Genomic DNA, 57671 nt, shown 5'->3' on the forward strand with positions numbered 1-57671 from the left:
GCCCCTGCCCGGGCCTCCATGCTGACAGGACAGGATATCTGGCGGCTGGAAGAAGCCGCCAACCTGTGGGGTGATTTTCCGGCAAAGTTTAAAGTGTTCACCCAGCTGCTGGAAGAATCAGGCTACCTGGTAGGCCACGAAGGCAAAGGATGGGGACCTGGCGACTGGGAAGCCAGCGGTAGAACTGAAAACCCCGCCGGGAATAAGTTTTATTCATTCGAAGAGTTTTATAATGAAAAGGAACGGGGACAGCCCTTTTTCTACTGGTTTAGCTCCCGCGACCCGCACCGCCCCTTTAAAACCGGCGGATGGGAAAAAGGGAACATTGATATAGATAAAATGGAAGTACCGCCTTACCTGCCCGACACCGAAGATGTGCGTAAAGACATGGGCGACTATTATGCCGAGATTGAAAGCTTCGACAGGGATGTGGCCTCTTACCTTCAGTTACTGAAAGAGATGGGGCAGCTGGACAATACCCTGGTTTTAATCTGTAGCGATAACGGATGGCAGATGCCCCGCGGCCTGGCCAACCTCTATGATTTTGGAACGCGCCTTCCGTTTGTGGTTTACATGCCCGAACGGTACAAAGGGGGAAGGGTTATCGAAGACTTTGTAAGCCTGAATGATGTGGCCCCCACCTTTTTGGAACTGGCAGGTGTTGAAGTGCCGGAAGAGATGAACGCGAGGAGTTTTGTAAACATCCTGGAATCGGAAAAACAGGGACAGGTGGACGATACCCGTAATTTTATGGTAACCGCCCGCGAACGGCATGCCTGGGCACGCAAAAACGGGGTAGGTTATGGCGCCCGTTCATACCGTACCAAAGATTACCTGTACATCCGGAATTATAACCCGGATTACTGGCCTGCCGGCGATCCGCCTTTGTTTGGCGATGTAGATGCGCACATGCTCCAGTATCCAAGTCCTACAAAAATGTACCTTCTGAAAAACCGGGAACAGGAAGGGGTGAAAGAGCTGTTTGAATTAGGATTTGGGAAACGTCCGGCAGAGGAGCTGTACGACCTGAACAAAGATCCTTATCAAATGAACAATGTGGCCTACTCGGAAGAATATAAGGCTGTAAAAGAGGAGTTGGCAACAACACTGACCAATTACCTTATTGAACAGGAAGACCCGCGTGAAACAGGGGCTCCCATGAAATGGATCAATGCACCCTATTATGCTGAAAAAGATAAATACCCGGAGCCCAGCCAGGAATCAATTCAGGAATTGGGCCTCGAAGAGGAATATTCGCTGGTAGATGAATAAACAGCAGAAGAGGGCGAATGTGATATTCCAGGAAACAACAATTATATCAGATTAAAATACTGCACCATGAAGGATAACAACTCAAAAATAAACAGGAGAGATTTTGTCCGGGCGGGAACCATTGCCGCAGCCGGGATAACCATTGTCCCCAGCAATGTAGTGGCAGGGCTTGGGCATAAAGCGCCGAGCGATAAGCTGAACATTGCCGGGATTGGCGTTGGCGGAAGAGGGTTTGGAAACCTCCGCGAACTGGAGAGCGAAAACATCGTGGCTTTGTGCGATGTAGATTGGAAATACAGCCAGCGGGTATTCGATTATTTTCCGAAAGCAAAAAAATACAGGGACTGGCGTGTGATGTACGATGAGCTGGGTGACTCTTTTGATGCGGTGATGATTGCCACTGCCGACCACACCCATGCCGTTATTGCCGCGCATGCCATTACCCTGGGAAAACATATTTACCTGCAAAAACCGCTCACCCATTCGGTGTATGAGTCGCGGTTGCTGACCAAACTGGCCAGAGAATATAAAGTGGCTACCAGCATGGGAAACCAGGGCGCTTCGGATGACGATGCCAGTAAAACCATTGAGTGGTTGCAAAGTGGCGTTATCGGGCCGGTAAAAAAGTTAGAAGCCTTTACCGACCGCCATATCTGGCACCAGGGATTAAACCGTCCTGAACAGGGAATGTGGGTCCCCGATTACCTCGATTGGGACCTGTTTGTAGGACCGGCTAAAATGAGGCCTTACCACAACCTGTACCATCCGTGGAACTGGCGGGGCTGGTGGGATTTTGGCGTTGGTGCGCTGGGGGACATGGGGTGCCACGTGCTGCACCCGGTATATTTTGGACTCGATTTGAAATACCCGTCCAGCCTGCAGGCAATTTCTACTTTGCTGCTTAACGACTGTGCCCCATCGGCACAAACGGTAAAAATGGTTTTCCCGGAGCGGAAAAGTGATGTAATGAAAAAAGGGAAACAGCCCGAAGTGGAAGTGATATGGTACGACGGTGGGCTCAGGCCCATGGTACCGAAAGGCTGGCCTGCCGGGAAAGAGATGAATATTAAAGGCGGCGGCGCTATATATTACGGCGAAAAAGATATTCTTGTAACCGGTAGCAAAGGCAGCAACCCCTGGTTACTTTCGGGCAGTGTTCCTGAAGTATCCCCCACCCGCAGAAGGGTAAAAACAACCCACGAAATGGATTGGGTGAGGGCGTGTAAAGAGAGCCCCGAAAACCGCGTGCCCACGCTTTCTGATTTTGAAGAAGCAGGGCCATTTAACGAAATGGTGGTTATTGGCACGGCGGCAGTCAAATTGCAATCCCTTTTTAAAGAACTGGAATGGGATGGGGAGAATATGGAGTTTACCAACATCTCCGGCAATGAAACCATCAAAACAGTCATTAAAGATGACTTTGAAATCACCGACGGACATCCAACGTTTAACAAAACCTGGACGGAACCGGTGAATGCCAAAGCTTATTCGCAGGAGATTATAAAACACACCTACCGGAAGCCATGGAGCTTGCCAGATATGCCTGCATAGATGTAACAAATTAAATAAACTGCCCGCGGTTGTGGTAACCAACGTTGCCACAACCACCACCGGGCTGTAAAATTACCGGACAAATGAAAAAAATTATTCCAATAGCACTGCTGGCTGCTTTTATCCTTTTTTTGAACCCATTGTCAGGAATGGGGGCATCAGGGGAAAAGGCAACTGACCTGCAAAAAGAAGAGCTAAACAAGCTGACAAAAGAAGAGAAAAAGGAAGGCTGGAAATTGCTGTTTAACGGGGTTTCGTTAAAAGGTTGGAAAACGTTTAACGGAGGAAAAGTAGACGGCTGGAAAGTGATTGACGGTGTCCTGAATAACTCGGGCAAAGGCAGCGACCATGGCGGGGATATCATTACCAAAAAGAAGTACGATAATTTTGAATTGTACCTTGAGTGGAATATCTCGCCATTAAGTAACTCCGGAATATTTATCCGGGTACAGGAAGATATTGTAAACACCATTTATAAAACGGCCCCTGAGTACCAGTTGAGCGATGACATCGGGATAACGCGGAAACGGGAAAAATACCAGTTTACTGCTGCCTGTTACGCCATGTATGAAACCACTGGCGCTGAAATCAACCCTCCGGGGGACTGGAACAGCTCACAGATTGTGGTGAACGGCCCCCATGTGGAGCACTGGCTGAATGGCGAAAAAGTGGTGGAGTATGAGTTGTGGAGCCGGGACTGGAAAGAGCGCAAAGCAAAAAGCAAATGGAAAGACGAACCGCATTACGGGATGGCTGAAAAAGGCCATGTCGGACTGCAGGACCACGGCGGACTGACACGTTTCCGGAATATCAAAATAAGAGAATTGTAAGAAAATTTTGAAAAACTATTCCAATGGTTAAAACAAATCTTCAGCTTTTAAAATTATCTTTTCTTTTTTTCTTCCTTTTAACCTTACGCGCCGGGGCGGAAGGAGGAGGTGAAAAGCCCAACATCATTTTTATTATTTGTGACCAGATGCGGGGCGATGCGTTTGGGGCTGCCGGAAATGAGGTGGTGCATACCCCTCACCTCGATCGGTTGGCAAAAAGCGGGGTGATGTTTACCAACAATTTTTCCAATAATCCGGTATGTCTGGCCTCCCGGATAAGTATGTTCAGTGGTAAGTATGCGACTGAAACCGGTGTGTTGAGTAACAGTTACCCGGAAGAAAAACATCTGGAATTTGAAAAATCATTGCCCTGGCATTTTAAAGAAGCAGGATACCGTACCGGTTACATTGGGAAAAATCATACGTACCGGAAGAAAGAACTAAAAAACTTTGATACGCTTACTTTAAGGGGAAGGGAAGAATTCAGGGCTTATTCAAAATACGTCCCGCCGTTTTGGCACTCCGATACTTTCTGGCCGGAGGAAGATTGTAACCCCGGAAAAAATACCCGGGATGCCATTGATTTTATTCAGGATGAAGGAAATGGACAGCCCTTCTTTTTGGTTGTCAGTTACTTTGATCCGCACCCGCCCTACATGGCGCCTTCGGAATATAGCAGTAAGTACTGTGCCTCAGAAATGGAGTTACCCGGGTATATTGACCCCGGTCAGTTGGGAAGCCGGTTGTCTAATCAGCAAAAAGCGTTGCACTACGATAAAATTTCTGAAACCGACCTGAAAGAGACCATGCGTTATTATTATGCATCCATCGAATGGGGAGTGGACCATCAGGTTGGGCAATTGGTTGAAGCACTTCAAAAAGAAGGGATGGACGAAAATACGATTATCGTTTTTACTTCCGACCATGGCGATTTTATGGGACAACACAAGATGGTTCGCAAAGGAATGTTTTTGTACGATGCTTTGCTGCATGTTCCCATGATTTGGTATGCCCCGGGAATAATCCGTGAAGGTTTGGCCATTGATGAAGTGAGCCAGAATGTCGATATCTTTCCAACCCTGCTCGATTTTGCCGGCCTCCAAATTCCTGAATACCTGGCCGGACAATCGCTCAAAAATCAACTGCTGGGCAACAAGCCTGCTCGTGCAACCCAACATAAAGTTTTTGCCCACGCAACCTACAGCGATTTGCCCGAAGGATACTGGAATGATCCGGAGCCTTATTTCGATCCGCAAAGTGATGTGCCCTTTCATACAAGGGTGCAACAACTGACATGGGAAAATGAGTCCACAACAAGAATGGTGCGTACGACCGATTGGAAATTAATTTTGAGCGACACGCACAAACCGGAACTGTATTTTATGGATGGCGGAAACGTCGAAAAAGAAAATGTGTACGGAAAACCGGGGTACAACGAAAAGTTTCTGGAGCTAAAAAAAATGTTGGAAGAAAAATAATTTTTTAATATGGACAAAGGAATAACAGGGTTAAAGGTGCTGCTGTGTGCCATGGCTCTTGCTTTTTATACGCCTGCTTTACATGCAGATGAAAAGCAGGAGAACATTCCTTCATGGGTAGAAAACTCACTTGATTTTGCACAGGTTCAGGCAAAAAAGATGTTGCCTGAAGTTTTGCAATCGGGTAAATTACCTCGTTCAGATGAAAGAGGGTTACGTGAGATTGATGACTGGACCAGTGGTTTCTATCCCGGAGTTTTATGGTATTTATACGAATATACCGGAAATGATTTCTGGAAAGGGAATGCAGAAAAAGTCACCGAATTGCTGGAGGAGCAACAGTACAATACCCACGATCACGATGTGGGGTTCCGGATTTTTTGCAGTTACGGGAATGGCTGGTTGCTAACGGATAATAAGAAATATGAAAAAGTAATTGTACAGGCTGCGAAATCGTTGGCAACAAGGTATAATGACAACACCGAAACCATTATGTCGTGGAATGCGCGTCCTGAACGTGATTGGAAATTTCCGGTAATTATCGACAATATGATGAACCTCGAATTAATTTATGAAGCGTATAAGTTAACGGGCGACAAAAGGTTGAAAGACATTGCCATCGCACATGCGGATAAAACCATAAAATATCAGTACCGTGAGAATTATTCTTGCCCGCATGTAGTGGATTATGATCCCGAAACGGGAGCATTCAGGAAGATGGACTGGAACAATGGGTTTTCCGATCCACAGATTGCAGAATGGAGTCGCGGACAGAGCTGGGGGTTATATGGCTTTACCATGATGTACCGCGAAACAAATAAAAGCAGGTATCTGGAACAGGCGGAAAAAATTGCGGAATTTCTGCTGAATCATCCCAATATGCCTGAAGACATGGTACCATACTGGGATTATGCCTCGCCCAAAATACCAACTATGCGCGATGCTTCCGCAGGGGCCATTATGGCTTCTGCATTACTGGAATTAAGCATGTACTCAAACGAGGGAGAAAAATATTTTAATGCCGCTGAGAAAATTTTGAAAAGCCTTTCCTCCGATGAATACCGGGCAGATCCGGTATGCAACGGGCATTATATTCTGCGTCATGCCACCGGAAACTTTCTGCGGGGCAGCGAGGTGGACGGCACGTTGATTTATGCCGATTATTATTTTGTTGAAGGACTTTTGCGCTATATGAAATTATTGAATGGTGAACCGCTTTTTAAGCAGCTGTAATTGTTGAGAAACCGACCCTGTTCAATTCCATTTAAACAGAATAAATAGCTGATAGAAAATGAGACTTTTTTTGATTATTGTTTTATCGTTTATTTCTGCTCTTTTTGCTGAAGGGCATCCGGACGTTATTCAGGAAAAACCGAATATTCTTTGGCTTACGTTGGAAGATACCAGCCCACATCAGTTTAGTTGTTATGGCAGCAAGGATGTGAAAACGCCGGAGGTTGACCGGCTGGCCCGGAAAGGAATAAGGTACGTTAATGCCTCGTCGAATGCACCACATTGTTCAGCGGCCCGTTCAACCCTAATTACCGGATGCTATGCCACTACTTACGGGATGGATATTCACCGTGAAGATTACGAAACACCTGAAGATATTTTTTACCCGGCGTATTTAAGGGAGGCCGGTTATTTTTGCACCAACAATGCCAAAACGGATTACAACATTACTTTAGATGATAAAAGTTTGTGGGATGAGTGTGGCAATGAGGCAACATACAACAGCCTTGTCCGCAAACCGGAACAACCGTTTTTTGCCATTTTTAATACTACGGCAACGCACATGGGGCTTGTACGTACCATTACAACTGAGGATCGCCCCGATTTTAAAGATATAGACATTGATCCCGAAAAGATTTTTTTGCCTCCGCATGTGCCCGATTTACCTGAGATGAGGTCGGATGAAGCGTATGAGTTGAAAGCCAGCCGGGAATCAAGCCGGTGGGCGCAGGCTTTTTTAGACGATTTGGAAGAAAAGGGATTAGCTGAGAATACCATTGTTTTCTTTTATAGTGATCATGGCGGATGCCTGCCCCGGGGAAAAGGGTTTCCCTACGAAAGCGGGCTCAGGGTTCCCCTGATTATTTATGTGCCTCCGGCCTGGCAGGAAAAATTGGGGGTTGAGTCCGGCATCGTGGACACCCGGTTGGTAAGCTTTGTTGATTTTGCCCCGACGATTCTGAGCCTGGCAGGAGTAAAACCTCCGGAATTTATGCAGGGCAAGGCATTTTTAGGGAAATATGCCGAAGCGCCGCGAAAACTCCAGTTTGGGTTCAGGGCCAATCAGGAAAATTACCATTACGATCCCTGTCGTACGGTTACCGACGGACGCTATAAATACATCCGGAGTTATATTCCGCATAAACCGTTTGGCCTCAGAAACCTTTATCAGTGGGGTATGCCGGCCAACCTGGCCTGGGACGAATATGTCATGTCCGGTGAATGTACCAACCCGGATTGGCTGCAGCCCTTTCAGCCCAAATCGGCGGAAATGCTTTTCGATCTTGAAAATGATCCGTGGGAACTGAACAACCTGGCCAATGATCCCCAATACAGCGGGAAGGTTGAATATTTCAGAAATGAAATGAAAAAGCACATCCGCGAAACCAAAGACCTTGGTCTGTTTGTCAGGGGGCTGCGGAAAAAACCAGGCGGCTTATATCGTTGGGTACGGCAGGAAAACTTCCCGCTCGAAAAATTGTACGAAGCGGCAGAACTGGCTGGCAGCCCAACAGCCCGGGATACCAAAGATTTAATAAAATTGCTTCGAAGTCCTTACCCGGAACTTCGCTACTGGGGCGCCATTGGTTTCTGCACCCTGGGGGCACAGAACAAAACGGGAGAATGCCCCGAAGAACTCATTCGGGCTGCCGAAGATGAGGTAAATGAAGTGGCTACGGCAGCCGCCGAAGCGCTTTGTTACCTGGGCGAGTTTGATACCGGAATGAATAAACTTATCCGGTTGTTTCAAAACAATTTTAACCTGGCTTACTCTTCGCTGGAAACGTTGACCTGGTACCCGGAACAAAAGAAAAAGATGATGCAGTACCTGCCCGAATTGGTGGCGATGCATCAAGAGCAGGAAAGAATTACCCAGGATCGTATGGGGTTGGGAGTTAAGGTCCGCTCTATCCTTGTCAACCTGGGAGAGCTGCCCTTATCTGAACTGTACACCGAAGCTGATAAAGAAGAAGGGAAACAGAAGAACCGGAATGGCCGGAAGTTTGTGTATCCGCAGGATATTGAACGGGCCGCTCTCGGGAACAATAAATAGCACAAAATGAAACGAAAACTCTATCATAGATTTTACCTGACATTTGTTTTTTTACTTTTAAGTGTTGGGGGATTTTGCCAGAATAAATGGCTGGATGCTATTGGTGAAATCCATTCTGCTCAGCCCAAAACCGAACTGTTGGGTGCTGCCGGGAGCTATTTTGAAGTGGCAGAAACTGCACAGGCAGGCGACGAAGTGATTGGCCGGGTGAACCTGGCCCACAATTCGTTTGAAAAAGCGGACTTCGAAATTACAGGAGGAACCGGGGCAGGATTTTTTCAGATTGAAAAGTTTGTGAATTCCCGTGGGAAGCATTTTGGTATTTTAAAAGTGACCCAATTGCCACTAAACAGCAGTGAGTACACAGTAAAGGTAAAAGCGGTATTTGAGAATGGTAAAACAGATAGCGAAGAATATACGATAAAGAGGGTGGAGGTTCCTCTGGCCGAAAAGTTTTTCAACTTTATTTACTCCCGGCTTTCAACGGCAGACAGGTTATTTTTTCCTGTAGCCGACTCAAAAATTACGGAATACCTTTCGAAATTTAAATCCGGCGGTACCTTTTCCGATTTGTCTTACGGTTTGTCGAAAGGGGGCTGGGAAGGACTAAATGAGGGCGCTGAGCGCATAAACAGCATGGCTATGGCCTACCTGGACGAAAGTTCATCTTTTTTTGGAGACGAAGAGTTGAAGCAAAAAGTGTATGCAGCATTAATTTTTAATGCCGGTGAATTTGCCAAATACCGCACCGAATGGTACGAGACCCATTTGTGGCGAAATACCGACTATATTGCCGGAATTGGGATTAACTTTTTCAGGCTGCTACGCGATGAAATGAGTAGTCCGGATGCCGGAACAGCTCAAAAGGCCGTGGAAGTTTACGACGCCATTCTGGACAACTGCGATAATTTGTTTGCCGAGCGTATGGATGAGCGGCCTGCCATCGGAAATGCAAACCGAAACCACCGGATGCGAAGCCTGGCTGTGAGAGCTGCCATTTCGTACGACTACAACCGGGCCATAACCGACTGGGAACTTTGGTACGATAAGGAAGATCCGCGTATCCCGGGGTTTTATCCTACTGGCGCGTTGGGTGACTTGATGGAGTTGGTGGAAACCGGTTTTGTAGAAGCAGATACTTATAATAATAAAAACGGCTTCTTCCCTGATGGGACCATTTGCCACCATCCGGCTGTAGGAATTCAGTTTACAGCCGATGGATATGGCTGGCCCTGGCTTACCGAGTGGAGCATTCCGCTGGCCAACCAGTTTAAAGATACGCCTTTCCGGGCTCAGAATAAAACTTACAATACCGTGGCCGAAAGGATTCTGGATGCTTACCGTCCCCTTACTTTTTATGGTTACCTTGATATGGCCGCAGGCGGTTTGGTACCCGACAGAAAAAAATGGGGAAACAGTTTGTTAAAAGCAGTGAGCGGTTTGCTGGAGGCCAAAAGCGCCGGAACTATCATAGAACGTGAGGATGAATTGCGGGCTTATAAAACCAGCCTGGAACGGGAAGGCTACGCAGATCCTTTGGCAATGAGCAAAGCATTCTGGAACATCGATTATTTTATTCAGCGTCGTCCCGGATATTTTGCGTCCCTTAAAATGATTTCGGAGCGTTCAAGGGGATTGGAACGCGGAATTGAAAAACGATCGTATTATTACCTGGGAGATGGCGCCTTGTTTGTGCGGGTAAATCCGGATGATTACAACAATATTCAATATTATTATAACTGGCATGTAATTCCCGGAACTACTGCCGAACAGCGGCTCGACGACCTGCCACCTTCGGCAGTATCGGCCTATCCGGGTGCAAATGGCACCAATGCGTTTGCCGGAGTTGTATCTAATGGCTCTGTTGGATTTGGCGCATTCAGGTACGAGCGTAACCATACGAGAGAAGATGCTTTATATTCGACCGTAAATGCCAATAAAGGGTATTTCTTTTTTGAGAATGAAATAGTTGCCCTTGGAAATAATGTGAAACGGGTACGACCGGGCGACGGAGCTGACATCCTGACCACGCTGAACCAGTTGGAGTGGAAAGGCGATATTGCATTTGGCCGGGCCGGAGACGACCAGCACGAAACGATTTCCTTCTCTGGCGCAGATGCTGCACACCATCTGAGTGCTGAGCAGGAACCGGTTTGGGTTTACCACGATAGGGTGGGCTATGTAGTTATTCCGGCAGAAGGCCATGCAGTAAAGATCGACCTGGCAGCGGAAACAAGAACTCCCCGGTGGACCAAAGAAACAGCCTCAAAGAAAATGTTTCAACTGGCTGTAAACCATGGCGCAAATGCAGATGCCGACTCTTACCAGTATATTGTATTGCCGGAAACAACCATCGATAAAGTAAAAACATTTGCACGATCGGTTGGAAACAACAACATAAATGTATTGAAAAATGAACCGGAACTAATGGCTGTTTACAACACGGAAATTAAAGTTGTTGAGGCAGCGTTTTACGAACCCGGGGCGCTTCGTTTCGAGAATGAGAAAGGAGAAGAGGTTCACCTGTCGGTTGACCGACCGGCCCTTGTAATGATGAAGGACAATGGCAAAAACCTTGAGTTTTCGGTGTCCGATCCGCATCATTCAACTACAGAAACAACCATTAATGTAGCGATCAATATAAAGCTTAAAGGCAAAAACTTTGATGAGACCGACAAACGAACCCGTGTGGCATTTACTCATTCTGCGGAAGAAGTGTATGCCGGGAAACCAGTGGTGCAGCTTTTTGAAACAGAAGGAAGGTTTATAACAAATGCGGAATCTCTTAATGTCAAAAAAAAAAGATAATGGTGTTTTTTAGTTCTGCCAGCCAAAAAATTCAGATGCGTGCTAATGATCAGGACGGAACAATGGCCGTCTCGCTTTTTAGTCCCGGCGGGCAATTGGTAAGGCAGAATACCCTTCGCAGCACGGGCAGAAATGGTCTGGTAGATATATTTTGTACCCGCGGGCTTTCTCCCGGCTTGTATCTGGTAGCCATTGAAATGGAAAAGGAAATACAATGTAGTAAAATAGTTATATTTAAATAAAAAGAATAAAATGAGACGATTAGTTTGTGGAATAATTTTTCTTTTGACCCTGAACATATCTCTTTTTTCGCAGCCAACGGATTGCGATTGGAAAAATATAAACGGAGTAGAAATACCTGTCCCTCCCAAAGAGCATCCCCGCCTGTATTTGCGGGCTCATGACGTACCGGAATTGAAAAACCGGCTGGAGAATTCTGAATTGCAGGATGTGTGGAATACGTTACTGGAAATGCAGGAAGACTGGAAGCCCGAAGAGATTCCGGAGGAAAAAGGCTGGCGTTTTTACGTTCAGCAAAAAGGACTGACAGTGCGTGCCGAGCTCAATGCCCTCAGGTATTTGGTTACCAAAGATAAAGCGTTGGGAAGAAAGGCGGTGACTTCGGTTATTGATACGCTTGAGACGGCTTCCTGGCCACATACCGGAGATATATCACGGGCTGTGGGGCGAATGATGGTAACCGGTGCTATTGTGTACGACTGGTGTTATGATGTAATGAAGGAGGAGGAGAAACAACGTTATGTAAAAGCGCTGGTCAGGTTGGCAGGAATGATGGAATGTGGCTATCCGCCCGTGAAACAAAACTCGGTAACCGGGCACTCTTCCGAGTGGATGATCATGCGCGACATGCTTTCGGCCGGGATTGCTATCTACGATGAATTCCCGGAAATGTATAACCTGGCTGCTGCGCGTTTTTTTAAAGAACATTTGCCGGTACGAAACTGGTTTTATCCGGCTCATACATACCATCAGGGAACGTCATATTTTAACGTACGGTTTGCCAGCGACCTGTTCCCCCTTTGGATTTTTGACCGCATGGGAGCAGGGAATATTTACCATCCCTCTCAGCAGTTTGTGTTATACGATATCATTTACAGACGGCGTCCTGACGGACAGATACTTCCGAGCGGAGATGTAAATTATTCCCGGGATTCGGAAAAATACTACAGCCTGCCGATGATGCTTGCTGCCAGCTATTATAAAGATGAATACCTGAATTATGAGTTTCATAAAGATACAGAAATAGATAGCCGCAGCATATTGTACGACCTGCTTTGGCGCGATACGGAGCTGGGAACCAAAAAACCGGATGACCTTCCGCTGACAAAATATTCGGGCTCACCATTCGGCTGGATGATAGCACGAACCGGCTGGGACGAAAACAGTGTGATTGCAGAAATGCGGGTGAATGAATACAACTTTCTTAACCACATGCACCACGACGCCGGGGCTTTTCAGATTTACTACAAGGGGCCGCTGGCTATTGATGCCGGATCCTACAAAGGTTCTTCGGGTGGCTATAACAGTCCGCACAACAAAAATTTCTTTAAACGTACTATTGCTCACAACAGCCTGTTGGTTTATGATCCGGATGAAAAATTCCATGCGATAGGTTATGGCGGGGCGGATAAATCAAAATATGTGCAGAACGACGGGGGGCAACGTTTGCCCGGGAACGGCTGGAATGCGCCACAAAATCTTGACTCGATGTTAAGCCAGGATTACGAAACCGGGAAAATACTGGCCCATGGTTTTGGGCCTGATTTTCATGCACCCGACTATTCCTATTTAAAAGGAGACATCACCAAGGCATATACTCAAAAGGTGAAGGAGGCAAAACGTTCTTTTGTTTTTCTGAACCTGAAAGAGGAGAAAATACCGGCCGCCCTGATTGTTTTCGATAAAGTGGTTTCATCCAATCCCGAATTTCAAAAATATTGGTTGCTGCACAGCATTGAGGAACCGGAAATTAAGGGGAACCAGATAACCATAAAAAGAACGAAAAATGGCGATACCGGAATGCTGGTCAACACCACACTGTTGCCTGCCTCTGAAAACAGGGATGTTGTGCCGGTTGGAGGAGAAGGCAAGGAATTTTGGGTGTTTGGTACGAACTATAAAAACGATCCGGTTCCCGGTACCGATCAGGCCAACGAACGCGGCGCCTGGCGGGTGGAAATACTGCCCAAAACTCCGGCAAAAGAAGATTATTTCCTTAACGTGATGCAGGTAACCGAAACCGGTCAGAAGAAACTGCATGAGGTAAAAGCCATATCCGGAGAAAAAATTGTGGGAGCCCAGCTTTCCGACCGGGTGGTGACATTTAGTAAAAATGCTGAAACCATCGACCGGCCATTCGACCTGAATGTGACGGGGAAAGGAACCTTCAAATTTATGGTAACCGATTTGGATGCAGGAACATGGCAGGTACATAAAAACGGAGAGGTTTACCTGCCGGCCATACCTGTGAACCCCGGTGACGGGATTCTCTACTTTGAAGGAGAACAGGGAGAGTATCAGTTTTTCAGATAATAAATATTGACGGAACAAGTAGTGGCGCCAATAAGTTATGGCGCTCACAGAAAAAGGGAGTAACAGCCATTTATGCTGAGTTACTCCCTTTTCTTGAATCATCTCCTCGTTGAGCCCAGTTTCCTTTTATCCGGGGAATCAGGATTTATACATTATGCGAATCAAGAGTTGATGTTAGTTAATTATCAGGAATTCAGCCCACTCCGGGGTTGCGTTTTTACCCCGCATTGCCTTCCCCTAACTTCGCACGGGGCTATTTTTATTTATGTCCTTCGGATACTTCTTTATCCCGAAAGGGATTAAACAATAATAGCCACGGGTAAAACCCATGGTAATGAAGTGGATATGAGAAGAACCCCGAAGAGGGTTCAACCTTTGATTCGTATACATTGTAAATTCGTATTGCCGAAGTAAATTCAAACAATACAAAAGAAATACTACTTATTGAAGTCTTTTACAATTTCATTAACGCCTTGCAAAACGTAATGCGGACTATACGCAAATTCTCTGATGGTTTCTTTTGTTGAGATTCCAGATAAAACCAGGCATGTGTCAATTTCAGCTTCAATGCCTGCAACAATATCTGTATCCATCCGGTCGCCTATTATAATGGTTTCTTCTCTTTGTATACCCAGTCTTTTCAATGCAATTCGCATCATAAGAGGATTGGGTTTACCTACAAAGTAAGCTTGTTTCCCGGTGGCCAGCTCAATGGGTGAGATAAGCGCCTTGGTGGCCGGGGCTATTCCGTTTTCAATCGGACCGGTCAGATCAGGATTTGACCCAACCAGTCGGGCGCCATTATTGACCAGATTTACTGCTTTCTCAATCACTTCGTAGCTGTAGGAACGGGCTTCTCCCATTACCACATAATCCGGATCAATATTGTTACTGGTATACCCAATGTTGTAAAGTGCATTGATGAGCCCGGCTTCCCCGATAATGTATGCCGTTCCGTTGGGTTTCTGACTTTGAAGGAAAGACGCCGTTGCCAGTGCACTGGTATAAAAATGTTCGGGACCAACATCAATGCCCATACGCGATAACTTCCCCTGAAGTTCTTTGATGGTTCTTTCACTGGAGTTGGTCAGAAAAACAAATTTTTTATTTTCCTTTTTTAACCAGGATACAAATTCCTTTACACCGTCAAGAATTTTATCTCCGTGATAAATGACGCCATCCATATCACAGATAAATCCGGATTTGTTTCGTATGTTTTCAATGATTGATTTTTTATTCATTTGATTCACTTTTAATTTTCTGTACAGCTAATTTTTTGCGTTAAAATACAACCTTTCCGAACATTTTACACTCAAATATTTTTTTTGTTTCGAATTAATACTGTTCGGTTACATTATTCCCACATATTATCAGTTGCATTAATGGAACTCATTGCACTTTCTGTTATTCGACTTGTGCCATATTATATATTACCAAGATTTTAAAACATTTCTTTTGGATCGGCATGATGATAAAAAAGAGTTTTCTGTTGTTGGTAATCCGGTTTTATTTAAAAGAATGAGAACTCAATAAATGAGGGATATAAAATCATAACATCCAGCTTTGCTGCATCTGGTTCCAGCATAATAACCTTTCAGTAAAAATGAAATATTTACTTTTATTTGTTCCGGTTTTTTACCGATGATTCTCTTATAACCAACTCGGTGGGCATCACCAATGTTTTGTAACGAACAGGTTTGTCTTTTTGCTTTATTTGCTTGATGAGCAGTTCGGCAGCTTTTTTCCCCATTTCGAATCCCGGCTGTTTAATTGTACTGATAGAAGGAGTAACCACTTCTGAAAAGGGTTCGTTGCTGAATCCCACTACCATAATATCGTCGGGGACTTTAATGCCTTTTTTACGCAGGTAAAGAATGACACTGAGAGCAGTAGTGTCGTTGGCACAAAATATCGCATCAGGTTTCTCCGGGTTTTGAAGTAACCTTTTTATGGCATTGGTTCCGTCTTCACGGGTCAGGCTGTTATGGACCAACATGGACTCGTTAACAGGGATTCCGGCTTTTTCGAGGGCATCTTTATAACCTGACAGCCGGTCCTGGTAAATTTTCAAATTCAGTGGACCGCCAATGTGGGCAATTCTTTTTCCACCCTGTTCTATCAGGTGGCTTGCTGCTTTAAACCCTCCACGGTAATCGTCCACAATAATTTTGTGGGCTTTAATTTTGTCCACTACCCGGTCGAAAAACACCAGGGGAACTTTTTTCTCCGCAAACAGTTTCAGGTGATCGTAATTGGTCGTTTGCATTCCGATGGAAACAATCAACCCGTCTACCCGGTTGGAAAAAAGGGTTTGGGCAATTTTAGTCTCTTTTTCAAAATTATCGTTTGATTGGGATATGGTTACTGTGAATCCCTGGTCATATGCAACCTCTTCAATTCCACTGATAACAGAGGAGAAAAAGTGCCGGTTGATAAGCGGCAACATTACGCCAATCGTGTTGGTTCTTTTGGTTCGAAAATTGGCTGCCAGAATATTGGGGCGGTAGCCCATCGCTTTTGCCGTTTTTTCAATCAGTTTACGCGTTGGTTCGCTGATTATGGGATTGTTGTTGAGCGCTCTCGATACCGTTGAGGCCGAGATGTTTAACTCCCTGGCGATATCATGTATCGTCGTTTCACTCCTTTTTTCCATCTTCCTTTAATTTGAATGTAAAGTTAAATAAAAATATTTTAAAGTGCAATCGATTGCACTTTGGTGATTTCATATTATATTTGTGAAAAAACAGAAAAAAAATAAGAATACAGCATGAGAACTTTTTTAATTTTATTGACCATTGCAATTATTTCTTCCTGCTCCGGAGAGAAAGGTAAAGAAATAGAATTTCCCCAATTAACGGAAGAGCTGAGCGATCAGTTGAAAGTGTTGGTAGAGGCCACTCCTGAAGACAAAGTACCGCGTTCATATCCTGACAAGGACGGGGGACACAGGATGACTGGTATCAGAGACTGGACCTGCGGGTTTCCGGCTGGTTCGTATTGGTTCATGTATGAATTGACAGGCGACGAGTATTGGAAAAATACAGCCATGGAAACGACAGAAAAACTTGAAGGGGTACAGTACTTTACCCATACCCACGACCTTGGTTTTATGGTTTTTTGCAGCTACGGAAATGCTTACCGGTTAACCGGTAAGGAAGAGTATAAAGATGCGATTATTCAGGCTTCTGAATCGTTGCTCACACGCTTCAATCCAAAGGTAGGATGTCTCCGTTCATGGGATCACGGCGAATGGGATTTCCCGGTGATTATTGATAACATGATGAACCTGGAAATGCTTTTCTGGACATCGGAGGTTACCGGTGATCCGAAATACAGGGACGCGGCCGTTTCACATGCCGACGTAACACTTAAAAATCATTTTCGGGATGATTGGAGTACATACCATGTGGTGGGTTACGATACCCTCACTGGAGAACCGGTTGTGAAGCAAACGCACCAAGGGCTGAACGATGACTCTGCCTGGGGCAGGGGACAGGCTTGGGGATTTTACGGATACACCATGATTTACCGCGAAACCGGTGATGAAAAATACCTTGATGTAGCCGAAAAAATCGGTGACTTTATTTTGAAAAACCTGCCGGAAGATATGGTTTCCTACTGGGATTTTGACGATCCGAATATTCCGGATACATACAGGGATGCCTCGGCAGCTGCTATTACTGCTTCTGCTTTGTTTGAATTGAGTACTGTTTCTGAAAATAAAGAAGCTTACCTGAAAGCGGCCAACGAAATTGTAGCAAGCCTTAACTCTGAAAAATACAGGGCAAAGGACGGAGCCAACGGGGGATTCCTTTTGAAACACAGCGTGGGGCATAAGCCAAACGAAAGTGAAGTAGATGTGGGTATAAACTATGCTGACTACTATTACCTGGAAGCTTTAATACGGCAACAGAATTTAAAACATTAAGAAATTATGGCAACAATTTATGAAGAAAGGTATGCATACCATCCAGAGGATGTTAAAGCGTATGATACCGAGAGGATTAGAAAAGAGTTTTTAGTAGAGAAGGTAATGGATCCCGGTAATATCCGGTTGGTTTACACCGCTATCGAAAGGTTTATTGTTGGGGGCGCCGTTCCGGTCGACAAACCCTTGAAACTGGAGTCTATCGATCCGTTGAAAGCAGAATATTTTTGCTTTCGCCGCGAGATGGGTGTTATTAATGTGGCTGGTGCAGGTTCTATTGTAGTGGATGGCACCGAGTATAAAATGAATTTTAAGGATGCCCTTTACATCGGGAAAGGAAGTAAAGAGGTAGAGTTCCGTTCAGACGATCCGGAAAAACCTGCACACTTTTACATCAACTCAGCGCCGGCTCACAAAGAGTTTCCTGTAAAACATATTACTCTTGCCGATGCTACCGTACTCCATAAAGGAGCCCTCGAAACGGCCAATGAGAGAAATATAAATCAGTTGCTGATTAGCGATGTGGTAGATACCTGCCAGTTGCAAATGGGAATGACTGAACTGATGCCCGGCAGCGTATGGAATACCATGCCAGCACACCAGCATAACAGGCGTAATGAAGTGTACTTCTATTTCAACCTGGAAGAGGGGCAGGCAGTTTGTCACTTTATGGGGCAACCCCAGGAAACCCGTCATATCTGGATGCACAATGAGCAGGCGGTGATTTCTCCCAACTGGTCGATCCATGCAGGTGCCGGAACCGGAAACTATATTTTTATTTGGGGAATGGCCGGTGAAAACCTTGATTATACAGACATGGATCATATTACACCAACCGAATTAAGATAATTAAACGAAAAAGTTATGATACAGCAACTATTTGATTTATCAGGGAAAGTTACCCTTATTACCGGTGGGACCCATGGAATTGGGATGGCCATTGGAAAAACCCTGGGCAAAGCAGGAGCGAAAATTTGTGTCAACGATATTTCGGAAGAAAAGCTGGAAAGCTGCAAAAAAGAGTATGCAGCCGAGGGCATTGATGTGTATACACTGAAGTTTGATGTAACCGACGAGGCAGATGTAGATCGCGGAATTTCCCAGATTGAAAAGGAACTGGGGGCCATCGATATTTTGGTAAACAATGCCGGGATTATAAAGCGGATTCCCATTCTCGATATGGCGGTTGCCGACTACAAACAGGTAATCGACGTGGATTTGGTAGCGCCATTAATTGTTTCCAAACGGGTGGCACCTAAAATGATTGAAAAACGTTCGGGAAAAATCATTAACATGTGTTCCATGATGAGTGTTTACGGGCGCAATTCGGTATCAGCTTATGCATCGGCAAAAGGCGGTTTGAAGCTGCTTACTGCCAACATGACCTGCGAATGGGCGAAGTACAATATTCAGATTAACGGAATTGGACCCGGCTATATCGCTACGGCTCAAACAGCCCCTATCCGCGAAGGAGGTCACCCGTTTAATGATTTGGTGATGACCCGCACTCCGGCAGGCCGCTGGGGAGAACCGGAAGATGTGGGGAATGCTGCCCTGTTCCTGGCATCCAAAGCCAGTGATTTTGTAAACGGCCATGTTCTTTATGTTGATGGCGGAATTCTGGCCAACTTTGGTTATGTAAAAGGTGAAAACGATATACCAGAATAAGATGAATATAAAATTGGTTTATCTGATTTTAATGGCAGGCTTCCTTTTTTCATGTGGAAAGGAAGCCTCCCTTTCTTTCCGGAACCCGCAAAGTGTGGAACGTCCTGATGAGGTTGTTATTCTGACAAAAGAAGAGCTTCAGGCAAAAGTGGGGCTGGAAGAAGGCACTTTCCCTTTTTTTAAGAATGCCGATAATTCGTTGGTTCCTTTCCAGCTGGATGATATGAACAACGACGGGAAATGGGACGAGGTGACCCTGTTACTCCAGTTTGCTCCCAATGAAACCAAAGAGGTTTTTGTGGAAAAGGTAGCTGGTAACAGTTCTTTACCCGAATTTGAAAAGCGAACCAACCTGCGCCTCGGAATCAAGCAGGAAGACGGAAGCTATAAAGAAGTTGATTCGTACCGGGCGTTACCCTGTTCGGATGGGTTCGAGGTCATTGCTCAAGGAGAAAGTGTAAATTGGGAAAATGATAAAATCGGGTTTCGGAACTACTTCGACTGCCGCAATGTTAAAGATCTTTTCGGAAAGTTGAAGCCGGAAATGATAATCGATAAAATTCATACACCAGAGATGGGCAGTTACCATGATTTGGCCGATTGGGGAATGGACGTGTTACATTGCGGAAGTTCGTTGGGGTCTGGCGGAATTGCTCTCATGAAAGATGATTCGCTTTTCAGACTGGGTTCTACCGAAGTATATGAATACCAGAAACTGACGGAAGGGCCGGTGCGCTCGGTGTTTGAACTGCGGTACAAAGGTTGGGATGTTGACGGGGAAATGCTCGAAGCTGTAGAACATATTTCGATTTACCCGGGTAAATATTGGTTTGAATCGGATGTTACCGTTACCGGGTGCCCTGCAGGCTCACAAATTGTTACCGGAATTGTTACCAGTCACCTGAAAAGGGAACCTTTCAAATTTCAGACGGATAACTTCCAGTGCATTGGGACTCACGATGTACAGTCGCTGAATAATGATGAGCTGGGAATGGCGGTAATCGTTCCATTGGAGGAGGCAGGAAAAATAGGGAGAACTACCGATATTAACTTTTTTAAGTTGGGGTACGAAACCGTTCCGGAAAAAGGATTCAGCCAGATTATTTCTGAAACATATTACATCGGACAGAAGTGTGAAAGTACTCAACCGGCAAAACATTACTTCTTTTCGGTTTGGGGCCTCGACAAAGACCAGTGGAAAACCGAAGAAGGATTTAAAAAGTACATCAAAGAAGAGGCAGAGAAATTGAGTGAGAGTATTGTGTTACTTTGATGTTTATACAGAGAAGGGTAGACGTACACGTATGAAAGTTGGCAAAAAATTGCCAACTTTTTTTGTGTCAATAACGCACCGGTTCAACATATTCAGCACCAGGCATTATTTGCTTTTTCTCATTCGCCTGGTAACCGTTCTTACTGGAAATATTCCATGACTTACCTGCTTCACATCCTCAATGGAATAAAATGCTTTGGGGTTGGTCGATTTGACAATGTTCTGTACTTTGTTGATTTCGGTACGTTTTATAATACTGTAAATGATGCTGACCGTTTCACTGCTTCCCCTTGCTTCGTGGTGGGTGATTCCGTAACCCGCATTTTTTAGGTTAACAATCAGCTCTTCTGCACTTTTACGGGTGATGATTTGGATTTTTACAATCCCCATGGCCAATCTCTCTTCAATAATCAGCCCGATGTAGTTTCCAGTGGCAAACCCGGCTGCATACGCAATGTAATTCACCCAGTTATCTAAATTTTCGAAGATTTTTGAAATAGCAAGAAGCCAAATCAGTATTTCAAAAAAACCAAGGATTGGGGCCCACAGTTTTTGCCCTTTTGAAACCATAACAATACGAATGGTGCCAATGGTTACATCCATTATCCTGGAAACAAAGATCAGGAATGGGAGTAACAGGTAGGTAAAAAAGGTGCTATCGTAGAAAGTTTCTAAAATTACCATAGTTATTTTTTTTCAAAATTAAAAAACTGACAGGAAACAAAAGAATCCCTTTTTATTTAAATCAACCTGACTTATTGGTTGCCGAGTTTAATTCTGATGTAAAATAAAACCGGATATCTTTGAATTCATCCTGCGCCATTTGCAGAATAAACTGCGAATCGGCCATAAATACGTCACGTCCCAGTTTATCTTTAGCCATTTTCTGGTGTTTTCGTTTTTTAAATTCAGTGAGAACAGCAGGATTGTCTGAATCGATCCAGCAGGCCTTGTACATCTGCAGCGGCTCAAAATGACATTTGGCGTTATATTCATGTTCCAGCCTGAACTGAATAACCTCGAACTGGAGCTGGCCTACCGTCCCTATGATTTTGCGCCCGTTAAACTGACTGGTAAATATTTGGGCTACCCCTTCGTCCATCAGGTGGTCGATTCCTTTGTTCAGTTGTTTCGAACGCATGGGGTCGGCATTTTCAATGTAACGGAAAAGTTCGGGCGAGAAACTTGGCAGCCCTTTAAAATGAATATTTTCACCGCTGGTAATAGTATCCCCGATGATGAAGCTGCCATTGTCCGGTACCCCGATAATATCTCCGGAGTATGCTTCCTCAATAATTTCTTTTTGTTCAGCCATGAATGCGGTAGGGCTTGAAATCCGTACCGTTTTCCCGAGCCGTATGTGGGAATATACTTTGTTTCGTTCAAATTTTCCCGAACACACTTTTACAAAAGCAATACGGCTGCGGTGGTTGGGGTCAATGTTGGCATGAATTTTAAATACAAAACCGGTAAAGCCGTTTTCATTCGGTTTTATCTCGCGTTCTTCTGCCAATGATGGCTGCGGTGGCGGCGCAATTTCCAGAAAAGCATGAAGCAGTTCCTGCACGCCGAAGTTGTACAACGCACTGCCAAAAAAGACCGGCGCCAGGTTACCTTTGAGGTAGTCGTCGCGGTTGAATTCAGGGTAAACACCTTCCACCAGTTCCAGCTCGTCGCGAAGGGTTTGGGCATCATCGCCAATATGGGTTTCCAACTCCGGACTGGAAACATCCCGGAAGTCAATCCCTTCCTCAATCTCCTGGATGCTGGGGTCGAACAATTTCAGGCTGCGGTCATAAATATTGTAAACCCCTTTAAAATCGGGACCATTGTTTATAGGCCAGCTCAGCGGACGCACCTTTATTTTAAGCTGCTCTTCAATTTCATCGAGCAGGGTGAAGGAGTCCTGGGCCGGGCGGTCCATTTTGTTGATGAACACAATAACCGGCGTTTTGCGCATCCTGCACACATTCATCAGTTTTTCGGTTTGCGGCTCCACCCCTTTGGCGGCGTCAATAACAATAATCACACTGTCGACTGCGGTAAGCGTACGGAATGTGTCTTCCTGGAAATCCTGGTGACCGGGTGTGTCCAGAATGTTCACCTTAAACCCGTTGTATTCGAAGCCCATTACCGAAGTTGCCACCGAGATACCACGCTGCCGTTCAATCTCCATAAAATCGGAAGTGGCTGCTTTTTTTATTTTGTTGCTTTTTACCGCCCCGGCTACGCGAATAGCGCCCCCAAACAGCAGTAGCTTTTCAGTGAGCGTGGTTTTTCCCGCATCGGGGTGACTTACAATCCCAAATGTTCTCCTGCGACTTATCTCTTTTTCAATGGTCATCCTGTTCCTGTTAATTTTGGTCGCAAAAGTAACAAACTACTTGGAATAATCTTTTCGAAAGTTTTGAAGTTTGAGAAGGTTGTGCCAAACTTTTAAGGTATTTAAAGTCCTGAGAGTTTAAGAGATAAATATTGGGAATAAAAAACTCCCACCGAGGCGGGAGTACAGGATTTAATATCCTTCGGCATATAGCTTTATTGTTATAAGATGCAAAATTGAGACGACATTCAACTTTTGACGCGATTTTTAATCGCGTCACCCGGGACATGAGATTTTTAATCGCGTGATTTGTTTTGTTTCAACCCGGGAATAGAAGTTCAATATGTTTCCGGTTGGGACATAGCGTAACTCCATATGTATTGTAGTAAGTTGAAACGAAATTGAAATAAAAAAATACCGGGGAGTCAGATTTTTTACTCCCCGGTATTTTATCGTATCTGAATGTAGTCGATTCCTGTCAGTTTGTTTCCAGGATGGTAAATTCGGTTCTCCTGTTTTCCTGATGTTGCTCATCTGTACATGAAACGCCGTCGGCACATTCGTTTACCAGTTGGGATTCACCGTACCCCTTGGCAATAATTCGGTTAGCCGGAATTCCTTGTGAAACAATGTAACTTACAGCCGATTCAGAGCGTTTTTGACTGAGTTTTTCGTTGTAGGCATCAGTTCCCCTGCTGTCAGTGTGTGAACCCAATTCTACTTTCCAGGCCGGATTGTCATTCAGTACCTTCACGAGCTTGTCCAGTTCCACTTCTGATTCAGGTAAAATATTCCATTTGTCAAATTCGTAATAGATGTTTTCCATTACAAATTTTTGTCCTTTTTCCACTTTTTCAATACTGATAATAGCTTTGATGGTACCGTAAGGTTCACCTTTTGTGGAAAAGGTAACCGACTCGTTCATGAATCCCTCATGAACCGATGTTGCTGAATAGTCGGTTCCTTTTTGCAGTTCCCTTTTTACCAGTCCGTTGTTGTCTGTAAAAAGGGTAGTGTTGTCGCTAAATTCCACTTTAACATTGCTTATAGGCTCCAGGTTTTTCTTGTCGCGGACCAGCAACTCCAATTCATATTCGCCTTCGAAAAGTACTTTGTATATATCGTCGCCTCCTTCACCTCCTGCCTTTTGGGATACAAAATATCCTGTTTCTTCCAGGGGATGGATTACGAGCCCAAAGTCATCTTCAGGGGAATTCAACTCGTTTAAATTTTTAGCGGCGCCAAAGCCATTCCCTGTCAGGGAAGAATAGTAGATGTCGAGGCCACCGTTGCCGCCTGTTTTGCCGTTAGAAGCATAAAACAATTGTTTCCCCTTGTGGAGAAAAGGAAACATGTCGTCTCCCTTCGTATTAATATTTTCGCCCAGGTTAACCATCTCTCCCCATTTCCCATTTTGACGAATCGTCATGTAGAGGTCAGTTCCACCTAACCCCTTCCCGGGTATATCTGAAGCAAAAATCAGCGTGTCGCCGGTAATTGAAATAGCTGGATGCCCTACCGAGTAAGTTGAACTGTTGAACGGAAGCTCCCCTTCATCTGTCCAGGTTGTACCTGATTTTTTTAGGATGATAATTTTCAGCGGGATGTTCGCTTTTTGAAAAACCACATTTTTTATTTCCGGGTTTTCAATGTTGCTTAATGTAACAAAAAGCTCGTTGGTCGCATTACAATATGAAACCGGTCCTGCATGGTATCCGGCACTGAATTCCTGTAGTCTCAGATTTTTTCCTCCGCTAATGTTTCCTTTATTGTTAACCTGTACGGCAAAGAGATCATAAAACACCCCTTTGGTTTTCCCCTGGCTTAATTTTGTTATTTCGTTGGCCGTAAATGCAGAAAACCATAATTCATTTTCCACAAAAGAAGGTCCGAAATCGCTGGAAGAAGTATTCACCTCCGTTTTTTCCACTTTTAGTGTCACATTTTCCGGAAAGGTTACGTGAGGTTGAGCCATTAAAAAAAATGGCAAGATGCCCATTAAAAAAAATAGTGTCCTTTTCATTTTCCCGATTTTAAAGATTTTGGATGATCAATATACTTAATTTAACGTAATTTATTTCTATATTATGTGTTAATTTTTTGGAGGTTCCTTACAACCAGCATGCCAAATGAGTGATATTTTTTTCTGGTAGAATTTCCGGCCTCTTATTTTATTGCGTTTTTAACTGTTTCTTTCGAGCAATACAACATTTTCTACATGGTGGGTATGCGGAAACATATCAACAGGCTGTACTCGCGTGGTTTTGTAATGGTCTCCAAGTAATAGTATGTCGCGAGCCTGGGTTGCAGGGTTGCAGCTTACGTAAACAATTTTCCGGGGCGACATGTCGAGTAACGTTTTTACTACGTCCGCGTGCATTCCGGCCCGGGGTGGATCCGTAATAACTACATCAGGATGACCATGTTTCTGAATAAAATCATTGTTGAGTACAGCTTTCATATCGCCAGCAAAAAATTCTGTATTGGTAATATGATTAAGGGAAGCATTTTCTTTTGCATCCTCAATGGCCTCCGGTATATATTCAATTCCAATAACTTTTTTGGCGCTTCGTGCAATAAAATTGGCAATGGTCCCGGTACCTGTGTACAAATCATAAACGGTCTCATCTTCTTTTAAATCTGCAAATTCCCTTGCTACGTTGTAGAGTTGATAGGCCTGGGCTGAATTGGTCTGAAAAAAACTTTTGGGGCCGATTTTGAATCGTAGCCCTTCCATCTCTTCAAAAATATGATCCCTTCCGTAAAATAGTTCAATTGACTGATCTGTAATGGTATCATTCCCTTTTTTGTTTATAACATACATAAGAGATGTTATTTCAGGGAATTCATTTTTTATGGCATGGAGCAGGTCGGTTCTTTTCTCCTTTTTGTCTTCAAAGAATGAGAGGATTACCATCAGCTCTCCACATAAAGTTGTACGGATTATCAGGGTTCGCAAAAGTCCTTCCTGTTGGCGAAGATCAAAGAAACTGAGGCGGTTTTCTGTAGCGTACCGGAAAATAAAATTCCGGATTTCATTGGACGGGGAAGGCTGAAGCCAGCATTTTTCAATATTGATAACCTTGTCAAACATGCCGGGGACGTGAAACCCCAGCGCATCGGGACGGGCGATCTCATTGCCCGATTCAATCTCTTCGGGTGTTAGCCACCTTTTATTGGAAAAGGTGAATTCAAGTTTATTGCGGTAAAAGGTATCGCTTTCTGAACCCATGATGGGTGAAATGGGCGGCAGGTCAATCTTTCCAATCCGTTTAAGCTGATCTTCTACCTGTTTCTGCTTGTAGAAAAGTTGTTTTTCGTATGGTAAAAACTGCCATTTGCATCCCCCGCATATTCCAAAGTGATGGCAAAAAACTTCTGTCCGTTCCTTTGAAAATTCGTGAAAATGGGTAACTATCGCTTCCTGGTACTTTTTCCGCTTCCTGGTAACCTGCAAATCTACAATATCGCCCGGCGCAGCCAACCGGGTAAAAACAATCATATTGCCAATCCGTGCCAGTGCTTTTCCTTCTGCACCAATATCTTCTATCCGGATTTTTTCATAAAATGGTTTCTTTCTTTTTCTTGCCATCTTTTTTTCCGCAAATATAGTGTTTCCGGTCAATTGAAGTGTAATTACCTGTTTATCTGGATTCCCAATTATAAACGATCTTTCCCATAATGGGAAAAAGCATCAGTTTTTGATTGAAATATTGCTTTTTGTTTTTCATACATTTTTCTAGTAGGAACTTTTTTATCTATATTTGTTTTGATTTAATGGTTGGTTTTATTTTCAGAAATAGAACTTTAAAAGGGGAAAGCATCTTCTGTATTTATGATTGGTTTTGTGTTTAGGGGTTTGTAAATCATCAATCATCTTCAAAAAGCGTCCATAGCTTTCCCCTTTCTTCTTTTACCCGAAAGGGTATTTTTTTTTGCCCGATAAAAAGATCTGTTCCATTCTATTCACGGCTAATTCGTTATCTTTGGCCGCATTAAAAAGTAGAATGATTTCATTAGATAAGATACAGGTAAGTTTTGGTGGTTTTGATTTATTACGGGAAACAACTTTTCTTGTTCAGCATGATGACCGTATAGGCCTGATTGGGCGGAACGGAGCTGGAAAAACAACCTTACTCAAGTTAATTGCCGGAGTTCTTCAGCCAACTTCCGGGGACGTAAATATACCGAAAGAAACGACGGTGGGTTATCTTCCCCAGGAAATGAAATTGAAGGATAACAACACGTTGCTGGGGGAAACCATACTGGCATTTGAAGAATTGATAGGTATTGAAAAGAGAATCGCACATCTCAACCATGAAATTGCCAGTGAAACCGATTACCATTCGGATAAATATCTGAAAAAGCTGGATGAGGTGACTGATTTGAATGAGCGCTACTCCATTTTGGGGGGGGATTCCTATGAGGCTGAGATGGAACAGGTGCTGTTGGGGCTTGGTTTTCTGCGAACGGATTTCAATCGTCCTACTTCTGAATTCAGCGGAGGCTGGCGCATGAGAATTGAGTTGGCTAAGTTGCTGTTGAAGAAGCCTGATATTATTTTGCTTGACGAACCTACCAATCACCTGGATATCGAATCGATTCAGTGGCTTGAAAATTTTCTTCAAAATTATCAGGGTGCAATGATGTTGGTTTCGCATGATAAAGCTTTTCTCAATGCTGTTTGTACACGTACACTGGAAATTTCGCTTGGAAAGATTACGGATCAGAAGATGAATTATTCCGCCTTTGTAAAATGGAAAATGGAACAGCGTGAAATTCAATTGGCTGCTTATCGTAATCAGCAGAAAATGATTGAAGATACGGAAAAGTTTATCGAGCGGTTCAGGTATAAAGCAACCAAAGCGGTTCAGGTGCAGTCGCGCATTAAGCAACTTGAAAAACTTGAACGGATAGAAGTGGAAGAAGAGGACAATGCTGCTTTGAAGATTAAATTTCCGCCGCCTCCACGTTCAGGAAGAGTAGTGGTTGAGTCTAAGAATATCAGTAAAAAGTATGGCGATAACCTGGTGCTAAATGATATTGACCTTACTGTGGAAAGCGGTGAAAAGGTTGCTTTTGTAGGGCGGAATGGCGAAGGGAAAACAACCCTGGTGCGGATTATTTTGCAGCAGATTGATTTTGAAGGCTCCTTACAGATAGGGCATAATGTTAAAATCGGCTATTTTGCACAAAATCAGGCACAATTGCTTAATGGGGAGTTAACCGTATTTGAAACCATTGATGAAATTGCTGTGGGAGATGTACGTGCCAGGATCCGGAATATTCTCGGTGCATTCCTGTTTTCCGGAGAGGACGCGGATAAAAAAGTAAAGGTACTTAGCGGTGGTGAAAAATCAAGACTTGCAATGATTCGCCTTATGCTGGAACCTGTGAATTTGCTGGTGCTGGATGAGCCCACGAACCATCTTGATATGCAGTCGAAAGAAATACTAAAGGAGGCGTTGGCGCATTTCCCGGGAACCGTGATTGTGGTTTCACATGATCGTGAATTTCTCGACGGCATGGTGGATTGTGTGTATGAATTCCGAAATAAAAAAACAAAACAGCATCTGGGTGGAATCTACGATTTTCTGCAAAAAAAGAAAATGGAAACATTGAAGGAATTGGAAATACCGACACAAAGCAGAAAAGGCTCCAAAAATAACCGGGGAAAAAGCGAGGAGCAAATAAGGCAAATTCCGTTCGAGGAGCGGAAGGAGATAAACCGGAATATTTCGCGGAAGGAAAAGCTTGTAGCCGGAATTGAGGAGACTGTGGAAAAACTGGAAACTGAAATCTCGGAGATGGACAAACTGTTGTCTTCTCCTGAAAATATCAATGATTCAGAGATTTTTGCTAATTACGAAACATTAAAAAATGACCTGGCTCAAACAATGGAGAAATGGGAAAAAGAGCATGAAGAGTTGGAGTCATTGAAAAAGAAAAAAAATTGGTGATGCAACACGAAGATTATATTTTTGGCACAAGGGCAGTAATTGAAGCGGTGAAAAGTGGCCGTAGGATTGAAAAAGTATTGATTCGAAAGGGATTGGACAATCCGTTGTTTAGCGAACTTTTTCAGTTGATAAAAGAAAATGAAATTCCTTTTCAGTTTGTTCCGGTAGAGAAAATTAACCGGGTAACCCGGAAAAATCATCAGGGCGTTTTGGCCTTTTTGTCGGCAGTGGAGTTTGATGATATTGAAACGCTGCTGCCCGGGCTGTTTGAGTCTGGGGTTGATCCTTTTATCCTGATACTCGATCAGGTGACCGATGTGCGAAACTTTGGGGCCATTGTCCGTACAGCAGAATGTGGTGGCGTGCAAGCTATTGTAATACCCGAGAAAGGGATGGCCCGCATTGGCGCCGATGCAGTAAAAACTTCTGCCGGGGCCATTCATTCACTTCCGGTTTGCCGTGTTAAAAGCCTGGGTTCTGTTATTCGTTTTCTGAAAGATTCAGGGTTAAAGATAGTGGCTTCCACTGAAAAAGCATCTACTGTTTTTACTGATTCAGAAATGAATGTGCCCCTTGCTATCATTATGGGATCAGAAGACACGGGAATTTCGTCCTCCCTGTTAAAAATGGCTGATGAGCAGGTTCGGATTCCTCTTTATGGGAAGATTGAATCGCTAAACGTTTCGGTTGCGGCAGCGCTCATGATTTATGAAGCTGTGAGACAAAGGAACTAGCCGTTTACCGGAATGGTTCTTTTGAAAGACTCTTCAAGTGAAATAAATGTTTCGGTACTTGCCACACCTTTAATTTTCTGGATGTGATTGCTCAGGATGCTTTTCAGGTGCTCGTTGTCTCTGGCATAAACTTTAATGAAAATAGCATACTCTCCTGTAGTGTAATGACATTCAACAATCTCCGGAACCAATTTTAACTTGTCAACCACTTCCGAAAAAAGTCCCCCTTTTTCTAAAAAGATTCCGACATAACTGCAAGTACTGAAATCAACTTTTTTAGGGTCAATGTAATATCCTGACCCAACAATCACCTTCAAATCAACCATCCTGTTTACCCGTTGATGGACAGCAGCCCGTGAAATGCCAACTTCCTTGGCAACATCCTTAAATGGGGTACGCGCATTTTGAGTAATTATATCCAGTATTTTTAAGTCAACTTCGTCCAAACTATTCTTTAAGGTCATCTTTCAATAATTTTCTACCAAAAGTAGAAAAAACAAAATATTTTCTCAAAGTTTTTCAAAGTCTGCTAGCGCTTTTTATTTCTGAAGGGTAAATCTGTAATTATAAAAACTTAAATTTATTTGCCATATTGATATATTTTATGTTTATTTTTTGTATAATTGTCCGTTAAAATGTTTTAAATATATCTTTTTGGTATATTTGGTATTTGTAAAATGTCAATAAGATATTTTGTAAATTAAAAAAATAGAACATGAGAAGTACAAAAAAATGGTGGTTTATTCTGGGCTTGTTGATTTTTGCTGCCCTTTTGGGCATTATGCTCCCGCATGGGAGTGAAGAACAAGATTATTCAAATCTGGTGGCAGGCGATACGGCCTGGATGTTAACAGCGACAGCATTGGTTTTGCTGATGACTCCCGGACTGGCTTTTTTTTACGGAGGGATGATTCAGCACCGGCACATTATTTCAACTATGTTGCAAAGTTTTATTGCCATGGGGATTGTGAGTGTATTGTGGGTAGTTGTCGGGTTCAGTATTGCCTTTGGAGAAAGCATTGGAAGTGAAGGATATGGTCTTTTTGGTAATCCGTTGACTTTTTTTATGTTTCGAAATGTGGGGGGAGGTACGCATCCCGATTTGTCTCCAACTATTCCCCTGGCTGTTTTTGCCATGTTTCAGTTAAAATTTGCCATTATTACTCCGGCGCTTATTACCGGTTCTTTTGCCGGAAGAGTGCGCTTTAGGTCTTATATGCTTTTTATTTGTCTTTTTCTGATTTTTATCTATTCTCCGCTGGCACATTGGACGTGGCATCCGAATGGTTTTCTCCGAAATTGGGGAGTACTTGATTTTGCCGGAGGAACGGTAGTGCACATGTCGGCGGGCTTTGCGGCACTTGCCGGTGCTATGTTTCTGGGGCGTAGAAACGATGCCAATAAAAAGTTCAGGCCTGCTAATATTCCATATATTCTGTTGGGCGCTGGTATGCTGTGGTTTGGCTGGTTTGGGTTTAACGCCGGTTCGGCCCTTGCTGCCAATTCGGTTGCTGCGCAGGCGTTGGTAAACACAAATACTGCTTCGGCCGCGGCCATGATGACGTGGATTTTTTACGATGCAGCCAAAGGTAAAAAACCATCTGCGGTGGGGGCTTCTATTGGTTTGGTTGTTGGTTTGGTGGCCATTACCCCGGCTGCCGGTTTTGTGGATGTTGGTTCCAGTATTTTTATTGGGGTAATTGCGGCCATTGTCAGCAATTATGCCATCACATTACGATCAAAATCGATGATTGACGATACACTGGATGTTTTTCCTGCACACGGGATGGGAGGAATAACCGGCATGATTGCCACCGCGATTTTTGCCAATGACGTGGGATTGATTCACGGGGAAGTAACTACCTTCCTGTATCATTTACTGGCCCTTGTTATTGTGGGGGTATTTTCATTGGGCGGTTCTTTTTTGATGTACAAAATTACCGACTTGATTGTTCCGCTGCGCATTTCGCCACACGGCGAAAAAGTAGGACTCGACATTAGTCAGCACGACGAGTCATACAACTTCGTTTACAGAGAAGAAGAATAGCGTAAAAAATAAAAAAGCCGGTAAACTCCGGCCCGACTTTTACTGAATCGGCACCTGTCGCTTAAAATCCATTTCCAGCGACATGAATGTTTCTGTTCGGGCAATACCTTCGATTTCCTGCAGATCCTCGTCGATCAACCTTTTTAGGTGTTTGTTGGTTTTTGTCTGGATTTTTATAAAAATGGCATACTGGCCGGTAGTATAATGGCATTCTATAACCTCAGGGATTTTTCGCAGGGCTACGACTACCTGTTTATGAAATTTGGCTTTTTCCAGATGTATTCCCATGTAAGCGCAGGTGTTGTATCCCAGCTTTTGAGGGTTTACAATGAACTCACTTCCCGACACTACCCCAATGTTTAACAGGCGTTGTACCCGCTGGTGAATGGCAGCCCCTGAAACACCACACTCCCGTGCTACTTCTAAAAAGGGAATGCGTGCATTTTTTGTAATTAGTTTGAGGATTTTTTCGTCCAATTCATCAATATCGGCTGCCTGCTCGAGGTATTCTGATTTATCCATTTTTAAATTTCGTTGAGTTTCAAATTATAAAACAAATGTATGAAAAATTTACAATTGTTAATCGACACTGCTTAATAACATTGTAATCCTAATAAATTGAAAGTAAATGCTTGAAAATCTTTGATAAAGATTATTTTTTTGCTACTGTAATTTTGAAAATGCCCGGGAAAAATCGGCTCCTGAAGGTTCCTGGAAAATTCTAAGATCAAATTCAGGAATAACAGCCAGAATGTGATCGAAAATATCGGCCTGAATGGATTCGTACCGGTTCCAGGCTTTATCTTTGCAGAAAACGTATATTTCAATGGGAAGCCCCTTTTCTGTAGGGTGAAGGTGACGTACAAGAAAAGTCATGTCGTTGTTAACCATGGGGTGCTGTTGCAGGTATACTTCAAGGTATTTTCTGAAGATGCCTACATTGGTTTGCCTGCGACCGCTAATTATATCTTCATCTGAAATGTTTTTCCTGATGTTGTATTCTTTAATCTCATTTTCTTTTTCTCTGACATAATCCCGGATCAACAGGAATTTTTCGAGTCGGTTCATCAGGGCAGTATCACATAGTTTGATGCTGGTCATGTCAATATTAACGGCCCGTTTTATCCTTCTTCCACCCGATTCTTCCATCCCTTTCCAGTTGATAAACGATTCGCTTACCATGGCATAGGTAGGAATTGTTGAAATGGTTCGGTCCCAGTTCTGAACTTTTACCGTATTCAGGGTAATGTCGATTACTGTCCCGTCGGCGCCGTGGCTGCGCATTTCAACCCAGTCGCCAATTTTTACCATGTTGTTTCCCGAAAGCTGTATCGAAGCCACGAAGCCCAAAATCGAATCTTTAAATACCAACAGCAGCACGGCCCCCATAGCGCCAAGACCAGCCAGCAGTACGGTTGGGTCTCGTTCCAGTAGAATAGAAACGATTAAAATTCCGGCGAGGGAGAACATCAGTATTTTAAAAAGTTGAATGTATCCTTTTATCGGCCGGTGCTGGGCGTAAGGTGTTGTGTTGTATATGTCGAGACCTGCGTTGAGAAATGAACTGACTACAAAAATGAAAATCAACACAAAATAAACCTGGGCCGTTTTTGTGAGGAAACTGGCCAGCCCGAGGTAGTAATCCTGCGAAAGCATGTTCAAGGCATTCTGGCTTAGCTCACTCAATTCCTGGTGAATAACAGGCGATGAAAAATCGGCTGCATAGTAAAGAATAAATGCCGGCACAAGATGGGCAAGATTCCTGAATACTTTCCGTTTCACCAACACATCGTCCCATTTCGTTTTGGTACGACGGGCGATACGCGTAACAATGCCTACAAAAATTTTTCGGGTTAAGAAATGGCCTAGCCATGCCAGAAAAACCAGCACTATTAAAGTGATAAATGCGGCACCGGGTTTGGCAAACATTTCCAGTCCGTCCATTCCCCTGATATTTTTAAGTAGAAATTCGTATAGAGATCTCATTATCTGTTAAGCTGATATTTTTAATTTTAGCCAAAAATAGTAAATGCTGTAAAATGAAACGGAGGTTCCTTTTATTTCTTTTGGTTTTACCTGTGTTTTGCGCAGGACAGGTAGTTTTTTCCGATTTTTTTCTGAAAAAATCTTTGCGGTTCGACTTTTTGCTTGGAGGGAATGACACCGAAGTAGTAGTTTATCCAGGAAATATGAAGCAGGAACCTCATTGGGGAGGATCATTAACCAACCTGATAGATACATTCCATTACGGTACGTATCGGTTTCGTGTTTTTGATGCAGCGTCAGGTAGTTTGTTGTATTCCAAAGGATTCAGTACACTCTTTCATGAATGGCAGACTACCTCAGAAGCAAAGGAAAAGAATAGAACGTTTCAACAGGCTGCTATTTTCCCTTTCCCCAAAAAAAATGTAAGACTTGAAATTGATGCGCGGCAATGGGAGGGGGAATTTAAAACCCTGTTCAGAACTGAAATTGATCCGAAGGATTATTTTATTTTAAAGGAAACTTCACATCCTTTTGAGACGGTAACCATTGAAGAGCACGGAAGACCTGAAGAAAAAGTAGATGTGGTGATCCTTGCCGAAGGGTACACTTCAGAAGAAATGGATAAGTTTGTAGAAGATGCCCGCAGGGTAACCGGTTATTTATTTGAAGAAGAGCCCTTCCGTTCAGAAAGAGAGAAATTCAATGTCAGGGCAGTATTAACTCCATCCGTGAATTCCGGAACCGATATGCCAGGTGACGGTGTTTATAAAAATACGGCCTTCAATTCTACATTTTATACATTTGATCTGCCACGCTATTTGACTGTTAGTGATATGGAGTCCGTTTACGATGCAGCATCCGTTGTTCCTTACGATCATATTTACGTGCTTGTAAATACCGAGCGTTACGGGGGTGGGGGATTTTATAATTTTCTGAATGTTTGTTCTTCTGATAACCAATCAACGAAAGAAGTTTTCGTGCATGAGTTCGGTCATGGTTTTGCCGGCTTGGGGGATGAGTACTACAGTTCGGCTGTTGCGTATGAAGATTTTTACAACCTGGAAGCAGAGCCTTGGGAACCCAATCTGACAACGTTGAAGGATTTTAGCCAAAAATGGGTGAATATGGTAGAAGATGCAACACCCGTTCCAACTCCAAGAAAAGCAAAATACCGCGATGTGGTGGGAGTTTATGAGGGGGGAGGGTACCTGGCTAATGGGATTTACAGCCCTTTTATGGATTGCCGGATGAAAAGCAACAATGCCCAACAGTTTTGCCCGGTGTGCACAAAAGCTATCAGAGAAGTGATTAATTTTCACTGTCAATAAAAAAACGAACCTGGTACCCCAAATCCGTTTTCTGTTTTATTGAATGAGAAATTGCTACTCCTTTTTTGACAGGTGGTTGATTATCAGGTGAGCTACAACCAGGCCAACTCCACCAAAAAAGAAGATCATAGTGAAAAAGGCTACTACTTCGTCAATTAAACTGGACAGAGCATAGCCGGTGATAACACCCACAGCGGCCCCAATCAGGAAAATACCCCATTTCATGAGCGCATATTTTGACGGCTCCGTTTTGAAAATACCGGCATCGGCTCCTTTCTCAATAAGGGCCAGCCTTTCTTTCGTTCGTGTAGTCCAGTACACATACAAGACGGCAAAAATTGCCAGGAAAAAACCGATTGGTACAAATATTCCTTCTTCCATGATATTAAATTTTAAATTGTTCGTTTTTATTGTTTTCTGCTTTTTTGACGCCGCGACATTTTTTTGGTTACACTATTTTGAAAAAAAATATTCTCAATAATTTTGTAACCAGTCAGGAAAAATATCGTCAAAGTGACAGATGGAAAAGAAAGACGATAATTATTATATAGAAAAAGTAAAAAATGGTCAGGCCAATTACTTTTCATATATCGTAGATAAGTACCAGGATATTGTTTTTTCCATCGCGCTTAAAGTTCTTAGAAATCGTGAAGATGCAGAGGAAATGGCCCAGGAGAGTTTTGTAAAAGCCTTCAGGTCATTGCATTCTTTTAAAGGAAAGTCTAAGTTTTCGACATGGTTGTACCGAATTACCTACAATACATGTATTTCGGAAACCCGAAAAAAGAAGCATCATTTTATATTTACCGATGATGTGCAGATTCGTGACGAAGCGGAAGAGCTGAATTTGGACGGTATTCCTGAGGAAAACCGGGAGAAGTATGTTAAGGCTGCACTGGAAAAACTTCCGGAAGATGAGTATACACTGGTTTTATTGTACTATTTTGAGGATCAGTCTGTCGATGAAATCAGCCGGATTACAGGCTTAACAGCAAGTAACGTAAAAGTTAAATTGCACCGGGTACGAAAAAAGCTATATACGATTTTGGATGATATGTTGAAAGAAGAATTATATGCCATATTATGAAGACATTTGAAGAAGATTTGGAGTTGAAGCAGTTGTTGAAGAATGTGAAAACGGAATCGCCAGGGAGTGATTTTTCAGCCCGGGTGATGAAGCAGATTTTTGCTGAGCAAGCTGCATTGGAGCGGGTTCGTAAAGAACCTGTTCTGGGAAAAGGTTTTTGGGTTATCCTTTCTCTTTTTGCCGTTTTAATTGCTGCCGTTGCATTGTCGCCGGGGGCCCCTGCATCAAACACTACTCCAGCCTTACTGTCTGAAATAAATACAGATGCTGTTATGACAGGTTACCGGTTGTTTTTTGAGAAGCTTGGAGGTTTGCCGGTGAGCATTGCCGGAATATTTCTGGCCACTTCACTGCTGGTTTTTCTGGAGAAGATTTTAGGATCACGCAATCAGGTACTCTCATAGATAAAATGAGAGGTTTTATCCATATAATTCCGGTTACAGACCGGAATTTTTTTTAATAGCATGCTTCGGGCATCAGATATTTTTCTACATATAAACCAACTCCGTCTTCGAGATTTGTAAAAGGGCTGTTGTAGCCAATATCTCTGAGTTTCTGTATGTCGGCTTCTGTAAAATACTGGTAGCGGCCGCGTAAATCAACCGGAGTGTCAATAAAAGATATTTCCGGATTCAGTTTCATGCTGTTAAAAACAGCATGGGTTAAATCCAAAAATGAACGCGCTTTCCCTGTCCCCACGTTATAAATTCCCGGATGTTTCTGATTGTTCATAAAGAAGATCATAACATCGGTAATATCATTTACAAAAATAAAGTCACGACTTTGCTCTCCGTCGCGGTAATTTTTGTGATGAGACCTGAAAAGTTTCATTTTCCCGTTTTTTCGAATGGTTTGAAAAGCGTGGAGTACCACAGAAGCCATTCTTCCTTTGTGGTATTCATTCGGGCCATAAACATTGAAAAATTTTAACCCAGTCCAGAAAGGGGGCGTATGGGTTTGTTTTAATGCCCACACATCAAAGTCGTGTTTCGACCAGCCATACAGGTTGAGGGGCCGAAGGTGTGATACATTATCGTGGGCATCGGAAAAACCACTCTCACCGTTGCCGTAAGTAGCTGCAGAAGACGCATAAAGTAAAGGGACCTGAATTTCAGCGCAAATGTTCCATAACCTTTGGGAATAAATAAGGTTGAGTTGCTGGTAAAGGTCTGGCTCCAGGCCCACCGTGTCTGTCCGCGCCCCCATATGAAAAATGAAGTCAACCTCTGAGGCATGTTTGATGAGCCACTTGAAAAATTTATCCCTGTCGATAAATTTCCGGTATTTTTTTTTGAAAAGATTTACGTCTTTCAACGGATCGTCAAAACGATCAACCAAAACCAAATCAGTATATCCTGCCTGATTTAGCTTACCTGTTAAATAACTGCCAATAAATCCGGCAGCTCCAGTTACTACTATCATCTTTCAAAGCGGTTTAATTCGGTAAATAAAAAACGTTATTTGCCGATGTGGTCAGTTTTATAACTTTCTAATTTTTTAAATATTGTGCGAACAGAAAATATTTTGAGTACTGAATGCCAAATGACTGTGAAAATATGCAAAGGGTATTTGTCTGTTTTTACTTCTTTGATAAACCTGAATACATTGTAACGGTTTAACCTTTAGTTTTTTGAAAGTTTATCTTTTCCCGGATATTCCTAAACAGATCTTAGGGTTTTCAAAAACTAACCCATGATTCATTCCGATTTTCTGAAAAAAAACAGATCTTTGTATGAACTTTAAGAGCATAAAATAATGAGCACAACTGAAATAAATAATTCCAACGTTTACGAGAGAATAGAGGTTTATGATGAGGCTTTGACCAATAAACTTTCCAAAAATTACCGTGATATTCTGGAACTGATTGGGGAAGATATTTCGCGCGAAGGACTCGACAAAACCCCTGAAAGAGTGGCTAAGGCCATGCAGTTTTTGTTGCAGGGATACAAAAATGATCCGGTAGAGGTTTTGCAGTCTGCCATGTTTAAAGAAGACTACCGGCAAATGGTAATTGTAAAAGATATTGAAATCTATTCTCTGTGTGAACACCACCTTTTGCCCTTCTTTGGAAAAGCACATGTAGCATACATTCCAAACGGAACCATTACCGGGTTGAGTAAAATTGCCCGTGTGGTTGATATTTTTTCGCGCCGGCTGCAGGTGCAGGAGCGGTTAACGTCTCAAATCAAAGAATGTATCCAGGAAACATTGAAACCTTTGGGGGTAGCTGTTGTTATTGAAGCTCAACATTTGTGTATGCAAATGCGGGGGATTCAGAAACAGCACTCCATTACAACTACTTCCGATTTTACCGGGGCTTTTCAGAAAAATGCCACACGGGATGAGTTTATCAAGCTCATCAGTACCAAATTCAGTTAGGTTTAAAGGAAGTCGAGACAAACCGGGGAAGGCAGCGCTAGTTCCTTTCCTGAAAACACAGGGAGACCTGTTTCTTTATTTAAGGTAAAAACCACAATATTCCCACTTTTCTGGTTGGCAACCAGCATAAATTTTCCATCGGGACTGAGGACAAAGTTTCTTGGCCAATCCCCTTCTGTAGGCACAGATGTTTGCCACTCAAGCATCTGTGTTGAGTTGTCTATTTTAAACACAGCAATGGAATTATGCCCTCTGTTGGAACCATATAAATACCGCCCGTCAGGGGAAACATGAATGTCAGCACAATAGCTTCGACCTGTAAAACCTTCAGGTAACGTGGAAATTGTTTGCAGCTCCTCCCAGGTTTTTCCATTTTTTTTGAATGAAGTGATAGTGGAGTTCAGTTCGTTTATCACATATATAACCTTATTGTTTGGATGGAAGTCGAAGTGCCGTGGACCTGCACCGGGAGCCATCTTAACGAATGGTTGTCGGGCCGGAATGAGTTCCCCCTTTTTTACATCGAATATATTTAACTGGTCGGTTCCCAAATCAGCGCTAAAGGCTTGGGAGCCATTCCTTGAAAAACGAATAGAGTGGGCATGTGGCGCACTTTGTCTTGCTTTATCCGGGCCGGAACCTTGGTTTACAATCGTCGAACTGGCAGGTTTCAGACTTCCGTCTTCGTTTACCCCGTACAGAGAGGTAGTTCCACTGCTGTAAGTGGCTATGGCAACATATTTTCCGTTGGGCGAAACATCTACATGGCATGGACCGGCTCCGTGAGAAATCTGTTTGTTAATAAATTCGAGCTCTCCGTCGGGTTGTATCCGGTAAGCGTTTACATATCCCCCCGGTTTTTCATTTCCTGAAGAAGCCCGGGTCACGGCAAAAAGGTGTTTCCGGTCAGGAGAAATCGTCAGGAACGATGGATCTTCAACTCCCTTAAAAGTTTTTTCTAACGAGATTTCGCCTGTTGTACTATCGAAATGACAAAGGTAAATACCCTCTGCTCCTTCGGAAGTATAAGTGCCTACATATATTTTTTGCATTGGGTTCTCCTGACTCAAAGCAGGAACGAATAATACGCATAAAATCAGTCCGGTTAAAATTTTATTCATGGTAAACCATTCATTTATTTGTTAAAAGAATTGATCCCAAGTTGAACATTTTTTTGCAATAAATGCTATTAAATTGTAACTTTTTATCTGATTCACTTTAAAACAAACAAATCATGAAAACGACACTACTTTTTGGTTTAATGCTATTTTTAATTTCTGGCTTATGTCCGCTGAAGGCCCAAAAACTGGAAAAAGTATGGGAAATTTCTGACGGATTGAAGACCCCTGAATCTGTTCTTTTTGATGCAGAACGGGCAATCATTTATGTTTCCAACATCAATGGGAATCCAACCGAAAAAAATGGAGTAGGGTTCATCAGTATTTTAAATGCCGATGGAAGCATGAAGGAACCGGAGTGGGTGAAGAATTTGAATGCACCCAAAGGAATGGCTGTTTATGACGGTAAACTGTATGTTTCAGATATCGATCAGTTGGTGGAGATTGATATTGAAAAAGGGAAAATCCTGAGTAGATATTATGCTCCGGGTGCTGTTTTTCTGAACGATGTGGCAGCAGGAACAGATGGGAAGGTTTTCGTTTCAGATACCCGTACGGCTAAAATTTATCTGCTTGATCAGGGGAGCCTTACCTTGTGGATGGAAGGGGACCCATTTGAATCGCCCAATGGTTTATTTATTGAAGAAGGAAAACTTTTTGTGGGCGATAAAAATATATACGAAGTAGACATTAAAACGAAATTAGTTAGCCAGATTATTTCCGATGCTGGCGGAGTGGACGGTTTGGAAAAGAACAACGAAGGAGAGTTTGTTTTTTCCAATTGGCCGGGACGGATTTTTATTCACCGAAACGGGAAGAATATTAAGCTCCTTGATACTACTGAGCAAGAACTTAATACAGCCGATCTGGATTTTGCTCTGGACCAGGGATTGGTTTTGGTTCCCACATTTTTCGACAACCGGGTTGTTGCTTACCGGATTGTTGATTAACTTGCGCGAACATAAAATCAGTAGATAGAAAGTATGTCAGAACCAAAAATTGCAGCAAAATTCCCGAAACAGGTAACACTCGAGCCTGGCACTTATTACTGGTGCGCTTGCGGGAGGAGTGAGAACCAACCGTTTTGCGACGGATCACATAAAACGACTGAGTTCACTCCTGTGGCTTTCAGTGTGGAAGAAACAAAGAAAGTGTGGCTTTGCCAGTGTAAACATTCAGGGAACAAGCCTTACTGCGACGGTACACACCGGGAACTGTAATTCTTTTACACCCGTTCTGTTAACTGTTCCTTTTGAAGTATTCTTTCCCCGCATTACAAATCGGACATCTGTAATCGTCCGGTAAATCCTCAAATGGTGTTCCGGGAGGAATACCTGCCGAAGGATCACCCTCTTCCGGATCGTATTGAAAACCGCAGACGGTGCAGACAAATGGATCCATGTTGCCCCCCTCTTTTTGCACTGTCTCTTCTTCTTTGGGCTTTGCAGGTTCCGGCTTTTTGTTCTCGGTGTCTTCTTTTTCAAGTGTTTCTTTGTTGATATATGTGGGAGAGTGTTTTGGCGAAAGCATCTTGTATTTTTCGCGGTAGTAGGCATACGTAAGTGGCTCCTCGTCCGAAATTATATTGCTGTCCAGAACCTCACCGATAATCAAAATATGTGATCCTACATCCTGGGTTGAAACAACTTTACAGTCGAACCAGGCAACGGATGAATCCAAGACAATAGGGGCGCCCGTTTTTGCCGTTATTGTTTCTACATTGCGGAACTTGTCTAAATCAGTGCTGGACATAAAGCCAAATTCTCCTATAAGCGAGGTGCTTGCGCTCTTGCCCAATACTGAAACGGAAAATATTTTGCTTTGAAGGATTTTTTCAACAGAAGCATTTTTTTTATGACAACTGACTGCAATTTGTGCAGGCTCTGAAGTCACCTGGAAAACAGTGTTTCCAATGTAACCTGCATTTTGACCATTAAAACGGGTGGATATTATATAGAGACCATACGATAACTTGTGAAACGCTTTGTACTTCATATTTCTTCTTATTTTTTAGACATTCATAAAAATAGTAATTCATTTTACGATTGAATGAGAATTGTATAATTTCCTCAAAGATTTAATATCTGTGAATTTTATTTCTCCTTCTTTTTGTTCCCAAATTCGAAAAAATTGTTTCAAAAGGGGAAAATATTAAAAAAATATTCCTATTTTGGTACAAAGTTTTAAGGTTTTGGACGATTTAATTTAAAATTTTTGAAGATGGCTAATCCAAAGAACATTAGTTATAAAGTTTTTATTGTGGAAGACAATAAGCTTTATGCTCAGGTTTTAAAAAAGCAATTGATTGATAATCAGTATCAGGTGAGGGTTTTCTATAATGGGAAGGACTGTATTTCCAATCTGGATGATCAGCCTGATGTGATTACTTTGGACTATACCTTGCCAGACATGACCGGGCATGAGGTGTTAAAGGAGATACAGAAAAAGTCGCCTGGTTCGCATGTAATCATCATTTCAGCCCAGGAGAGCATTAATACTGCTATTGAATTAATGAAGAACGGAGCTTACGATTACATTATGAAAGCTCCCGATACACGGGAGAAACTGACGAATATTATCAAGAATATTTACCAGTCAGATCAGTTGAAAGAGGAAAACACCCGTCTGAAGGATGCCATTAAAGATCATTACAGCTTCAGGAAGCTGATTAAGGGAAACAGCCGGGAGATCGATCATGTATTTGGGTTGATGGAAAAAGCTTCTCAAACCAACATTTCAGTATCTATCAGCGGCGAAACAGGTACGGGAAAAGAACTTGTGGCAAAAGGGATTCATTATAATTCAGGGCGAAGTAATAAACCTTTTATTGCTGTGAATGTTTCGGCTGTTCCTGAGGGGTTAGTGGAAAGTGAATTGTTTGGGCATGAAAAGGGCGCTTTCACCGGTGCTGATTTCAAGAAACTGGGAAAATTTGAACAGGCCAATGGAGGAACTTTATTCCTCGATGAAATTGCCGATTTGGATATGAATGTACAGGCTAAGTTGCTTCGGGTTATTCAGGAACGGGAGCTTAACCGGCTTGGCGGAACGGATCTTATTCCTCTTGATGTACGTATCCTTACAGCAACTCATAAAAATCTTGCCAGTCTGGTAAGCGAGGGAAAGTTTAGGCAGGACCTCTATTACAGGCTGCTCGGGTTGCCCATTGAATTGCCGCCACTTAGACAAAGAGGGAACGATATTATTTTGCTTGCAAAACATTTTGTAAATGAATTCTGTAAAGAGAATAATATGAATCCCAAAAATATTACAGAAGAGGCCAAACAGTTACTGCGTACTTACCATTATCCGGGTAATATACGTGAACTGAAGGCCGTTATGGAACTTGCCTGTGTAATGACAAACGGTGAAATGATAAAGCCTACACATTTGAATATGAGTGTAGATGAGAGTGTTCAGAATTTACTTTCCAGTGAAAAGTCCCTGGAGGAGTATAATTATGAAATAGTTAAACACTTTTTGAATAAGTACAACCAAAATGTAAGGCTGGTCGCTAAAAAGCTGGGTATTGGCAAATCTACGATTTACCGGATGCTTCAGAAAAAGGAATTTGTCCTTAATTGAGGTTATCTGCATTTCTTTTTATCGTCCTGGTGAATTCTATTTTAAATTTTTTTGTAATAGAATAATTATTTCTATTTTTGCAGTGCAATACGTTCTGTATTGCTTGTGTGTTTGGGGGTTAACTTAAGGGCGGCTATTGAGCTGCCCTTTCTTCTTTTATTCAATTTTTGTTTATATTATCCGATTCTCGTTTTTGTTGATTATTTTCGCCATTGTCTAAGCTTATTATTGAGAACCTTTAATTTTGTGTCTGATGGCTGTTTCAGGGAGTGCGGAAATTGTCCTTATTTATATTGCAGGTACTTTGGGTATGGCAATTCTTGCCGGGGCCATCTTTTTCTTTTTTATAACTTACCAGAAAAGATTGTTAAAGAAAGAGTTGGAGATAAATAGAATTAAGACAGAACAACAGGAAGAAATACTTAAAAATACTGTTCTTGCCCAGGAAAAAGAAAGAAAGCGTATTGCCCGTGATTTGCATGATGAAGTAGGTGCAATGCTCTCAGTAGTCAGGTTAAATATTTCCCGCTTTGAGAAAAAATCGGAAAATGATGCATCGAAGAACCTGGCGCTGGAGACCAAAACTTTTCTTGATGATGTAATAACACAAGTAAGGAGGATTTCACGGGCTTTAATGCCGCCATCCTTGGAAAAACTGGGATTGTATTTTGCCCTTGAAGAATTGGTAAATTGGGTGAACAAGGCAGATGAATTACAAGTGGAATGTTGGAAAAACGGCGAACCTTTCCGGTTTAACCCCAAAAAGGAACTGGCAATTTTCAGGATTATACAGGAGCTTCTGAATAATGCCATTAAGCATTCAAAAGCTTCGCATATTCTTATAAAGGTTCGCTTTAGTCCTTCCGGAATAGCTGTTTCATTGTGTGACAACGGCGTGGGGTTTGAAATGGAAAAGATAACCGAAACAGGCCTGGGGCTTAAAAATCTTGAAAGTCGGACAAGAATGATGAACGCAGAGTTCAAAATGAAATCGGTACCGGGGAAAGGAACATCTGCCGTTATGTTTTTAAACGCTTTAGACTGACTTTTTATGGAAAATGGAAAAATAACCATTGTAGTTACCGATGATCATAAACTTTTCAGAAGGGGAATTCATGCTCTGCTTGAAGATTTTAGTTTTACCGGAGATATTTACGAGGCGGGAAATGGGAAAGATTTACTCGAGCTTTTGGGGCAGTTGCAGTCACCGCCAGATATTATTCTGCTTGATATTCAGATGCCGGTAATGGATGGCATGGAAGCACATAAAAAGATTCGGGCACTGTATCCGCAACAAAAGGTTATTGTCCTTACGATGGAGGACGATGAGCATTTTATGCTTCATATGATAGCTGAAGGAGTGAATGGTTATTTATTGAAAAATGCTGAGCCCGATGAGTTGGAAGCTGCCCTAAAGAAGGTGATGAAAAATGATTATTACTTTCCTTCCAATATGTCCCAACTGGTTTTGAAAAGCGCTCAAAAAAGAAGTCTTGCTTTTGAGAGATTGCCTGACTTCTCTGTCAGGGAGATAGAAGTACTTGAATTAATCTGCCAGGAATACACGGCTTCAGAGATTGCAGAAAAATTAGAACTGAGTGTACGTACTATTGAGGGATACCGGCGAAACCTTCTTGAAAAAAGCGGATCGCGAAATGTTGCCGGCCTGATTGTTTTTGCCCTGAAAAATAAACTTGTTTTTTTATAATAAAAAAAGGGGTTCTGGCCAGAACCCCTTTACGGATAATCCGTAATTTCCTTTTTTTCGGTATCATCTAAGGAATAGAGAGAACGTGTTTTTTTGGAGAGAAAAGAAATACCGAGATAAAAGGAAAACCAGTGTGTCCAAGCTTACTGGATTGAGGTGTGGGGTAATATTGTTGGTTGATTTTATCTTTTCCATTTTGTCCGTTATAATTTTACTGATGCAAACATCGCAAAATAAATAATACTGTAAAAGAGTATTTCTACGTACGAAAAATGCGTAGAAATACGGTACGATTTTGCGTATTTCTACGTATGAAAGATAGAATTTTGCATAAAAAAAGCCGCCTCGAATCGGGCGGCTTTTAGTTTATCGCTTGTTTAAAACCATCATTTACTTGATGTTAGCCTGGGCTGCGGCAACCCTGGCAATAGGTACGCGGAACGGTGAACAACTAACGTAGTCCATTCCCACTCCATCGCAGAAAATTACAGAAGAAGGTTCTCCTCCATGTTCCCCACAGATACCCACTTTGAGGTTGGGTTTTACACCGCGTCCTTTTTCAACTCCCATTTTTACAACCTGACCAACACCTTCCTGATCCAATATCTGGAACGGATCGTTTTTCAGAATACCTTTTTCAATATAAACCGGAAGGAATTTTCCGGCATCATCGCGCGAATAACCAAATGTCATTTGCGTGAGGTCGTTTGTTCCGAATGAGAAAAAGTCGGCTACTTCAGCTACCTTGTCGGCAGTTACTGCTGCACGCGGAACTTCAATCATTGTTCCCACAAGGTATTCCACTTCTGTGCCCTTTTCTTCGAACACTTTTTTAGCGGTACTGTGGATAATGTCAGCCTGTAGCTTCAGTTCTTTTACTGTACCGATAAGCGGAACCATAATTTCAGGACGTGCATCTACTCCTTTGTTTTTCAGATTTACAGCTGCTTCAATAATTGCACGGGCCTGCATTTCTGTAATTTCGGGATAGGTGTTACCCAGACGGCAACCACGATGACCGAGCATGGGGTTAAACTCATGCAAGTCGTCAACGAGCGCTTTTACTTCTTCCTGGGAGATGCCCATTTCTGCTGCCATTTCTTTCTGGTTGGCATCTTCGTGCGGCACAAATTCATGCAGTGGCGGGTCAAGCAGGCGGATTGTTACACCATAGCCTTCCATTGCTTCAAGAATTCCTTCAAAATCTTCCCTTTGGTAAGGAAGTAGTTTGTCCAGTGCCTTACGTCTTTCGGTTTCGGTCTTGGAGAGGATCATTTCGCGCATTGCTTTAATCCTGTCTCCTTCAAAGAACATGTGTTCTGTACGGCAGAGACCGATTCCTTTTGCCCCGAATTTGCGTGCAACCTGTGCATCTTTGGGTGTGTCTGCATTTGTGCGGACACTCATCCGGGTGTATTTTTCAGCCAAATCCATAATTTTAGCGAAATCGCCGCTCATTTCAGGATCTTTGGTCGTAATTTTCCCTTCGTAAACTTTACCCGTCGTACCATTGAGTGAAATCCAGTCACCTTCCTTGAACTCTTTCCCTTCAATAGTCATGATGCGGGTTTTGTAATTAATTTTCACCGCGCCTGCTCCGGAAACACAACATTTACCCATTCCACGGGCCACAACAGCAGCATGAGAAGTCATACCTCCGCGTGCGGTGAGAATTCCTTTGGCAATATGCATTCCTTCCAGGTCTTCCGGTGAGGTTTCAACCCTTACGAGTACAGAAGCAGGATATTTGTTCGCTTCGTCGGCGAAAAATACTACCTGTCCGGTAGCTGCTCCGGGAGAAGCGGGCAATCCTTTTGCCAGTTCAGTGGCCGATTTGATGGCCGAAGCATCAAAAACGGGGTGAAGTAATTCATCCAGTTTATTGGGATCAATCCGTTGCAAAACTGTCTTTTCATCAATCGAACCCTGCTCCATCATATCAACCGCAATTTTTACCATTGCGGCGCCGGTACGTTTACCATTTCGTGTTTGCAGCAACCAAAGTTTACCTTCCTGGATGGTAAATTCCAGGTCCTGCATATCTTTGTAATGATCTTCGAGTTTTTGCTGGGTTGCATCCAGTTGCTTGTAAAGCTCTGGCATGGCTTCTTCCAGGGAAGGATATTTTGATGCTCTTTCTTCTTCGCTAATTCCCTGAAGGGCTGCCCATTTTTTTGAACCGGAAAGTGTTATTTCCTGCGGCGTACGAATTCCGGCTACCACATCTTCGCCCTGGGCGTTGATCAGATATTCACCGTTAAATACGTCTTCGCCGGTTGCTGCGTCACGGGTGAAAGCTACACCTGTAGCCGAACCTTCGCCCATGTTACCAAATACCATCGCCTGAACGTTTACTGCCGTTCCCCATTCATCAGGGATTTGTTCCAAACGACGGTAAAGTATAGCCCGCGGGTTGTTCCAGCTGTTAAATACAGCGGCAACAGATCCCCAAAGTTGTTCCCATGGGTCGGTTGGAAAATCTTTTCCTGTCACCTTTTTTACAGCGGCTTTGAAGCGTTTTACCAATTCCTGTAAATCTTCGGTAGTGAATTCTGTATCAAGTTGGATACCTTTTTCCTCTTTCAGTTCGTCGATAATTTCTTCGAATGGGTCATGCTCTTCCTTGCTTGCTGGTTTCATCTCCATTACCACATCGCCATACATTTGTACGAAACGGCGGTAAGAATCCCATGCGAAGCGGGAATTGCCTGATTTTTTTGAAATCCCTTCCACGGCATCATTGTTCATCCCCAGGTTGAGTACAGTGTCCATCATTCCGGGCATGGAGGCACGGGCTCCTGAACGCACTGATAGCAAACAGGGATTGTCTTTATCACCGAATTTTGTGCCGGTCAGCTCTTCCACCAGTGTAACGGCAGCTTCTACTTCCGATTTGATCAGTTCGAATGTTTTCTCCTGACCCTGCTCGTTATACATGGTGCACACTTCGGTGGTAATTGTAAATCCCGGAGGAACGGGCACGCCAATCAAATTCATTTCAGCAAGGTTTGCACCTTTGCCACCTAAAAGGTTTTTCATGCCAGCTTTACCTTCGGCTTTACCAGCTCCAAAAGTATATACATGTTTTGCCATAAAAAGTGTTTTTTATAATTATTTAGTAAAAAGAAATCCTTAAAAATTGGCTCGCTAAAATAATGCTATTTTCTTAAACCCGAAAGCAAATGTATAAATTTAGACATAACTTCAGTGGTTTGGTGGAGTGTTTATCTTTTTGATAATGAAGAGTTAACATTCTTTAACTTTGATTGGGTATCGTTAACTGTTTTAGTTTGTACTTTTAATGCAAATTTGATTTTTTGAGTGTTTTTTCATAGATAATAGATTTGGTTAGGTTTGGTTAAAAGGCAGGGACGATGTTTTGTCCCTGCTTTTTTTATTGTTTTTATTTTGAAGTTTTCAAACTTTTGTTAAGAACGTTCATCTCAAGCGGCTTTATTTCTTCTCCCCAGTATACCGTTGTATGTGGAAATGGTATTTCAATATTCCGCTGGTCAAATGCTTTTTTCAGGCGTTTACGGTATTCCCGGCCAATATTCCATTGTTCAATGGGCCGGGTTTTAATACGTGCTTTAATTACAAGTGCGCTGTCTCCAAATTTGTCGAGTCCGAATATTTCAATAGGTTCAAGGATATTTTGCCCAAAGGTTTCGTCTTTTTGTATTTCGTCTCCCACTTCCCGCATCACTTCCATCACGGTTTCCACATCTTCTTTATAGGCCACACCAATGTCAAAAACTATGGCCGACCATTCTTTGGTCATATTCGATAGCGTATTTATTTTTCCATTTTGAAAGATGTGAACTACTCCGGAAAAGTCACGCAGGGTCATGGTGCGAAGTTCAATTTTTTCGACCAGTCCTCCGGTACCGTTAATAACAGCGACATCACCTGTGCGTACCTGATTTTCCAGTAGAATGAAAAATCCCGAAATAAAATCTCTTACCAATTCCTGAGAACCAAATCCGATAGCCACACCAATTATTCCAGCGCTGGCAAGTAAAGGAGCGATATCAACTCCAAATTTTTTGAGCACTATCATAAACAATACGCTCCAGAGTATAATTTTTATACCGCCAGAAAGGATTCCAACCAGTGTATTGATTCGCTTTTCAACCTCGCCGGCATCTCTTTTATCTGATTTTTTAGCTTTTCGAATGAGCGATTGTTTCATCCTTTTCAGCGAAAAAGCAAAAAAGCGAGAGAGTAAAAACAATACAATGATGATGATAATTAATCCGGGCAATTCGTTTATTATCCATCCCTGAAGGTCTTTTAGTAAAGTGTCCCAAAATTCGTTTGTAAACAGTTTTTCCATTGTATTTAATTTTTCAAGATTGTAAATATTATAATATTTTATTTATCGGGATTGTAAAAAATAAAACAAATCAGATAATTTCCAAACAGAAAATGAAGTATAATGGAATAATGATATTATAACAAAATAGCCTTCATTTCTTTACCGAGAAAACAGGAAACTTCAGCCATATAGAGAACTCGTCAAGGCAGTTTTTGGCTTCGTGCAGAGTATTGCATTTTTTGATGGCAAAAGCAGGTTTTTTGTTCTTACTTACCAGAAAAATACGAAAATCTGTTGTTTTATTTGAAGTTGTCCGATTCGACCAGCTTGCCATAGATTCCCATGTTGTAATGGGAATGAGTGTAACGCCAATGTAAAAATCAAGCGATTTCCATTTACCCGTTTTTACCAATCCAACCCATTTGTTGTATTGTCTGATTTGCCGCTTTTCAGTATCTATTTCAACTCCCGAAAATGTGAAAATAACCAAGGCGGATATCAATACAGTAATGACTCCCAAAATAACGAAACCTGCAATGAGTATTCCTCCTCCCGTTATAAAAAAAATAACGCCGGCAAACACAGCTGTTCTCCCAAAAGGTTTTTCGATTTTATTATCAATTTTCAATTTTTTTTTGAAGGGCACTAATTCTCCGGTATTTTCAGGTTTTTTCATGCGGATACAATATACAAAAATAGTAGCTTTTTCAGTATTCCCCGCAACATTAATGACCTGAGAATGTTTCTAATGAAGTAAACTCAATACAAAACAAAAGAACAATGACACAAATTACATTTAAAGGAAATCCAATGAGTACGGTAGGAGAACTACCCAAAGTAGGCGAAAAAGCTAAAGATTTTACATTGGTAAAAGGTGATATGTCCCGGGTAGGTTTAGCCGATTTTAAAGGTTCAAAGTTGGTTTTGAATATTTTTCTCAGTCTTGATACCAGCACTTGTGCCGCTTCAGTCCGTCAATTCAATCAAGCGGCAGCCAATCTTGAAAACACAAAGGTGCTTTGTATTTCGAAAGATCTTCCGTTTGCACAATCACGGTTTTGTGCTGCTGAGGGAATTGAAAATGTTATCACGTTATCTGACTTTGCAACGGCTGAATTTGGAAAGAATTACGGTCTTGAAATAGCCGATGGCCCGCTGCAGGGTTTGCTTTCCCGGGTAGTTATTGTTGTAGATGAAAACGGGACAATCTCTTACATTCAACGGGTTCAGGAGAATTCACATGAACCTGATTATACTGATGTACTGAAAGCTTTACAATAACATTTTGAATGAAAAGTTTTAGAAGCCGTGTCCGGAATATTTCGGGCACGGTTTTTTATGTGCTTTCCTTTCTGCTGGCATGTTGAATAAGTGCGGGACAGCTGTAATTTCAGCATCCGTTAATAATGGCAGATTTAAACAAATTACTTTCTGTCCAAAGGAAAACGGGGTTCGTAACCTGTATTCTAAATTGTTTTCAGTAAATTCGACCGGTTTCAAAAAGATGACAATGCTGACAATCAACATTCCGGTTTACAACATTGAAGTAAACGACCTGGCAAGGCAACTTCTGGAGCAGGCACAGGAACTGAAAATTGATTTTGAAATCAGAATTTACGACGACGGATCTGCCGATGCGATTAAAATAAAAAACCGTGAGTTGGCTAAAACACCCCATGTAATTTACCATGAGTTAGAGCAAAACCTTGGCCGTGCAGCTATTCGGAATAAAATGGGGTTTGATTCTTTACATAAATACCTGTTGTTTATTGATGCTGACTCGAAGGTAATTTCCGAAAGATATCTTGAAAACTACCTGAAATTTGTAACTCCGGGTTGTGTTTTGTGTGGAGGAACAGCGTATTCCCCGGAAAAACCTGCGAGACAGGAAAAGATCTTACGTTGGGTATATGGCCGGCAGCGGGAAGCCGTTCCGGCAAAAGAACGAAACGGTAAAAAAGGGTTTATCATTACCTCAAATAATTTTTTAATGGATGGGGAGGTATTTAAAAAAATCCATTTCAGGGAGGATCTGGGCCCTTACGGGCATGAAGATACCATGCTGGGATACGACCTTTTTTGTGCGGGTATAAATCCGATCCATGTTCATAATCCATTGGAACATACCGGGCTGGAAGATTCAAGTGTTTTTCTGGAAAAAACAAGAAATGCTCTGGAGAACCTCCGGTATATTTCGGAAAAGATTGTTGATAACCGATCGGTTTTTTGTCACCGCGTAAAGTTTTTGGCGGAATATAATAAAATTACTTCGGTAGTTCCCCCGTTTCTGCTGCGTTGGTTTTTCAGCCTTTTTCGGAAAGTAATGGAGAAAAACCTGACAAGTAAAAATCCAATCCTTTGTTGGTTCGACGTATATAAGCTGGGATACTTTTCAATGTTGAAAAGGAAAAAATAGGAAGGTTTCATATTTATAAGGAGATAAAAAAACCTTTATGATTTTGGCTATCATAAAGGTTTTCTTTTGATTTAAGAGGGACGGGTTGTACTAGTCCAGTTTAATTTCCCCGTAGCGACTTTCAATATAAACAGTTCCTCCGCTTCCGCTGCCCACTTTCCCTTTCACTCTGCTCACATGGTTTTCACTTGTGCGGTCGCCGGTAAAGTCGTTTTCAGGATACGAAATTCCACAGTAGTCGCAAGTGGCGTCAATCGAATAACTGGCATTGCCCAATCCCAGTACAATCTGGCCATAGCGGCTGGTAATGGAAATCGATTCAAAATTACTGTCCACCTTATTCACTTTTACTCCCCCGTAACCGGCCTCTACTTTCAGGCTTTTGGAGAGTTTGTCCATCTTAATCTTGGTGTATTTGGCAGTTGAAGAAAGAGAACCTATTTCCCCCAAATTGAATGTGTCATATTTCGATTCAGAAATGACCGATTGGGCAGCGTCAAGATTAATGACTGTATATTTTGACTCTAACTTTAAATCATTGATCTGTCCCAGGTTAATGGCCGAATATTGGACCGTTATGCTGAGATTGTTTGCCGATTCCACATCGGCTTTGCCATAGGCCAGATCCAGCTCTACCAAGCCATTCGGCGGACTATTTAATTTGTTGGCAGAAAAATTTCCATATTGAATATCGAATGTTCCGTTGGCATTTAACTCATTCACAAAGGTATTCCCATATTTGTTGATTATGTTGAGGTTCTTGTCAGTGGGAATATTTACCGTGTAGTCAATGCTGAATTTCTGGCGGCTTTTAAAATCATGATTAAGATGTGTTTCGGCAGATATGGTATTGCCGGTTTTGCCAAAACTTACATTAATTTGCTCCAGTAACTCATCTGCTTTTTTCTCGTTGGGAGCCTCTACCGTTATCAGGACATCAATGGTTACCTCGTTCCCGTTTTTGTTTATTACACTTACATCTCCAAATTTGTTTTTTATTTCAAGTGTTTGCACACTGCTTGCAGTCCATGATTCATGGTATTCTTTTGTTTTTTCTTCGGCCACTGCTTTTGTTCCGGCAGCCAGACCAACAAGCAAGAATAACACTGCAATAAAATTACATTTCACTTTCATAATTTGTATCGGTTTTTTGTTTTACTTCCTTTAATTTTTCCACAATCATATTTATTAAACTAAGCTTGGTTTGGTAGTACTCAATCATGGCATTAATTACACGTTCATCATTAGGGTTGGCTGAAAGATCGCGCTGGAGTTTCTCAAAAACCACTTCAAATTCATGGAGTTCGCCATCCATCATTTGTTGTTCTGTCTCCGAAATGAGTCCTTCGGCAACCAGTTTCTCCCATTGGTTTAAACCCACACTAATTGCATTGGTATAAAAAAACTCCACTTCCCCGTATTCGGGAGATACCGAAGCGAGAGACATTTCGCCGGTTTCACCTTGAGTTGTTATCGTATTTTTTTCTTCCGATGAAAACCAGATAATCGCTTGGTTTACTATCAGAAAAGCAAATACGGCCGCAGCGGCAGCTTTCCAAACAACTTGAAGTGTAATCCTTTTTTTCTTTTTATTTGATTTCTCCAGTTTTGCTTCAAACCGCTCAAAATGTCCTTCTAAGGGTTCGTTGTCGTTCAACCCTTCCCGGTTATTTTTAATCAGCTCTTCTATGTAATCCTTTTCTTTCATGTTTAATTGAATGAAAATATCTCCTTCCCTTTTAGCAGTTCACGTAATTTACTTTTCGCCCTTGACAGCTGGGTGCGCGATGCAGAGTTGCTAATACCCAGTATCTGACCTATTTCTTCGTGGTCGTATCCTTCGATGAGGAAGAGGCTTAATACTGTGCGGTATCCGTCAGGTAAACTTCGAATCGCCTTTTTTATGGACTCTACATTAACTTCTCCTACGTTTTCATTATCGTCGGACAGTTTCAAGGTGCGCTCGCTCACTTCCTCAAACCTCACACGTTTTTTTTTCAAATGATCCAAAGAACGGTTTATCACAATTTTTTTCAGCCACGCGCCGAAGCTTACTTCCCCTTTGTAGGTGTCTATTTTTCTGAACGCTTTCAGAAATGCTTCCTGCATAATGTCTTCGGCCTCTGCTTCTTCGTTCACAATCCTCAGGCTCACACTGTACATTGGTTTATAATATAACTTGTACAACTGGAATTGTGCTTCCCGGTTTCCCTTCCGACACAAATCGATGAGCTCCTGATGAATATTTTTGTACTGCGTTTCCAATTTGTTTTAGTTCCGGTTCAATGACGATGGTATTTTACGATTGTTGCATTATAAGTGATTATTTTTTTATACGACTATTTATTCCCAAAAGAGAGAAGCAGATGAATGTCTTCTTGTTGGGGGAGTTGATTCATTAAAATGGTGTGTGAACCATCCGGTTCGGCTGTTGAGATAACCAATGGATTAGCATGCGAAAGATTTTTGTATGCTATGGTTTTGATGGCACAGGCAGGGGAGCCTGTATTTTCAGGAATGGCGGGTTTGATCAAAACGAAAGATATTTTCATAAGTTTTTTAGAAAACAGGTTCCAAAAAATGCAACAATTTCCCGGCTCAGCTACTTTAGCGAGTTGTAGTACTGAACCAGTTCTTTCAGTGTCTCAGGTTTATTGGGTCTCACTTTATTATTTTTGATAAAGGAGGCCACGTCTTTTTTGTGATCGGAGAGAGCAATTTCCAAATCTTTCTTACCAGCCACCAGCAAAGCAGGCTTTTTCCCTATTCTGATATAATACTCGTCTGCTCTTCTGGAGAATTTTGGCGGTTGGGCATCCTGGTAGCCACCCGGTTTCTTCGCTTCTTCAAACTCTACGGAAAGACGGGAATACAAGGTTGCATAGCCCTTCTCTAATACCACAAAAAAACCGTACTTCATTTTTTTTACATGCAGATAGGGGATATACTCAAATTGGTATTCTCCAAATTCTATTTTTTCTACGATTTCAGGAGTGGCCATTGCTTGTACCGGGCCGTCTCCTGAACGAAATTCTATCTGGTCGTTAAAAATATTGTAACGAAGCAGAATCCCGACAAACTGGGTTTGGGAGGTGGTAAATACCGAACCTTCAATAAAATCATCATTCAGATAAGGCGACCCATCGATATTCTTTTCAGTAAGAGTTGATCTCCAATTGCCTTTTTTTAAGTTGTACGAGTTATAAAATTCACTGGCTGTTCTTACTTCCCAATTTAACTGAGCAAAAGAGTAAGCCGAAACCCAAAGAAGAAAGACCGAAATGAACCATAGTCGTTTCATTTTTTGCTGTTTTGAATTGTAAGGCTAAAAGTGGCAATAATTTATGAATTTCAGAAAAAGTTATAAACGAATATCAAAACAGAAATATTACCGACTCATCCGTTGGCATGAAAAACGGAGGTTCCAGGAGAAACTGATTTTGAAATTTGGAACGGCCACCGGGTTGTCCCACGGGGGCCAAGTATTATATTTATACCAGTCCGGAGAATCCCATAAATGCCATGGCCAGAATACCGGCTGCAATTAATGCAATTGGCGTTCCTTTAAGTCCTTTGGGGACATTCTGTAGTTCGAGGTGTTCCCGGATTCCTGCGAAAATAATAAGCGCCAGTCCAAATCCTACGGCATTGGATACGGCAAAAACCACGCCCTCCAACAGGTTAAACTCTTTTTGTATGGTAAGAATGGCCACACCCAAAATCGCACAGTTGGTTGTGATGAGCGGAAGAAAAATTCCAAGCGCCTGATAAAGGGCCGGACTCACTTTTTTCAGGATAATTTCTACTAGTTGGACCAACGACGCAATGACCAGAATAAAAGCAATGGTTTGCAGGTAGGCCAATCCAAAAGGATTGAGAATAGCCGTTTGAATGAGGTAGGTAACAATGGTAGCCAGAACCATTACGAATGCCACAGCACCTGTCATCCCAATAGCAGTGGAGAGCCGCTTGGAAACCCCCAAAAACGGGCAGATCCCAAGAAACTGCATTAAAACAATATTGTTAACGAGTATGGCTGCAATAACTATTACGAGGTAGTTCATGATGTATTTCTCCTAATCTTTTTTAATCTGGTTAATAAGGGCAATCAGGTAGCCTAAAACGATAAATGCGCCAGGCGCTAAAACAAAAAGCAGGGTGACATAATTTTCGGAATAAATGGTAATGTTGAAAAGTTTGCCACTTCCCAGCAACTCCCTGATTCCACCCAGCAGAACAAGTGCGAAACTAAATCCCAGACCAATTCCAAGGCCGTCGACCGCAGCAGTAAGCAGGTTGTTTTTCGAAGCAAAAGCTTCAGCGCGGCCCAGTACAATACAGTTTACCACAATAAGTGGAATAAACAATCCCAGGCTTTTGTACAGTGCCGGCAGGTAGGCCTGCATTACCAATTGAACCACTGTAACAAATGCGGCAATGATTACGATAAAACTGGGGATACGCACTTTATCGGGAATCAGGCTTTTAATTAATGACACTACAATGTTTGACATGAGTAGTACAAAAGTGGTAGCCAAACCCATTCCCAATCCGTTAATGGCGGATGACGTCACACCCAGGGTAGGGCACATTCCCAGCAACAACACAAAAACCGGGTTTTCTTTTATAAATCCTTTTGAAAAATTTTTCCACTGATTCATAAGCTTACTTTTTAATTTTTCCTCGATTCAGAGGGTAGTTCCACTTTTTGATATGCTTCAAACGCCCGCACCAATGCATCAAGAAAAGCACGGGAGGTAATGGTAGATGCCGTTATCGCATCAATGTCCCCGCCATCTTTAGAAACTTCAAATTTATACGACTGCGGATTTTTTCCAACCACATTCTGGTTGGGTTTATCCACGTTGCGGAACCATACATCCATTTTTGAACCCAGACCGGGTGTCTCCGCATGTTCCAGTACTTCATATCCCGATATATTTCCTGCATTGTCTATTCCCGTCATAATGGAGATAAAACCGCTAAAACCTTTGTTGGTAAAAGTTTTTACGGCAACTCCCACTAATTCTCCATTTTTGTATGCAGGGAAAAATTCAATGCTATCCCCGGATGATTCGGCTGCAACTTTATAGGAATCACCCAGTTCTCCAAACTCAGGCAATACCTTTTCAATGGCTTCACTTTGCGCTTTCAGTTTAGAGAGTTCAATGGCTTCTTTTGTCAAGTTGTAAACAAAACCAAGCGCAGTGGCTGCAATAAATGTCACTGCAAAAAGCGTTACAACCATGTTAATAAATGTCGATTCACGTTTTGCCATAACTAATTTCCTCCAAAGCGTTTTGGTTTTATATAAGTATTTATGAGCGGTGTAAACGCGTTCATAATCAGGATGGCAAATGAAATACCTTCCGGATACGCCCCAAAGAGGCGAATGCTGATGGTAATAACTCCAATTCCGACCCCGTAAATAATCTGTCCTTTCGGAGTCATGGGGGAAGTGACCATGTCGGTTGCCATAAAAATGGCTCCCAGCATTAACCCTCCGGACAGAATATGGTACAATGGATTAATATAGTTCTGCGGATCGACCAGCCAGAAAATTGCTGCAATAGCAGCCACCGAAACTATCACTGAGACTGGAATATGCCAGGTTATAACTTTTCGAATCAACATATACAAACCACCCACAATAAGAAAGAGCGCTGAAATTTCTCCCAGTGACCCGCCGATGTTTCCGAGCAACATGTCGGTTGCTGAAGGCAAGTCCTTTGAAATTTGTGCAATCGGCGTCCCGTTTACCAATCCTTCTTTTATAATACCCAGAGGAGTCGCGGTAGTCAGTGCATCTGTAGCGCTTTGCCTTGTCGCAGGCCAGGAGGTCATTTGTACGGGGAAGGAAATCAGCAGAAAGACCCTGCCCACCAGCGCAGGATTAAAAATATTGCCTCCAAGGCCACCAAAAGACAGTTTCCCAATACCAATGGCCGCAAGCGCCCCGATAACTATTATCCACCAGGGAATACCGGATGGAACGTTAAATGCCAGAAGAATACCTGTGATCAGTGCCGAACCGT

The 57671-nt window shown here is 42.6% G+C and carries 52 protein-coding genes (1 of these 52 running past the window's edge); 27 read left to right on the top strand and 25 right to left on the bottom strand.

Annotated features, from left to right (window positions below; translation table 11 throughout):
- The 9 genes from D1164_RS18970 to hepB form a co-directional block, all read left to right on the top strand.
- Nucleotides 1-1272, top strand: a 1272-nt coding sequence (locus D1164_RS18970) for a sulfatase family protein (protein WP_119351485.1), incomplete at its 5' end; no start/stop codon positions are given.
- 66 nt (nt 1273-1338) lie between these two features.
- Complete coding sequence (locus tag D1164_RS18975) at nt 1339-2823, top strand: Gfo/Idh/MocA family protein (protein ID WP_119351486.1); 1485 nt, start codon at nt 1339-1341, stop codon at nt 2821-2823.
- 83 nt (nt 2824-2906) lie between these two features.
- Nucleotides 2907-3653, top strand: coding sequence for a 3-keto-disaccharide hydrolase (locus D1164_RS18980; RefSeq protein ID WP_119351487.1), 747 nt, complete (start codon nt 2907-2909; stop codon nt 3651-3653).
- Nucleotides 3654-3676: 23 nt separating this feature from the next.
- A complete protein-coding gene (locus tag D1164_RS18985) occupies nt 3677-5131 on the top strand; it encodes a sulfatase family protein (protein ID WP_119351488.1) in 1455 nt (484 codons plus the stop codon).
- A gap of 9 nt (nt 5132-5140) precedes the next feature.
- Nucleotides 5141-6364: a glycoside hydrolase family 88 protein gene (locus D1164_RS18990; RefSeq protein ID WP_206611068.1), complete on the top strand. Its 1224-nt coding sequence runs from the start codon at nt 5141-5143 to the stop codon at nt 6362-6364.
- A 58-nt stretch (nt 6365-6422) separates the two neighbouring features.
- Nucleotides 6423-8417: a sulfatase-like hydrolase/transferase gene (locus D1164_RS18995; RefSeq protein ID WP_119351489.1), complete on the top strand. Its 1995-nt coding sequence runs from the start codon at nt 6423-6425 to the stop codon at nt 8415-8417.
- Between the two features lie 6 nt (nt 8418-8423).
- Nucleotides 8424-11225 (top strand): polysaccharide lyase family 8 super-sandwich domain-containing protein, encoded by a 2802-nt coding sequence (locus D1164_RS19000; RefSeq protein WP_119351490.1) that lies wholly within the window; start codon nt 8424-8426, stop codon nt 11223-11225.
- A complete protein-coding gene (locus D1164_RS19005; protein ID WP_119351491.1) occupies nt 11225-11467 on the top strand; it encodes a T9SS type A sorting domain-containing protein in 243 nt (80 codons plus the stop codon). The genes D1164_RS19000 and D1164_RS19005 overlap by 1 nt, the downstream gene beginning before the upstream one ends.
- A gap of 10 nt (nt 11468-11477) precedes the next feature.
- Nucleotides 11478-13778 (top strand): heparin/heparin-sulfate lyase HepB, encoded by a 2301-nt coding sequence (gene hepB / locus D1164_RS19010; protein ID WP_119351492.1) that lies wholly within the window; start codon nt 11478-11480, stop codon nt 13776-13778.
- Between the two features lie 437 nt (nt 13779-14215).
- Here hepB and D1164_RS19015 read toward each other — a convergent pair whose 3' ends face one another.
- Together D1164_RS19015 and D1164_RS19020 are read right to left on the bottom strand one after the other, a co-directional pair.
- On the bottom strand, nt 14216-15019 hold the full coding sequence (locus D1164_RS19015) for an HAD-IIA family hydrolase (RefSeq protein ID WP_119351493.1): 804 nt from the start codon (nt 15017-15019) through the stop codon (nt 14216-14218).
- Between the two features lie 377 nt (nt 15020-15396).
- Nucleotides 15397-16431 carry a LacI family DNA-binding transcriptional regulator gene (locus D1164_RS19020; RefSeq protein WP_119351494.1) on the bottom strand — a complete coding sequence of 345 codons (1035 nt, stop codon included), beginning with the start codon at nt 16429-16431 and terminating at the stop codon, nt 15397-15399.
- A 114-nt stretch (nt 16432-16545) separates the two neighbouring features.
- On the opposite strand from D1164_RS19020, the gene D1164_RS19025 reads away from it, so the two are divergent.
- The 4 genes from D1164_RS19025 to D1164_RS19040 are packed head-to-tail and all read left to right on the top strand — an operon-like array spanning nt 16546 to nt 20647.
- Nucleotides 16546-17706, top strand: a complete 1161-nt coding sequence (locus tag D1164_RS19025; RefSeq protein WP_119351495.1) for a glycoside hydrolase family 88 protein — start codon at nt 16546-16548, stop codon at nt 17704-17706.
- A 6-nt stretch (nt 17707-17712) separates the two neighbouring features.
- Complete coding sequence (gene kduI, locus D1164_RS19030) at nt 17713-18555, top strand: 5-dehydro-4-deoxy-D-glucuronate isomerase (RefSeq protein ID WP_119351496.1); 843 nt, start codon at nt 17713-17715, stop codon at nt 18553-18555.
- A 15-nt stretch (nt 18556-18570) separates the two neighbouring features.
- Complete coding sequence (locus D1164_RS19035) at nt 18571-19374, top strand: gluconate 5-dehydrogenase (RefSeq protein WP_119351497.1); 804 nt, start codon at nt 18571-18573, stop codon at nt 19372-19374.
- Nucleotide 19375: 1 nt separating this feature from the next.
- Complete coding sequence (locus D1164_RS19040) at nt 19376-20647, top strand: DUF4861 domain-containing protein (RefSeq protein ID WP_119351498.1); 1272 nt, start codon at nt 19376-19378, stop codon at nt 20645-20647.
- 105 nt (nt 20648-20752) lie between these two features.
- Here D1164_RS19040 and D1164_RS19045 read toward each other — a convergent pair whose 3' ends face one another.
- From D1164_RS19045 to rlmD, 4 genes are all read right to left on the bottom strand, one after another.
- A complete protein-coding gene (locus D1164_RS19045) occupies nt 20753-21331 on the bottom strand; it encodes a DUF2179 domain-containing protein (protein ID WP_119351499.1) in 579 nt (192 codons plus the stop codon).
- 61 nt (nt 21332-21392) lie between these two features.
- Nucleotides 21393-22991: a peptide chain release factor 3 gene (locus tag D1164_RS19050; RefSeq protein WP_119351500.1), complete on the bottom strand. Its 1599-nt coding sequence runs from the start codon at nt 22989-22991 to the stop codon at nt 21393-21395.
- Nucleotides 22992-23448: 457 nt separating this feature from the next.
- Nucleotides 23449-24993 carry an OmpA family protein gene (locus tag D1164_RS19055; protein WP_119351501.1) on the bottom strand — a complete coding sequence of 515 codons (1545 nt, stop codon included), beginning with the start codon at nt 24991-24993 and terminating at the stop codon, nt 23449-23451.
- 159 nt (nt 24994-25152) lie between these two features.
- Nucleotides 25153-26562: a 23S rRNA (uracil(1939)-C(5))-methyltransferase RlmD gene (rlmD, locus tag D1164_RS19060; protein ID WP_119351554.1), complete on the bottom strand. Its 1410-nt coding sequence runs from the start codon at nt 26560-26562 to the stop codon at nt 25153-25155.
- 415 nt (nt 26563-26977) lie between these two features.
- On the opposite strand from rlmD, the gene abc-f reads away from it, so the two are divergent.
- Both abc-f and rlmB read left to right on the top strand, forming a co-directional pair.
- Complete coding sequence (gene abc-f, locus D1164_RS19065; RefSeq protein WP_119351502.1) at nt 26978-28930, top strand: ribosomal protection-like ABC-F family protein; 1953 nt, start codon at nt 26978-26980, stop codon at nt 28928-28930.
- Complete coding sequence (gene rlmB / locus D1164_RS19070) at nt 28930-29664, top strand: 23S rRNA (guanosine(2251)-2'-O)-methyltransferase RlmB (RefSeq protein WP_119351503.1); 735 nt, start codon at nt 28930-28932, stop codon at nt 29662-29664. Before abc-f ends, rlmB begins: the two co-directional genes overlap by 1 nt.
- Here the strand turns inward: rlmB and D1164_RS19075 are convergent.
- The gene (locus D1164_RS19075; RefSeq protein ID WP_119351504.1) at nt 29661-30128 is read right to left on the bottom strand and encodes an Lrp/AsnC family transcriptional regulator; all 468 of its coding nucleotides are present in this window, start codon (nt 30126-30128) and stop codon (nt 29661-29663) included. The two genes, rlmB and D1164_RS19075, sit on opposite strands and share 4 nt — an antisense overlap.
- 251 nt (nt 30129-30379) lie before the next feature.
- Here D1164_RS19075 and D1164_RS19080 point away from each other — a divergent pair, with 251 nt between their 5' ends.
- Entirely contained in the window at nt 30380-31711 is a 1332-nt protein-coding gene (locus tag D1164_RS19080; protein WP_119351505.1) for an ammonium transporter, read from the top strand.
- A gap of 39 nt (nt 31712-31750) precedes the next feature.
- On the opposite strand, the gene D1164_RS19085 is transcribed toward D1164_RS19080, so the two are convergent.
- Nucleotides 31751-32233, bottom strand: coding sequence for an Lrp/AsnC family transcriptional regulator (locus D1164_RS19085; RefSeq protein ID WP_119351506.1), 483 nt, complete (start codon nt 32231-32233; stop codon nt 31751-31753).
- Nucleotides 32234-32374: 141 nt separating this feature from the next.
- A complete protein-coding gene (locus D1164_RS19090) occupies nt 32375-33655 on the bottom strand; it encodes a mechanosensitive ion channel family protein (RefSeq protein ID WP_119351507.1) in 1281 nt (426 codons plus the stop codon).
- Nucleotides 33656-33750: 95 nt separating this feature from the next.
- Here D1164_RS19090 and D1164_RS19095 point away from each other — a divergent pair, with 95 nt between their 5' ends.
- Entirely contained in the window at nt 33751-35025 is a 1275-nt protein-coding gene (locus D1164_RS19095; protein ID WP_119351508.1) for a M64 family metallopeptidase, read from the top strand.
- Between the two features lie 54 nt (nt 35026-35079).
- Here D1164_RS19095 and D1164_RS19100 read toward each other — a convergent pair whose 3' ends face one another.
- Nucleotides 35080-35406, bottom strand: a complete 327-nt coding sequence (locus tag D1164_RS19100; RefSeq protein WP_119351509.1) for a DUF6249 domain-containing protein — start codon at nt 35404-35406, stop codon at nt 35080-35082.
- Between the two features lie 139 nt (nt 35407-35545).
- Between D1164_RS19100 and D1164_RS19105 the strand changes: the two genes are divergently transcribed.
- Together D1164_RS19105 and D1164_RS19110 are read left to right on the top strand one after the other, a co-directional pair.
- Nucleotides 35546-36112, top strand: a complete 567-nt coding sequence (locus D1164_RS19105; RefSeq protein WP_119351510.1) for an RNA polymerase sigma factor — start codon at nt 35546-35548, stop codon at nt 36110-36112.
- Nucleotides 36109-36516, top strand: coding sequence for a hypothetical protein (locus D1164_RS19110; protein ID WP_119351511.1), 408 nt, complete (start codon nt 36109-36111; stop codon nt 36514-36516). The genes D1164_RS19105 and D1164_RS19110 overlap by 4 nt, the downstream gene beginning before the upstream one ends.
- A 52-nt stretch (nt 36517-36568) precedes the next feature.
- Here D1164_RS19110 and rfaD read toward each other — a convergent pair whose 3' ends face one another.
- A complete protein-coding gene (gene rfaD, locus D1164_RS19115; RefSeq protein WP_119351512.1) occupies nt 36569-37534 on the bottom strand; it encodes an ADP-glyceromanno-heptose 6-epimerase in 966 nt (321 codons plus the stop codon).
- A gap of 333 nt (nt 37535-37867) precedes the next feature.
- On the opposite strand from rfaD, the gene folE reads away from it, so the two are divergent.
- Nucleotides 37868-38491, top strand: a complete 624-nt coding sequence (folE, locus tag D1164_RS19120) for a GTP cyclohydrolase I FolE (RefSeq protein ID WP_119351513.1) — start codon at nt 37868-37870, stop codon at nt 38489-38491.
- A gap of 2 nt (nt 38492-38493) precedes the next feature.
- On the opposite strand, the gene D1164_RS19125 is transcribed toward folE, so the two are convergent.
- On the bottom strand, nt 38494-39612 hold the full coding sequence (locus tag D1164_RS19125) for a lactonase family protein (RefSeq protein WP_119351514.1): 1119 nt from the start codon (nt 39610-39612) through the stop codon (nt 38494-38496).
- Nucleotides 39613-39725: 113 nt separating this feature from the next.
- Here D1164_RS19125 and D1164_RS19130 point away from each other — a divergent pair, with 113 nt between their 5' ends.
- Together D1164_RS19130 and D1164_RS19135 are read left to right on the top strand one after the other, a co-directional pair.
- Nucleotides 39726-40559 (top strand): SMP-30/gluconolactonase/LRE family protein, encoded by an 834-nt coding sequence (locus D1164_RS19130; protein ID WP_147372232.1) that lies wholly within the window; start codon nt 39726-39728, stop codon nt 40557-40559.
- 33 nt (nt 40560-40592) lie between these two features.
- A complete protein-coding gene (locus D1164_RS19135) occupies nt 40593-40829 on the top strand; it encodes a CDGSH iron-sulfur domain-containing protein (protein WP_119351516.1) in 237 nt (78 codons plus the stop codon).
- Nucleotides 40830-40848: 19 nt separating this feature from the next.
- Here D1164_RS19135 and D1164_RS24165 read toward each other — a convergent pair whose 3' ends face one another.
- A complete protein-coding gene (locus tag D1164_RS24165; protein ID WP_119351517.1) occupies nt 40849-41604 on the bottom strand; it encodes a flavin reductase in 756 nt (251 codons plus the stop codon).
- Nucleotides 41605-41829: 225 nt separating this feature from the next.
- Between D1164_RS24165 and D1164_RS19145 the strand changes: the two genes are divergently transcribed.
- The 3 genes from D1164_RS19145 (at nt 41830) to D1164_RS19155 (ending at nt 44902) form a co-directional block, all read left to right on the top strand.
- The gene (locus tag D1164_RS19145; RefSeq protein WP_119351518.1) at nt 41830-43194 is read left to right on the top strand and encodes a sigma-54-dependent transcriptional regulator; all 1365 of its coding nucleotides are present in this window, start codon (nt 41830-41832) and stop codon (nt 43192-43194) included.
- A 253-nt stretch (nt 43195-43447) separates the two neighbouring features.
- Entirely contained in the window at nt 43448-44239 is a 792-nt protein-coding gene (locus D1164_RS19150) for a sensor histidine kinase (RefSeq protein WP_119351519.1), read from the top strand.
- Between the two features lie 6 nt (nt 44240-44245).
- Nucleotides 44246-44902: a response regulator transcription factor gene (locus D1164_RS19155; RefSeq protein WP_119351520.1), complete on the top strand. Its 657-nt coding sequence runs from the start codon at nt 44246-44248 to the stop codon at nt 44900-44902.
- A gap of 390 nt (nt 44903-45292) precedes the next feature.
- Here the strand turns inward: D1164_RS19155 and ppdK are convergent, their stop codons facing one another.
- The 3 genes from ppdK to D1164_RS19170 form a co-directional block, all read right to left on the bottom strand.
- Nucleotides 45293-47995 (bottom strand): pyruvate, phosphate dikinase, encoded by a 2703-nt coding sequence (gene ppdK, locus D1164_RS19160; protein WP_119351521.1) that lies wholly within the window; start codon nt 47993-47995, stop codon nt 45293-45295.
- Between the two features lie 310 nt (nt 47996-48305).
- Nucleotides 48306-49238: a mechanosensitive ion channel family protein gene (locus D1164_RS19165; protein WP_119351522.1), complete on the bottom strand. Its 933-nt coding sequence runs from the start codon at nt 49236-49238 to the stop codon at nt 48306-48308.
- Nucleotides 49239-49371: 133 nt separating this feature from the next.
- Nucleotides 49372-49896 (bottom strand): hypothetical protein, encoded by a 525-nt coding sequence (locus tag D1164_RS19170; RefSeq protein WP_119351523.1) that lies wholly within the window; start codon nt 49894-49896, stop codon nt 49372-49374.
- A 104-nt stretch (nt 49897-50000) separates the two neighbouring features.
- On the opposite strand from D1164_RS19170, the gene tpx reads away from it, so the two are divergent.
- Both tpx and D1164_RS19180 read left to right on the top strand, forming a co-directional pair.
- Nucleotides 50001-50501 (top strand): thiol peroxidase, encoded by a 501-nt coding sequence (tpx, locus tag D1164_RS19175; protein ID WP_119351524.1) that lies wholly within the window; start codon nt 50001-50003, stop codon nt 50499-50501.
- Nucleotides 50502-50730: 229 nt separating this feature from the next.
- Nucleotides 50731-51636: a glycosyltransferase family 2 protein gene (locus D1164_RS19180; RefSeq protein ID WP_172594535.1), complete on the top strand. Its 906-nt coding sequence runs from the start codon at nt 50731-50733 to the stop codon at nt 51634-51636.
- Between the two features lie 90 nt (nt 51637-51726).
- On the opposite strand, the gene D1164_RS19185 is transcribed toward D1164_RS19180, so the two are convergent.
- The 9 genes from D1164_RS19185 to D1164_RS19225 all read right to left on the bottom strand — a co-directional run.
- On the bottom strand, nt 51727-52770 hold the full coding sequence (locus D1164_RS19185) for a hypothetical protein (RefSeq protein ID WP_119351526.1): 1044 nt from the start codon (nt 52768-52770) through the stop codon (nt 51727-51729).
- On the bottom strand, nt 52754-53344 hold the full coding sequence (locus D1164_RS19190) for a hypothetical protein (protein WP_119351527.1): 591 nt from the start codon (nt 53342-53344) through the stop codon (nt 52754-52756). Before D1164_RS19190 ends, D1164_RS19185 begins: the two co-directional genes overlap by 17 nt.
- Before the next feature lie 2 nt (nt 53345-53346).
- Nucleotides 53347-53901, bottom strand: coding sequence for an RNA polymerase sigma factor (locus D1164_RS19195; RefSeq protein WP_119351528.1), 555 nt, complete (start codon nt 53899-53901; stop codon nt 53347-53349).
- 74 nt (nt 53902-53975) lie between these two features.
- On the bottom strand, nt 53976-54188 hold the full coding sequence (locus D1164_RS19200) for an RNA methyltransferase (protein WP_119351529.1): 213 nt from the start codon (nt 54186-54188) through the stop codon (nt 53976-53978).
- Between the two features lie 50 nt (nt 54189-54238).
- The gene (locus D1164_RS19205) at nt 54239-54937 is read right to left on the bottom strand and encodes a hypothetical protein (protein ID WP_119351530.1); all 699 of its coding nucleotides are present in this window, start codon (nt 54935-54937) and stop codon (nt 54239-54241) included.
- A gap of 190 nt (nt 54938-55127) precedes the next feature.
- Nucleotides 55128-55700 (bottom strand): electron transport complex subunit RsxA, encoded by a 573-nt coding sequence (gene rsxA, locus D1164_RS19210; protein ID WP_119351531.1) that lies wholly within the window; start codon nt 55698-55700, stop codon nt 55128-55130.
- A gap of 12 nt (nt 55701-55712) precedes the next feature.
- Nucleotides 55713-56297: an electron transport complex subunit RsxE gene (gene rsxE / locus D1164_RS19215; RefSeq protein WP_119351532.1), complete on the bottom strand. Its 585-nt coding sequence runs from the start codon at nt 56295-56297 to the stop codon at nt 55713-55715.
- A gap of 11 nt (nt 56298-56308) precedes the next feature.
- Entirely contained in the window at nt 56309-56914 is a 606-nt protein-coding gene (locus tag D1164_RS19220) for an RnfABCDGE type electron transport complex subunit G (RefSeq protein ID WP_119351533.1), read from the bottom strand.
- Between the two features lie 2 nt (nt 56915-56916).
- Nucleotides 56917-57671 carry the 3' portion of an RnfABCDGE type electron transport complex subunit D gene (locus D1164_RS19225; protein ID WP_119351534.1) on the bottom strand. 226 nt of this gene lie beyond the right edge of the window, so 755 of the gene's 981 nt are visible here — the last part of the coding sequence; the start codon falls outside the window, past its right edge; it ends in the stop codon at nt 56917-56919.

The sequence above is a fragment of the Mariniphaga sediminis genome, from assembly GCF_003573545.1.
GTDB classification, from domain to species: Bacteria; Bacteroidota; Bacteroidia; order Bacteroidales; family Prolixibacteraceae; genus Mariniphaga; species Mariniphaga sediminis.

Excerpts from the sequence above, each read along its gene's own strand:
- D1164_RS18975 (WP_119351486.1), top strand. The coding sequence starts at position 1,339 with ATGAAGGATAACAACTCAAAAATAAACAGGAGAGATTTTGTCCGGGCG.
- D1164_RS18980 (WP_119351487.1), top strand. The coding sequence starts at position 2,907 with ATGAAAAAAATTATTCCAATAGCACTGCTGGCTGCTTTTATCCTTTTT.
- D1164_RS18985 (WP_119351488.1), top strand. The coding sequence starts at position 3,677 with ATGGTTAAAACAAATCTTCAGCTTTTAAAATTATCTTTTCTTTTTTTC.
- D1164_RS18990 (WP_206611068.1), top strand. The coding sequence starts at position 5,141 with ATGGACAAAGGAATAACAGGGTTAAAGGTGCTGCTGTGTGCCATGGCT.
- D1164_RS18995 (WP_119351489.1), top strand. The coding sequence starts at position 6,423 with ATGAGACTTTTTTTGATTATTGTTTTATCGTTTATTTCTGCTCTTTTT.
- D1164_RS19000 (WP_119351490.1), top strand. The coding sequence starts at position 8,424 with ATGAAACGAAAACTCTATCATAGATTTTACCTGACATTTGTTTTTTTA.
- D1164_RS19005 (WP_119351491.1), top strand. The coding sequence starts at position 11,225 with ATGGTGTTTTTTAGTTCTGCCAGCCAAAAAATTCAGATGCGTGCTAAT.
- hepB (WP_119351492.1), top strand. The coding sequence starts at position 11,478 with ATGAGACGATTAGTTTGTGGAATAATTTTTCTTTTGACCCTGAACATA.
- D1164_RS19015 (WP_119351493.1), bottom strand. The coding sequence starts at position 15,019 with ATGAATAAAAAATCAATCATTGAAAACATACGAAACAAATCCGGATTT.
- D1164_RS19020 (WP_119351494.1), bottom strand. The coding sequence starts at position 16,431 with ATGGAAAAAAGGAGTGAAACGACGATACATGATATCGCCAGGGAGTTA.
- D1164_RS19025 (WP_119351495.1), top strand. The coding sequence starts at position 16,546 with ATGAGAACTTTTTTAATTTTATTGACCATTGCAATTATTTCTTCCTGC.
- kduI (WP_119351496.1), top strand. The coding sequence starts at position 17,713 with ATGGCAACAATTTATGAAGAAAGGTATGCATACCATCCAGAGGATGTT.
- D1164_RS19035 (WP_119351497.1), top strand. The coding sequence starts at position 18,571 with ATGATACAGCAACTATTTGATTTATCAGGGAAAGTTACCCTTATTACC.
- D1164_RS19040 (WP_119351498.1), top strand. The coding sequence starts at position 19,376 with ATGAATATAAAATTGGTTTATCTGATTTTAATGGCAGGCTTCCTTTTT.
- D1164_RS19045 (WP_119351499.1), bottom strand. The coding sequence starts at position 21,331 with ATGGTAATTTTAGAAACTTTCTACGATAGCACCTTTTTTACCTACCTG.
- D1164_RS19050 (WP_119351500.1), bottom strand. The coding sequence starts at position 22,991 with ATGACCATTGAAAAAGAGATAAGTCGCAGGAGAACATTTGGGATTGTA.
- D1164_RS19055 (WP_119351501.1), bottom strand. The coding sequence starts at position 24,993 with ATGAAAAGGACACTATTTTTTTTAATGGGCATCTTGCCATTTTTTTTA.
- rlmD (WP_119351554.1), bottom strand. The coding sequence starts at position 26,562 with ATGGCAAGAAAAAGAAAGAAACCATTTTATGAAAAAATCCGGATAGAA.
- abc-f (WP_119351502.1), top strand. The coding sequence starts at position 26,978 with ATGATTTCATTAGATAAGATACAGGTAAGTTTTGGTGGTTTTGATTTA.
- rlmB (WP_119351503.1), top strand. The coding sequence starts at position 28,930 with ATGCAACACGAAGATTATATTTTTGGCACAAGGGCAGTAATTGAAGCG.
- D1164_RS19075 (WP_119351504.1), bottom strand. The coding sequence starts at position 30,128 with ATGACCTTAAAGAATAGTTTGGACGAAGTTGACTTAAAAATACTGGAT.
- D1164_RS19080 (WP_119351505.1), top strand. The coding sequence starts at position 30,380 with ATGAGAAGTACAAAAAAATGGTGGTTTATTCTGGGCTTGTTGATTTTT.
- D1164_RS19085 (WP_119351506.1), bottom strand. The coding sequence starts at position 32,233 with ATGGATAAATCAGAATACCTCGAGCAGGCAGCCGATATTGATGAATTG.
- D1164_RS19090 (WP_119351507.1), bottom strand. The coding sequence starts at position 33,655 with ATGGACGGACTGGAAATGTTTGCCAAACCCGGTGCCGCATTTATCACT.
- D1164_RS19095 (WP_119351508.1), top strand. The coding sequence starts at position 33,751 with ATGAAACGGAGGTTCCTTTTATTTCTTTTGGTTTTACCTGTGTTTTGC.
- D1164_RS19100 (WP_119351509.1), bottom strand. The coding sequence starts at position 35,406 with ATGGAAGAAGGAATATTTGTACCAATCGGTTTTTTCCTGGCAATTTTT.
- D1164_RS19105 (WP_119351510.1), top strand. The coding sequence starts at position 35,546 with ATGGAAAAGAAAGACGATAATTATTATATAGAAAAAGTAAAAAATGGT.
- D1164_RS19110 (WP_119351511.1), top strand. The coding sequence starts at position 36,109 with ATGAAGACATTTGAAGAAGATTTGGAGTTGAAGCAGTTGTTGAAGAAT.
- rfaD (WP_119351512.1), bottom strand. The coding sequence starts at position 37,534 with ATGATAGTAGTAACTGGAGCTGCCGGATTTATTGGCAGTTATTTAACA.
- folE (WP_119351513.1), top strand. The coding sequence starts at position 37,868 with ATGAGCACAACTGAAATAAATAATTCCAACGTTTACGAGAGAATAGAG.
- D1164_RS19125 (WP_119351514.1), bottom strand. The coding sequence starts at position 39,612 with ATGAATAAAATTTTAACCGGACTGATTTTATGCGTATTATTCGTTCCT.
- D1164_RS19130 (WP_147372232.1), top strand. The coding sequence starts at position 39,726 with ATGAAAACGACACTACTTTTTGGTTTAATGCTATTTTTAATTTCTGGC.
- D1164_RS19135 (WP_119351516.1), top strand. The coding sequence starts at position 40,593 with ATGTCAGAACCAAAAATTGCAGCAAAATTCCCGAAACAGGTAACACTC.
- D1164_RS24165 (WP_119351517.1), bottom strand. The coding sequence starts at position 41,604 with ATGAAGTACAAAGCGTTTCACAAGTTATCGTATGGTCTCTATATAATA.
- D1164_RS19145 (WP_119351518.1), top strand. The coding sequence starts at position 41,830 with ATGGCTAATCCAAAGAACATTAGTTATAAAGTTTTTATTGTGGAAGAC.
- D1164_RS19150 (WP_119351519.1), top strand. The coding sequence starts at position 43,448 with ATGGCTGTTTCAGGGAGTGCGGAAATTGTCCTTATTTATATTGCAGGT.
- D1164_RS19155 (WP_119351520.1), top strand. The coding sequence starts at position 44,246 with ATGGAAAATGGAAAAATAACCATTGTAGTTACCGATGATCATAAACTT.
- ppdK (WP_119351521.1), bottom strand. The coding sequence starts at position 47,995 with ATGGCAAAACATGTATATACTTTTGGAGCTGGTAAAGCCGAAGGTAAA.
- D1164_RS19165 (WP_119351522.1), bottom strand. The coding sequence starts at position 49,238 with ATGGAAAAACTGTTTACAAACGAATTTTGGGACACTTTACTAAAAGAC.
- D1164_RS19170 (WP_119351523.1), bottom strand. The coding sequence starts at position 49,896 with ATGAAAAAACCTGAAAATACCGGAGAATTAGTGCCCTTCAAAAAAAAA.
- tpx (WP_119351524.1), top strand. The coding sequence starts at position 50,001 with ATGACACAAATTACATTTAAAGGAAATCCAATGAGTACGGTAGGAGAA.
- D1164_RS19180 (WP_172594535.1), top strand. The coding sequence starts at position 50,731 with ATGCTGACAATCAACATTCCGGTTTACAACATTGAAGTAAACGACCTG.
- D1164_RS19185 (WP_119351526.1), bottom strand. The coding sequence starts at position 52,770 with ATGAAAGTGAAATGTAATTTTATTGCAGTGTTATTCTTGCTTGTTGGT.
- D1164_RS19190 (WP_119351527.1), bottom strand. The coding sequence starts at position 53,344 with ATGAAAGAAAAGGATTACATAGAAGAGCTGATTAAAAATAACCGGGAA.
- D1164_RS19200 (WP_119351529.1), bottom strand. The coding sequence starts at position 54,188 with ATGAAAATATCTTTCGTTTTGATCAAACCCGCCATTCCTGAAAATACA.
- D1164_RS19205 (WP_119351530.1), bottom strand. The coding sequence starts at position 54,937 with ATGAAACGACTATGGTTCATTTCGGTCTTTCTTCTTTGGGTTTCGGCT.
- rsxA (WP_119351531.1), bottom strand. The coding sequence starts at position 55,700 with ATGAACTACCTCGTAATAGTTATTGCAGCCATACTCGTTAACAATATT.
- rsxE (WP_119351532.1), bottom strand. The coding sequence starts at position 56,297 with ATGAATCAGTGGAAAAATTTTTCAAAAGGATTTATAAAAGAAAACCCG.
- D1164_RS19220 (WP_119351533.1), bottom strand. The coding sequence starts at position 56,914 with ATGGCAAAACGTGAATCGACATTTATTAACATGGTTGTAACGCTTTTT.